Raw genomic sequence first — 47,779 nt, forward strand, 5'->3', positions numbered from 1 at the left:
ACCGGAACCACGCCCGGTCCCCCTCGATGTGCAGCAGGAACTCGGGGACCGGGCCGTCCGGGGAGGACAGCGCGACGCGGCGCCGTATCTCGTCGTACGCGGACTCCCATTCCTCCCAGCCCGCGTCGTCGTCCCGGTCCGCCAGGGCGAGCTCCCGGGCGAAGAGATCGCGGACGGCGGCGAAGCCGGGGCCGGGGACGAACCGCCCTGCCAGCCAGGGGAAGTCGGCCTCGTCGATCAGGATCTCCCCGACCGGCTCGTCCTCCGTGCGCACGCACCACACCGCGCCGTCGAACCCCATGGCCCCTCCCCCGCTCCGCCGCCGTCGATCACCCCTTCAGCATGTCACCCGGCACTGACACCGCGGTCGGCCCAGAAATTGATCCGTTCCCGTACGACGGGGTATCCGGCCCTGGTGAAGTGCGCGGCCATCGGGACATTGCCCTGGTCGGTGGCGCCGGCGACGAACGGGGCGCCGCGTTCGACGAGGAAGTGGGTGCACTCGGCGAGGAGGTCGTAGGCGTAGCCGTGGCCGCGGTGTTCCGGCAGGACGCCGATGAAACCCACGCACGGGCCGGACGGGTTGCGGGCGGGAATGTGGATGCCGACGGTCTCGCCCCCGGGCGTGCGTGCGAGCTGCCACCACTCGCGGGGTGACGGGAACCAGCGGAAGATGTCCAGCTCCTCCTGGGCCGCCCGCTCCACTCCGCCCTGCTCGATGGCCCGGCGGGCGTGCGCGTCCAGGGTGACGGAGTGGATGCGGCGCAGGGCGTCGAAGAAGACGGCGTCGTCCGGCTCGGTGGTGAAGACGAGGCGCCCCGGCCGCCGCGGCAGGCCGTGCTCGGGGGTCCAGCGGTACAGGAAGCGTTCGACCAGCGGTTCGTATCCGGCCATGCGGGCGGCGGCGGCACGGGTGGCGACCGCGGCCGGCAGGCCGGGGACGTCGCGCCAGCCGGACGGGAGGTCCAGGTCCAGTTCCTCGGGGTGCCAGGGAGCCGTACGCAGGAGGTCGGCTCCCGCCTCCTCCTCGCCCTCGGCCACGTCGAACCAGTTGACCAGGAGCGGCTCGGGGTCCTCGGGCCGGGCCCACCAGGCGGCGCGGGCCACGACCCGGCCCTCGCGCAGGGCGACCCGCTTCCAGTCGGGGCGGTACCGGGTCTGCCGGTGCCGTTCGCCCAGGCCCAGCGGGTCGGGCATGGAGTCGAAAAGATGAGCACTGCTCTCGTCGAGCGTGCGGACGACCAGGGCGGTCATGGATTCCTCCGGGATGCGTGCCGCGTACGGCGTGGAGCGCTCCCGGTCGGGTCAGACGTGGTACGCCCGCGGAACGGGGAGGGGGGAGCGCTGGATGACTGTGCACTGCATGACGCTCGCCTCCTTCCGTCCGTCTCGGGCGTGCTGCACACCGTAGGCGGACGGCCCGGGCGGCGTCGACGGGTTTTCCGCGGTGCGCGCGGCGTTGCGCGCGTTTCCCGCGTGCGCGGCGTCTCCCGCGTGCGCACGGCGGCCCGGGCCGGCACGGCGGCGAGAGGCTCGGCCCGCGGCGGCGGCGTAGCGTGGGGGTGTGAAGTCGGTGCGCGGCTGGTCGTCGCGTCGGAACCGGGAGGAGCGCGGCTGGCTGCGGGGCGCACCACCGCCGCGGTGGGTGCGGGTGCTCCCGGTGCTGCTGCTGGTGGCGGTGACCACGGCCACGGTCGTCACCCCGCACGCGAGCGATCTCGGATTCCTGCTGGGAGCGATCCCGCCGCTCGCCGTCCTGTCGTACGGTCCGCTGGCCACCGCCGCCCTGGGTGCGCTGGTCGTCGTGGTGCTGAACGTGCCGTCGACCCATCTGAACCGTCCGGGCAACACCGATCTGCTCACCATCGTGTTCGTCGCCGTGCTGAGCGTGTTCGTGTCCTATGTACGCAGTCGCCGGGACGCCCAGCTCGACACGGAGCGCGCCATCGGAGAGGCCGTGCAGCGGGCCGTGATGCCGCCGCTGCCGGAGCGGCTCGGGCCGATCGGCTGCGCCGGGTTCTACCGGGCCGCCCAGGACGGGACGCTGGTCGGCGGGGACTTCTTCGATGTGCGGCAGGGGCCGTACGGCGTCCGCGCGGTGATGGGGGACGTACGGGGGCACGGCCTGGCGGCGGTCGCGACGGTGGTGTCGCTGCTGGGCGCGTTCCGGGAGGCGGTGCTGGACCAGCCGGACCTGGAGTCGGTCGCGGCCCGGATGGATCGCAGGCTGGCGGTCGACGCGGCGGGTGTGCGCCACGGGGAGCTGTTCGCGACGGCGGCGCTGCTGGAGTTCACGGCCGACGCGCGTGCGGTGCGGGTGGTGGTCTGCGGGCATCCGGCGCCGGTGCTGCTGCACGACGGGCGGGCCGAGGAACTGGCCGTCGCGGGGGCGGCGCCGCTGGGCCTCAACCTGGTCGGCGTCGAGTCGCCCAAGGAGATCACCGTGCCGCTGGGGCCGGGCGATCGCCTGCTGCTGGCCTCCGACGGGGTCTGGGAGGCCCGGGACGCCTCCGGCTCCTTCTATCCGCTGCCCGAGCGGCTGGCCGTGCTCGCGGACACGGCCTCCGGTGAACTGGCCGACGCCGTGTGGACGGACCTCGGGCGACAGCGCTACGAGGTCCGCGACGACGCCACCGTGCTCGTCCTGACGCCCGCCCCGGCGGACGTCCGACCGCCGCACTCCTCCCCGGCGGACGTCTGAGCTCCGCGCTCGTTCGCGCAGACATCCGGCCACTGCGCTCCTCCGCGCGGGCGTCCGACCACTGCGCTCTTCCGCGACGCACGTATGGCCGCCGGGCTCCTCCCCGGCGGACGCGCAGCTGCCGCACTGCTCCCCCGGCGACCCGACGCTCCACCTCCCCGAAGAAGGCGCTCCACCTCCCCGAAGAAAGGGTGAGGTGCTCCCGCGGGCACACGCTCTCGCGGGCCGGCAGGGCTTGCCGCCTCGGCCCATGAGCGGGCTCGCAGGGCCCGAGCCCGCGGGGTCCACAGGCGTGCTGGGGAACACGGTGCCGGAGTTCGAACACATCGCCCAAAACGCCAGGGTGCGCCACCCCTTCCGTCCCGTAGAAATATCTACCAGCATGCATATGCCGGGTTGGCGTGCAGGCGCACCGAGTGCCCGGTCACGGCCGTTCCCTGCCCTCGGGCCCGGCGAGCGAGGATCATCCGGAGCAGTGCATGACGAACACGATGTGGACGCGGGGCGTGGAGTGGCTGGCAGCGGCGGCGGCCGACCCTCGCGCCTGCAAGTGGGAGTGGGACCACGGCGAGGGCGTCGCACTGCTGGAGGCGGGCCGCTTCTGGGACGTCCTGAGCGTTCCCGCCCGGCTCGGCCTGCTCACCCTGGACCTGCTGTGGCAGCCCTCCCGGCCCGTGCCGGGGCCGACCCTGGTGGACACCGCCGCGGGGCGGGTCGGGTTCTTCCTGCCGCCGGACCCGTCCGGCGGCTGGATCGGTGCCGGGCTGCGGTACGCGACCAAGGGAGCCTGGGTCTCCGTGCCGCCGCCGTACCGGCCCGCCCGGTTCCTGGAGTGGCTGGTCCCACCGGACGGCACCGGCGCCCTGCATGCGCCCGGCCCGCTGGAGGCCGCCCTTCAGCAGGCCAACGGCACACTGACGGTGCTCGCACCGCTGTGCGGGCAGTAGCCGGAGCGGATCAGGAACGTTCGGATTCGGGCCGCGTGCGCGGCGCGAGCCCGGCCAAGGCGGCCCAGAGGCCGTCCGGTTCGGCGGGGACCGTCCGCCCCTGCGCCTGCCACTCCTCGACCAGCTGGGCGTAGATCGGCTCACGGGTTCTGAGGGCGCCGGTCACCGCGGTGTGGACGCGCGGGGCGGTCTCGACACAGGGCAGGCGCCTGAAGAGGAGCGATCCCGTCTGGTACATCGGCGCCGTGCAGTCCAAGAGGTTCATGTCCGGGGCAACGTCCGGGACGCGCCCGGGGTAGCCCCGCCCGGCCCCCGCTCACCGGGTCGGGTGAGCGCACCCCTCGAACGGGGCGTTCCGCCCGTCCGACAAACAGCCCGCAGCAGGCTGCCCACGGCCGCGAGAGCGCCGGTGGCGGCCGTCCCGGCCGACGGGCGCCGCTCGGAACGCGCTCCTATGCTGGACAAACAGGGCTCCGACGTCTCGCCCACCGCACGTTCGGCTCTCACGTGCTTGGAGTCAGCCCATGTCGCATTCGTCCGCACGCCTGCGCAGCGGGGCCGTGGTTGCCGTCGCGGCGGGGACGCTGCTGGTGGCGCTCGCCGGTGCTCCCGCAGGTGCTGCTCCGGTCCTGGGCCCCGTGGCGGTCGACGCCGGCTCCCCCAGTCCCTCTCCCTCGGGACCGGCCGTCCGTACCCTCACCCCCGACGTGGCCCGCCAACTCGACGCCGCGGTGCAGAAGGTGATGACCGAGGCGAACGTGCCGGGCGTGACGGTCGGCATCTGGACACCGCACCAGGGCAGCTACGTGGCCTCGTACGGTGTCGCGGACAGGAGCAGCGGCCGGAACATGACGCCGAACCTGTACATGCGGATCGGCAGCGAGACCAAGACGTTCACGGTGACGGCGCTGCTGCAACTGGTGGACCAGGGCAAGGTCGGTCTGGACGACCCGATCGGCAAGTACGTCGACGGTGTCCCCAACGGGGACACGATCACGCTGCGGCAGCTGGCGGGCATGCGCAGCGGGCTGTTCAACTACTCCGAGGACGACGGCTTCTTCAAGGCGCTCACGTCCGACCCCCGGCGCCGCTTCACACCCGAGGAACTGCTCGGCTATTCCTTCAAGCATCCGGTGCTGTTCCCGCCGGGGCAGAAGTTCTCGTACTCCAACACCAATCTGATCCTGCTGGGTCTGGTGGTCGAGAAGCAGAGCGGGCAGCCGCTCGGGACCTACATCCAGCGGAACATCCTCGACCCGGCAGGCATGAAGGACACGCTGTTCCCGGTCGGCGCGGAGTTCCCCAGCCCGCACGCGCAGGGCTACACGAACCAGACCGCAGACGGCAAGGTCGCGGACACGGCCGACTGGAACCCGTCCTGGGGGTGGGCGGCCGGCGCGATGATCTCGAAGCAGGACGATCTGCGGGTGTGGGCGCGCACGGTGGCCACGGGACAACTGCCGGACGGACGCTGGATGATCAGCCCCGCCACACAGAGGCAGCGACTCGTCACACCGGCGACTCCCATACCGGGCGCGGGGTACGGGCTCGGCATCTTCAATGTGCAGGGCTGGATCGGCCACAACGGCTCGCTGCCGGGCTACGAGTCCCTGACCGTGTACCTGCCGGCGGCGCAGGCGACCCTCGTGGTGCTCCTCAACACCGACATCGACCACAACGGCCAGGAACCGAGCACCCTGTTCGGCGAGGCGATCACGAAGATCGTCTCGCCCGACCACGTCTTCAACCTGCCGACCCAGCCGACGGCCAGGTGAGATCGCGCCCCGGCACGATGCGCACGCTCTGTGGCCGGTCCGCCGGGGCATGGTTCCGGTTCCGCTTCCGTGCCGGTGCCTGTGGGCGCCGGTGCCGTGCCGGCCCGGGTGGACACCCGACCCAGATGCCGGTCCGGGTGGAAACCCGACCCGGGCCGCGGACACAGGTGCGGGGCTCCGACCGGACCCCCGTCCCGGTCGTGCCCCGCAGAGTGCCGAACTTACGTGGGCCGGACGGCCCTGGGAATCGCGCCGGTGCCCTCTCCCCGCGGGCGAGGGCTCATCCGTGCACAGGTGAGTCCGGTTGACCCCGGTTCGCCCCGTCGAGCGCAGGGACGGCGAGGGAGCCGGTGGCCAGGTGGGCGAGGACGACCTCGTACAGATCGCTGCCCGAGGCAAGCAACTGGCGTTCCAGGACCGGTTCGGCGGCCCGGACGTGCTCGCGCACGGTCTGGGCGTGGACGCCGAGGTCCCGGGCCGCGCGTTCGGCGTTCGAGTCCGCGGCGATCCAGGCCCGCAGGGTGCGGCGCAGGTCGCGGCCGTCCGTGTCCAGGCGCCCGAGCAGGTCCTTCGCCCAGACACGCAGCGCGGGCAGGGCCAGCAGGTCGCCGAGCCCGGCCCGTGGCGACGGGTGCGGCACCGTACCGTCGGGGTCGTAGGGTTCCTGCACCGCTTCGGTGTTGAGCGCGAGGTGGGCGGCGGCGCGGGTGACGAGGTCGGAGAAGTCGGTGGCGAGCAGGGTCTCGACGCGGTCCATACGGGCGCGGACGGTGTTGCGGCTGACGCCGAGGACCTTGGCCGCGCTCACGGCGGTGAACTCCAGACCGAGCCGGGTGGTGGCGAGCAGTTCGGCGCGGATGTGGTGGGGCAGGGTGTCGAGGGGACGCAGCACGCCGGCGGACCAGGCGCGCAGAGCGTCCGGGTCCATGAGCCGTGCGGGGTGGGTGCGTTCGGCGTAGACGGCCGACTGGTCCGGGCGGAAGCGGGCGACGGCCAGGGCGCTGATGGCCTGCCCGTAGGCCGTGGCGGTGTGGGCGAGGCGCTGGCGGAGGCTGCCGCCGAGGAAGATGCCCGGCCGCCCGTCGACCAGGGAGCGCAGTTTCTCCCGCGCCGCGGGTATGGGGCTGACGACGATGACGTGCCCGTCCATCGCGGGACAGCGCACGACGAGCGCCTGGCCGCCGAGGGCGTCGGCGCAGGCGTGGGCGAGGGCGTCCCGCTCGGCCGGTGATCCCTCGACGACGTAGACCCGGGCGGTGTCCTCCTCCAGCAGACCCGGCCACAGTCCCGCGGCCACCCGGCGGGCGGAGACGGTCTCCTCCACCATCAGCAGTTGCAGGATGGCCAGCCGCAGGTCGGCGGTGGCCCGCTGCAGGCGGCGGCCGGACTGCGTCAGTCTCCGTTCCCTCAGCAGCAGTTCGAGCACGCCCGCGGTGTGGTGGACGATCTCGGCCGCGCGCCGGTCGAAGGGTTCCGGGCGGACCACGGCGAGCACCGCGCCCGCCGCCGGGTCCTGTTCGGGGTGCGGCAGGCGGACCATCCGGAGGTGGCGTTCACGGTCCTGGAGGGCAGCCGCGGAGATCCGGCCGGTGACCAGGTCGGCGAGCAGGTCCGCGTCGAGCGGCACGCGGTCGCCGGCCAGGAGGGCGCCGTGCGCGTCCTGGAGGCAGACCACTGCCCGGACGGTCCGCCCGAGCCAGGCGACGACCCGGCGCGGATCCCGGCCGCCGGGGCGCAACTGGTCGAGCAACTGCTCGGCCCAGGCGGACTCGTTGTCGTGGGGCTGGGGGGCGTGGGGGCCCTCGTCTGCTCGGCCGGCCACGTCGCCGTTCTCCTCGTCTCCGTGCTGACCTCGGCTTTCGACGGGGACGTTACCCCAGATGCGCCTCCCGTTCACCCCTGGTGCGCGGGGCATGGCTGCTCCGGCGGCGGCACGGCGACAAGGCCTCACGGCTGTGTCGGGCCGGTACGACCGCGGCGGCGCGCGACAGGGCGCGCGGGGGGCTGCGCGCGCGAGACCGGAAGACGGCATAAGCTCGACGGGTGGCGAAGTACTTCGACGTGCACCCCGAGAACCCGCAGCCGCGCAGCATCGGCCAGATCGCCGACGCGGTGCGGTCGGGGGCACTCATCGCATACCCGACCGACTCCTGTTACGCGCTGGGCTGCCGGCTGGGCAGCCGGGACGGCATCGACCGGATCCGTTCGATCCGCCATCTGGACGACCGGCACCACTTCACGCTGATGTGCCGGGACTTCGCGCAGCTCGGCCAGTTCGTGCGGGTCGACAACGACGTGTTCCGGGCCGTCAAGGCGTCGACACCCGGCAGCTACACCTTCATCCTGCCGGCCACCCGCGAGGTGCCGCGCATGCTGCAGCACCCCAAGAAGAAGACCGTGGGCGTGCGCATCCCCGACCATGTGGTCACCCAGGCGCTGCTGGACGAGCTGGGCGAGCCGCTGCTGTCCAGCACGCTGCTGCTGCCGGACGAGAAGGAGCCCTTGACGCAGGGCTGGGAGATCAAGGACCGGCTCGACCACGCGGTGGACGCGGTGGTCGACTCCGGGGAGTGCGGCACCGAACCGACCACCGTCGTCGACTTCTCCGGCGGCGAGGCGGAGATCGTGCGGCGCGGCGCCGGGGACACCACGCGCTTCGAGTGAAGGCGGACTCCCGGCCGTGCCGTGTGGATCTTGCGTGGCAGCATGAGACGTACACACAGCACCGGAGGGCGTCTGCCTCCCGCCGCTGATTCCTCAGGAGGCTCCTCACCATGACCGCCGTTCAGGGAACAGCCGTCGACATCCCGACCGCGGACGGCACCGCCGACGCCTACCTCGCCCACCCCGCGGACGGGAGCCCTCACCCGGGTGTCCTTCTCTACCAGGACGCCTACGGTCTGCGCCCGCAGCTGAGGGCGATGGCCGACCGGCTCGCCGGCGCCGGCTACACCGTCCTGGTGCCGAACGTCTTCTACCGGCACGGCCGCACGCCGATCGGGGAGCTTCCGGAGTTCATCGACCCGTCCGCCGACCCGTCCCTCTGGGAGCGGATCGGCCCGGTCATGGCCTCCCACACCCCCGAGCAGACCGAGCGGGACGCGGACGCCTTTCTGGGCTGGCTCGCCGACAGCCCCCTGGTCGCCGAGGGGCCGGTCGCGCTGACCGGTTACTGCATGGGCGCCCGCCTGGCCCTGCGCACCGCGGCCACCCACCCCGAGCGGGTGGCCGCCGCGGCCGGCTTCCACGGCGGACGGCTGGCGACCGATGCCCCGGACAGCCCGCACCTCGGCGCCGGGCGCATCACCGCGGAGCTGTACTTCGCTCACGCCGACCAGGACCAGTCGATGCCCGAGGAGCAGATCCGCAGGCTGGAGGAGGCGCTCACCGCCGCGGGCGTGCGGCACCGCACCGAGGTCTACGCGGGTGCTCCGCACGGCTACACCCAGGCGGACACCCCCGCCTACAGCCGCGAGGCCGACGAGCGGCACTGGGCGGCCCTGCTCGATCTGCTCAAGCGCACCTTCTGAGGTCCGCGGGGCGTCCGCCGCACGGCGGACGCCGCCCGGATCCCGTCCAACTCATTGACATGCTCGCACCCAGCCGCAACATTGAGAGCGCTCTCACGAAGGTACGGACCAAGTCCGTACGACCCCGACCCCCACACGGAGGTGGAGAGTGCCCCCCAGGATCACGCGCCGGGCTCTGCCGCTGGCGACGGCGGCCGCCCTGCTCGGCGGACTGCTCACCCTGGCCGCACCGGACCACGCGGGTGCCGCCGCACCCAACACCCTCACACTGACGATCACCAACGACTCGGGGCGCTCCGGCCCGGTGTACCTCTACGACCTCGGCACCCAGCTGTCCTCGGGCCAACAGGGCTGGGCCGACGCGAACGGCACCTTCCACGCCTGGCCGGCGGGCGGCAACCCGCCGACTCCCGCACCGGACGCGGCGATCGCCGGCCCGGCGGCCGGCCACTCGACGACGATCCGGATCCCCAGGTTCTCCGGCCGGATCTACTTCTCCTACGACCGGAAACTCGACTTCAGGCTGACCACCGGCGGGCTCGTGCAGCCGGCCGTGCAGAATCCGTCCGACCCCAACCGGGACACCCTGTTCAACTGGTCGGAGTACACGCTGAACGACTCCGGGCTGTGGCTCAACAGCACCCAGGTGGACATGTTCTCGGCGCCGTACGCCGTCGGCGTGCAGCGCTCCGACGGCGGTGTCAGCAGCACCGGGCATCTCAAGCCGGGCGGCTACACCGGCTTCTTCGACGCCCTGCGCGCACAGCCGGGCGGCTGGGCCAAGCTGATCCAGACGCGCTCCGACGGCACCGTGCTGCGCGCCCTGTCGCCGCTGTACGGCGTGGAGACGGGGGCACTGCCGGCGAACGTGATGGACGACTACATCAACCGGGTCTGGCAGAAGTACGCGACGGCGACCCTGACCGTCACGCCGTTCACCGACCGGCCGAACACCAAGTACCACGGCCGGGTCTCGGGGAACGTCATGAACTTCACCGATTCCTCCGGCGCAGTCGTCACCAGCTTCCAGAAGCCCGACGCGGACAGCATCTTCGGCTGCCACAAGCTGCTCGACGCGCCCAACGACCAGGTGCGCGGACCCATCTCGCGCACCCTGTGCGCCGGTTTCAACCGCTCGACCCTGCTGGTCAACCCCGACCAGCCGGACACCTCGGCGGCCGGCTTCTACCAGGACTCGGTGACCAACCAGTACGCGCGCGCCATCCACGCGCGGACGGCCGACGGCAGGGCGTACGCGTTCGCCTTCGACGACGTCGGCAACCACGAGTCCCTGGTCCACGACGGCAGTCCGCAGCAGGCGTATCTGACGCTGGATCCGCTGGGCTGACATGCCACGGTCCCGCACCCCTCGGGGTACGGGACCGCAGCGGATGTCTCAGCCGGTCGTGAGGGCGGTGTCGTCCACGACGAAGCTGGTCTGGAGCGAGGAGTCCTCGACTCCGTTGAACTTCAGCGTGACCGTCGAGCCCGCCAGCGAGGACAGGTCGAAGGACTTCTGGCTGTAGCCGGAGGCCTTGTTGAGGTTCGAGTACGTCGCCAGGGTCTTCGAACCGGCGGTCACCGTCAGCTTGTCGTACTGAGTGCTGCTGGTGGTCTCGTCGGAGTCGATGTGCAGGTAGAAGGTCAGGGTCGCCTTGCAGCCCGCGGGGATCGTCACCGACTGGGACAGGGTGTCGGTGTGCGTCCTGCCGTAGCCGTCCAGCCAGGCCTTGTAGGAGCCGCCGTGGGCCGCCTCACCGCTGTCGGTGGTGATGACCCCGCTGGTCGCGGTCCAGCCGGTGCCGCCCGACTCGAAGCCGGGGTTGGCCAGCAGCTGGCTCGACGTGCAGCCGCCTCCGCCGCCGGAGCTGACGGTCCAGCCGAAGGTCGCGGTGCCGGTCGCCCCGGTGGAGTCGGTCACCGTGACGGTGGTGTTCGAGTTGCCCGCGGTGGTGGGTGTGCCGGAGATCAGGCCGGTCGAGCTGTTGATCGAGAGGCCGGCCGGCAGGCCGGTGGCGCTGTAGCTGAGAGCACCGCTGTTGGTGCTGCTCGCCTGGATCTGCAGACTGACCGGCGTGCCGACGGTGGCGGTCTGGCTGCCCGGGCTGGTGACGGTCACTCCGCTGCTGGGCAGGGTTATGTGACTGCCGACGTTGATGCCGGCGAAGGCGTTGCCCACCCCGGCGTACTGGGTGGAGTTGGTGCCGTAGAGCGCGGCGGCCGCGTTGAGCGCGGCGGTACGGGCGGCGGCGTAGTCGGTGCTCGACGTCATGTACGACGTCAGCGCCTTGTACCAGATCTGCAGCGCGGCGGCCCGGCCGATGCCGGTCACGGCGACCCCGTCCGAGGTGGGACTGTTGTACGTGACGCCGTTGATGACCTTGGTGCCGCTGCCCTCGGAGAGCAGGTAGAACATGTGGTTCGCGGGCCCCGAGGAGTAGTGCACGTCGAGGTTGCCGACGCCCGAGTACCAGGAGTCGGCGGAGCCGCCGTCCTTGCTGGGCTTGTCCATGTAGCGCAGCGGGGTGCCGTCGCCGTTGATGTTGATCTTCTCGCCGATGAGGTAGTCGCCGACGTCGGTGCTGTTGTTGGCGTAGAACTCCACGCCGGTGCCGAAGATGTCGCTGGTGGCCTCGTTCAGGCCGCCGGACTCACCCGTGTACTCCAGGCCCGCGGTGTTGGCGGTGACGCCGTGGCTCATCTCGTGGCCCGCGACGTCCAGCGCGGTCAGCGGGTCGTTGTTGCCGGAGCCGTCGCCGTAGGTCATGCAGAAGCAGCTGTCGTCCCAGAACGCGTTCACGTACGCGTTGCCGTAGTGCACGCGGGAGTAGGCGCCGACGCCGTCGTTCTTGATGCCGCTGCGGCCGAAGGTGTTCTTGTAGAAGTCCCAGGTCTCCGCCGCGCCGTAGTGGGCGTCCGCGCCCGCGGTCGCCGCGTTGGACGTGGTGCCGTTGCCCCAGGTGTCGTTGGTCTGGGAGAACAGCGTGCCGGTGCCCGAGGAGCCGTGGTTCAGGTTGTACGTCTTGTGGCCGCCGCGCGCCCCGTCGGTCAGCGTGTAGCTCGACCCCGACTGGGTCGTGGTCAGCGACACCTGGCCGCTGTACTGGGTGTTGCCGATGCCGGTCCTGACCGCCTGGTAGCGGTGCAGCTCCTTGCCGGTGGTGGCGTCGGTGATGACGTGGAGCTGGCTGGGCGTTCCGTCGTCCTGGAAGCCGCCGATCACGGTCTCCCAGGCGAGCTTCGGGGTACCGCTGCCGGCCCAGATCACCTTGCGGGCGCTGTCGGTGGTGGGCTTCTTCGCGTCGAGTGCCTTGGCTGTCTTGAGCGCCTTGGTCTCGGCGGCGGACTTGGTGAAGGCCGCGGTGGTGGAGGCGACCTGGATCCGGTGCTTGTTGTTGTACGTCGTGCTCACGGTGCCCGCGGCAAGGGAGGCGGGCGGGGTGTGGACGACGAGGTCGCCGCCGAGGACGGGCAGGCCGGCGTAGGTGCGCTCGTAACGGGTGTGCAGGGTCCCGTCGTTGTCCTTGACGACGTCCTTGACGACCAGCTTCTCCTGCGCGCCGAGTCCGAGGGTGCGGGCGGTGGCGGCGGTCTGCTGCTTTGCGCTCTTGATCAGCGCGGAGTGCTGGGCGGGGGTGAGTTTCGCCTCCAGGCCTCCGGCGCGGAGGGGGCTGGGGTGGGGGCCCGCGGGCTTGGCGGTCGCGGGAACCGCCTGGATGCCGACGGCGAGGAAGGCGGCCGTGGAGACCAGTGCGGCTCCGACCGTGGCCCGTCTGTGGGGATGACGTCTCACTCGTACTCCTCCTGCTGCGGCCGCCGGGTCGCGGCCGGTGACAGACCGGGCAGACGGGTGTGCTGCCCGGAACGAGCTGAGCTGTGCGGGGACCGAGGTCCGTGAACACACCGTGGAGGAACTGTGTGTTGGGGGAGGATTTCAGTCTTGACCCGCACATGTCAGCCATATGAGGGGCATTCGAGGGTTTTCCCTATGTCGCCCGGCGCGGACCGGCAGGCCCGTGACGCACTCGCAGTGTCGTACCGGCACCCCGCATGCGGAAGAGACATCGCAGGCGCGGATGCGGCGGCCGGGAAGAGCGGGGCGCCTTGCCGGGCCCCGGCGCGGCAGGCCCTGCACTGCGGCGGCCCTGCACTGCGAGGGGCGGGCGGCGGCGCGCCCACCGTGTGCCGGTGCCGGTGCCGGTGCCGGTGTCGATCCCGGTGTCAGTGTCGGTGCCGGTGGGCCGGCCGGTCAGAGGTCGAGGACGACTTCGGTGCTCGGTTCGCAGCAGCAGACGAGGACGGTGCCGGCCTCGGGCGGTTCGAGCGGCGGGGTGGTGTAGGTGATGCCGCCGGACACCAGGGGGGTGACGCAGGTGTGACAGACCCCCGTGCGGCAGGACCAGCGGGTGGGGATGTCACAGGCTTCGGCGAGGCCGAGGAGCGAGGCGTGCGCGGGTGACCACGGGGTGGTGATGCCGCTGCGGGCGAAGGTGACGAGGGGGCCGGTGCCCGGCGGACCGGGCGGCCGGTGCGGCCGCACGGCGGCGGTGGGCGTCACACCGGGATTGACGGCGGGCAGGGCGCTGAACTGTTCCGTGTGGATCCGCTCGGGGCTCAGGCCCCGCTCGCGCAGGCCGGCGCCGAGGTCGTCCATGAAGGCGGGCGGCCCGCAGAGGTAGGCGTCCGCGTCCGCCGGAACCCCCATGGCCGCGATGGTCGCGGCGGTCGGGCGGCCCCGGGTGACGGTGAACTCGTCGGCCTGCGGGGCGTCTTCGGCGGTGTAGTGGATGTGCTCGTGGGCGTCGGGGAGCCGGGCCAGCAGCGCGTGGGCCTCGTCCGCGAAGGCATGGCGGGCGCGGTCGCGGGCGACATGGATCCACCACACGGGACGCGGGGCCCGCGAGGCGGCGAGCCGGTGGAGCATGGCGAGCACGGGGGTGGCGCCGATCCCTGCGGAGACCAGGACGACCGGACGGGTGCCCTCTTCGAGGACGAACGTTCCGCGGGGGCTCGCGACGTCCACGAGGTCACCGGGACGGAGCGCGTCGTGGAGGTAGGCGCTGACCCTCCCCCGGCTCTCGCGTTTGACGCCGATGCGGTAGGTGTCGGCCGCGGGCGCGCCGGACAGGGAGTAACTGCGCACCGCGGGGCCGGCATCGCCGACGGAGAGGCGGACGGAGAGGTACTGGCCCGGGCGGGCCTCGGGCAGGGGCGCGTCGTCGGTGGCGGTGAGGTAGATCGACGAGACGGTGGCTGTCTCGGGGACGACACGGGTGATGCGCATCGCCCTGAAGCCCTGCCATCCCGGCTCCTGTACGGGGCGTCGCGCGGCGGCGAGTTCGCGGAAGGACTGCTGCCAACCGGGGCTGAGGGCGGGGATGTTCAGCGCTCGGTGCAGCATCCCGGGGTCGCGGCCGGGGAGATAGAGCAGTGCGTCGGTGTCGGCGACGCTGAGTTCTTCGGGCCCCTTGCCGAGCAGGGTGATCTCGTCGCCGGCCCGGACGTGCCCCTCGGTGAGGACACGCAGGTAGAAGCCGGGGCGGTGATGGGCGACCAACAGGGCGGGCATGGCCGGCTCACCCAGGCGCATGCCGACCCGGTAGCAGGTGACCCGCGGCTGGGTGACCTCGAATTCGGCCTCGCCGATGCGGTACCGGTCACCGATGCACACTTCGTCGTCCGGCAGCCCGTCGACGGTGAAGTTCTCGCCGAAGATCCCGAAGGTCAGGTCGTCGCGTCCGAGATGCTTCTGCCAGTGACGGTAGGACTCCAACTGGTAGACGAGTACCGCACGGATCTCGCCGCCGTGCCCGGCCAGGTCGCCCTGGCCGTCTCCGTCGACGTTCAGCCGGCGCACCATCCGGGGTCCGTGCACGGGGGTTTTCCAGGCCCCGGTGCGGACGACCCTGCCCTGCCAGGGGACGTCCTCGGGCATTCCCACATTGACGGAGAGCAGCGTCGCCATCGCGGACCTCCTGCGGGTGGCCGACGGGGGCAGCCCTTCGAGGCGCTGTGCCGGGTGCACTCCGGCCGATCCTAGTTGCGGACGCGAGGGCGCGCACGATCACGATGTAACCACTTAAACGGCCTTGACAGGTTAGATTCCGCATGCTCGACTGAATGCGTAACCGTCAAAGCGCGAGAGAGGGGTTAGAGATATGGGCTCGGCAGTCCACCACCGCACCGCCGCCGTCGGGGGTCTCGAGGTCTTCTACCGGGAGGCCGGAGACCGCAAGGCACCGGTCCTGCTCCTCCTCCACGGCTTCCCGACCAGCTCACACATGTTCCGCCACCTGATTCCGGCGCTCGCCGATCGCTACCACGTGATCGCCCCCGACCACATCGGGTTCGGCCAGTCCGCCATGCCCTCCCCGCAGGACTTCCCATACACCTTCGAAGCCCTCACCGAGGTCACCTCCGGCCTGCTGGAGCACCTGGGCATCGACCGCTTCGCGATGTACGTCCAGGACTACGGCGCCCCCATCGGCTGGCGCCTGGCCCTGCAGTCCCCGCAGCGCATCACCGCGATCATCACCCAGAACGGCAACGCCTACGAAGACGGCTTCGTCAGACCCTTCTGGGACGGTGTCTTCGCCTACGCCAAGGACCCCGGGCCCGACACCGAGGCTCCGATGCGCGGGGCCCTGACCGCCGAGGTCACCCGGTGGCAGTACGTGAACGGAGTCGCCGACCCCAGCCTCGTCAGCCCCGACAACTGGGTCCACGACCAGGCGCTCCTGGACCGTCCCGGCAACGACGAGATCCAGCTCCGGCTCTTCCGCGACTACCCGACCAACGTGGACCTCTACCCCCAGGTGCACCGGTACTTCCGCGATGCACAGGTCCCGCTGCTGGCGGTCTGGGGAGCGAACGACGAGATCTTCGGCCCCGAGGGCGCCAAGGCGTTCAGCCGGGACCTGCCCGGCGCCGAGATCCATCTGCTCGAATCCGGGCACTTCGCCCTGGAGAGCCACCTCGGGGCGATCACCGAGCACATCCGCGACTTCCTCGCCCGCGTTCTCACCTGACCTCCGGAACCTGACGTCCGGGGCCCGACGCCCGAGACCCGACGTCCGGAACCCAACGTCCGGGACCCGACGCCCGAGACCCGACGTGCGGGCCCGACATCCGGGTGGCCCACGCGCCGGCACGCACCGCCCGCGCCGCCGGCAGGGGCCACCACCACCGCACTCCGCGGCGCGCCCGCGCGCCCACCCCGTCCCGGAAGGACCTCTCATGGGACTCTCCTGGCAGCAAGGCCCCCTCTCCGCAGGCACCGTCGGACATTTCCTCACCCCCGGCCCGCTGGCCGGGCGGCTCCTGTTCGCCGAGCGGCTGCGCCGCCGCATGCGGGTGAGGTTCAACGACACCTGGATCGCCGACAGCGAGGACGTCGTCCTCCTGCACGAACCGGGCCGTTACCCGGTCGCCTACTTCCCCCGCGAGGACATCGACGAGAAGGTCCTGGCCGGCAACGGCAGGACCACCCGGCACCAGGACCTCGGCGAGACTGCCTGGTTCGCGGTGCGGGCGGGCGGGCGCAGCGCCGAGCGCGCCGCGTGGGAGTTCACCGCCCTCCCCGGCCACGCCGCCGACCTGCGGGGCCGTGTCGCCTTCGCCTGGCGGGCCATGGACGGGTTCTACGAGGAGGACGAACGCATCCTCGGACACGCTGCGGACCCGTACCACCGCATCGACATCCGCAGCACCTCCCGGACCCTCGAAGTCCGGCTCGGCGACGACCTGATCGCCCGGTCCGAACGCCCCCTGGTGCTCTTCGAGTCCGGGTTCGCCCCGCGCTGGTACGTCCCGCGCGCCGACATCGACGAGAGCCGGCTGCGCCCCGTCGACGGCCGGACGTTCTGCCCCTACAAGGGCCTGTGCGACTACTACGACATCGACGACGCACCGCGCGCTGCCTGGTCGTACCGCAACGCCTACCGGGAGGTCGACAGGATCGGCGACATGGTGTCGTACGAGCCGGACAAGGCCGAGGTCCGTCTGGACGGCACGCGGCTGCGTCTCGAACCCGGGCAGAACGTCGTCCCCCACGGCATCGACCGTGGTCTCGACGTCGAGGAGGTCGCACCGCACTGACGGCGCAGGACGCCGGACACCCCGGCTCCTGGTGCCCGGCGCCACCGCCAAGGCCCAGCCCCCCTGACCGGCTCCGTGCCAACTTGTCTGGTCAAGTTTGGCCGCGGTTCTTCCGTTCGACAGCACCGGCCGATACCCATGTCCCGTTCATCGTGCACAGCCGGGCCGCACGGCCCTCACCCTCACGACATCCTCCTCAACGGGACGAGGTACACGAATGCGCATGCGCGGGAGATCCCTCGGCGGGCTGCTGGCCCTCCTCGGCGCCCTCATCGTCTGCGCTCCGCCGGGCCATGCGGCCGGGAGCAGCGGCAATCTGATCGTCAACGGCGACGCGGAGGCCGGCGGTTACTGCACCGACGACTGGGCCTCGGCCACCACGGTGCCCGGCTGGACCACCCAGGCCGGCGGGCCGGACGTCATGTGCCACTCCGTCGCCTCCTTCGGGCTGCCCGGCGACGGCAGCACCCCCGGCAAGGCCTTCTTCGGGCCCGGCAACTTCGGTGACGGCTCGATGACGCAGACCGTGGACGTCTCCTCGGCGGCCACGGCCATCGACGGCGGGGGCGTGGGCTACCACCTCTCCGGCTGGCTCGGCGGCTGGACCGTCTACGGCGGATACGCCGCCGTCGCTCTGCACTTCCGCGGCGCGGACGGCCACCCGCTCGGCACGACGGCCAAGCTCCCGACGGTGTCCGCCTCCGACCGGGGCCAGGCCACCAAGTTCCTCTCCCGCACCACCACCGGCACGGTCCCCGCGGGGACCCGCTCCATCCAGGTCGAGGTGCAGTTCCTGTCGACGTCCCACGAGACCGGCTACCTCGACAACCTCTCCCTCACCCTGGACACCCCCGTGACCACGCCGGCGCCGCTCGCCCCGCCCGTGTCGAAGGTGCCCGGCTACGACCACGTGTTCATGGTCATGATGGAGAACACCGACTACTCCGAGGTCATGAACGACCCGGCCGACACGCCCTACATGCACAGCCTGATGGCCCAGGGCGCGAACCTGACCGACTTCCACGGTGTCTACCACCCGAGCGACGAGAACTACCTCGCCGTCGCCGGCGGCGACACCTACGCCAAGGGCGCCACCTACTGGCCGAACATCAACTCCCCGCAGCGCAACCTCGGCGACACCCTGGAAGCGGCCGGCAAGAGCTGGAAGGCCTACGAGCAGGGCATGGGCACGCCCTGCAACACCAGCAACGCGAACGACAGCTACTACGAGCCCGACGACGCTCCGTTCATCAACTACACGGACATCAGCCAGAACCCGTCCCGCTGCGCCGCCCACCTCTTCGACACCTCGCAGCTGACCACCGACCTGAAGTCGGCCTCGACCACGCCGAACTTCTCCTGGATCGCCGCGGACGACTACTACGACGGCGAGGCGTCCGGCAACGGCAGCCCCACCAGCCTGAAGACGCAGGACGGCTGGCTGAAGCAGACCCTCGCCCCGGTGCTGTCCTCACCCGCGTGGACCCAGCAGCGCTCCCTGCTCGTCCTCACCTGGGACGAGAGCCAGAGCGAGGCCTACAACCACATCGCCACGACGGTCGTCGGCTCGCAGGGCACCGTCCCGGCCGGGACCAGCAGCCCGGCCCACTACGACCACTACGGCATCGGCCGCACCATCGAGGCGGCCCTCGGCCTGCCCGGGCTGACCGGCAACGACACCTACGCGACGCCGCTGAACGCCGCCTTCGCACCGTCGACCGCGACGACGCCGACGCTCACCGGCGACCTGAACGCGGTCGCCGACGGCGGCAACGTCACCTTCCGCTACTCGGTGCCGTCCGCCGCGCAGGCGAACGCGAAGAACTGGATCGGCATCTACCCGGCGGGCGTCGCCCCCGGCCATCAGTCCTCGCTCACCTGGTCCTACACCCCGAACGCCAGCGGTACGGCGACCTTCGCCACCTCCAAGCTGCGCGGCACGGGCACCTACGACGTGTACTACCTGTCCAATGACGGCTATTCGGTACTGGCCGGGCCGTTCTCCCTGACCGTGGGCTGATCCGCGGACACGGGTCGCGACATCGCGGCGGACTCCGGGTGCAGCGGCAGCGCCGCACCCGGAGCCGTATCCGTCGGCGGGCCCCTCCGGACGGACGGGACAGGCCCGTTGTTACCGTGCACGGCGTGTCTGACTCCTCACGCGATACCGCGCAGGGCGCCGGCTGGGGCTCGGCCGAACGCGGCGCTTACCAGCAACTCATGCCCGTCCACGTCGAGAAGCTGTCGTGGCTGAACCCGAGGACCCTGTGGGCCGCCCGGAACGGGGTGCTCGCGTCCTGGTTCGGCGATCCGACGGGCCGTACCCGCAGCCGCTGGGCGGCACAGCGGGCCGAGGCGGGAGCACCTGCCGACAGGGTGATCCGGCGGGACGTGCCGGACCGATTCTCCTTCATGGTCATCGGCGACACCGGTGAGGGGGACGCCTGTCAGTACTCCGTCGTTCCGGGCTTTCTGAAGGCCGGTCAGGACACCGAGTTCGCGGTGATCGCGAGCGACGTGATCTATCCCGTGGGCAGCGCGGACGACTACGGCACCAAGTTCTTCCGGCCGTACCAGGACTACCCGGCCCCGATATACGCGGTACCGGGCAACCACGACTGGTACGAGGACCTCGGCGCGTTCATGCGCGTCTTCTGCGCCGACGCACCGCCGCTCGCCCCCGAGCCCGCACCCCGCCCGCTCACCCGGGCCTGGTGGCGCTCCCTGCTGTGGCACCGGCCGCGCCCGACGGACGGTCAGCAGCTCGCCGACGCAAGGAAGTTGCGGTCGACGCCGGAGCAACAGGCCGTGCAGCCGGGGCCGTACTGGGCGATCGACGCCGGGCCGGTGCGGATCGTCGGCATCGACACCGGGCTGCTCGGCACGATCGACGCCGAACAGGGCGCCTGGCTGCGGGAGATCTCCCGCGGGCCGAAGCCGAAGATCCTGATCACGGGCTCGCCGCTGTACGTGGACGGCGAACACCACCCCTGCGCCATCGAGGGCGGCGGCACGGTCGACGACATCGTCCGCGACCCGGAACACCACTACGTGGCCGCGATCGGCGGCGACATCCACAACTACCAGCGCTACCCGGTCGACGTGGACGGCCGGACCGTCCAGTACGTGGTCGCGGGCGGCGGCGGCGCGTTCATGCACGCCACGCACACCATCCCGCGGGTGTCGGTCGCGAACGTCACCGAGCGGGACTTCCGCTGCTATCCGCTGCGCGGCGACTCGCTCGCCTTCTACAGCCGCCTGTACGGCCGCCGTCTGCGCCTGCGCCGCTTCTTCACCCTCACCGAGTCCGAGGCGACGGCCGTCGTGTCCGAACGGCTCGGCATCGAGCCGGGCCGGGCGCCCGGCCCGGACGCCCGGGTCACACGGCGCACCCGCCTGGTCGCGGGCCTGCTGGGCACCGGTGGCCGCCCCGACCGCGCCTCCCGCTTCCGGCTGCCGGTGCGCAAGCTCTACACCCAGCTGTTCTCGCCCGGCTCCGCCACCTACAGCCCGCCGTTCTTCAAGTGCTTCCTGCGTCTGGACGTGACCCCGGAGGCGGTACGGCTGCGCTGCTTCGCCGCCACGGGCAACCGGCCCCAAGAGCTCGATCCGCCGGTCGAGGACGAGGTCACCATCGCGCTGAAGTGATCACACGCCTGTCACATTCGCCTGCCAGAATCGAAGGCGAAACGACGTACGCCCGCTGGAGGAGCCCGTGCCGTCCACGCCCCGCCCGCTGCGCAAGCTCGGTTTCCTCACGATCGGTCTGTTCGACGCGGCCGATCCCGCCCGGGGCCACGCGTCCACGCTGGAGATCATCGAGCTGGGCGAGCGGCTGGGCTTCGACAGCGCCTGGGTCCGGCACCGCCACCTCCAGTACGGCATCTCCTCCCCCGTCGCGGTGCTGGCGGCGGCCTCGCAGCGCACCCACCGCATCGAGCTGGGCACCGCGGTGATCCCGCTGGGCTGGGAGAACCCACTGCGCCTCGCCGAGGACCTGGCGACCGTGGACATCCTGTCCGGCGGCCGTCTGAACCCCGGGGTCAGCGTGGGCCCGCCGATGCACTTCGAGCAGGTCAAGGAGGCCCTGTACCCGGACACCGCCGACACCGAGGACTTCACCTACGAGCGGGTGCGGCGGCTGCTGGACCTCGTGCGCGGCACGCCGGCCACCGGCTTCAGCGGGGTGGAGGGATTCGAGGTGTTCTCCGACGTCGTGCAGCCGCACTCCCCCGGGCTCGGCGGCCGGCTGTGGTACGGCGGCGCCAGTCCCGGCTCGGCCCGGTGGGCGGGCGAGCACGGGATGAACTTCCTGACCAGCAGTGTCGTCAAGGCCGGCGATCCGGAGGGACCGCAGGACTTCGCCGAGATCCAGCGGTCCCACATCCGCGCGTTCCGCGCCCGCCACCCCGACGGGGACGCGGCCCGCGTCTCCCAGGGCCTGGTGGTGATCCCGACGGACTCCGCGAGCCCCGCACAGCGCGCCAGGTACGAGGAGTACGCGGCCAAACGCCTCCCCCGCACGGCCTCCCCGCAGGGTCCGGCACGCCTCCTGTTCGCCCCGGACCTGGTCGGCACCTCCGACGAACTCGCCGAGCGGCTGCACGCGCACGCCGCGTTCCGCGAGATCGACGAGGTGGCGTTCGCGCTGCCGTTCACCTTCGAGCACGAGGACTACGTCCAGATCCTCACGGACATGGCGACGAAGCTGGGCCCGGCCCTGGGGTGGCGGCCGGCCGGCTGAGCCGGGTTGCGAACAATCCGTGGAGGCGCCGGTGGCCCGGTACTCCTCCTGCGTCACCGCGCCGGCCCTCGTATGAGTGAGAGGCGCACAGGACGGCGATCCCGGCGCCGGACGCGGACGCGCCCGACCCGGGCGACGGCTCAGGGGGAGGTCGAGTGGCGGCGGGTTTACCGGCTGCTGCCGGAGAGGGCGGCGCGGGCCGCCCGGACCCGGAACACGGACAGCGCAGCGACGACGGCGACGGCCCGGACCCGGCACGGACACGAGCACGAACACCGACAGTCCAGGACAACGGGGACAACCGGGACGACGGGGAGGGAGGGGACGGCGGCTTTCCGGGGCCGGGGCGAACGGCTTCTCGCCGCCGTCCCCGACGACGTGACCCGCCCCGCCGCCATGACCACCTGGGAACTGGATCCGATCGTCTACGGAACGTTCCGCCACGCGCTGCTGCTGGACCACCGTTCGACCAGCCCGCTGCCGAGTGCCTCGGCCGTGCCGGGCCAGCCCCGCCCGGGGGGCGGCAGCATCATTGCGGACAAGACCATCGGTACCCGGCGCGGCCCGATCTACCCGATGGCCGACGACGGCCGCGTCACGACGGTCCTGCAGGACGCCCGCCTGATCTTCTGGCACCCCCTTCGCACCGCGTCCTCGGGTCCGTCCCGCTGCCCTTGACGGTCGTCTGCCCGTCGACCGTCAAGCCGGCACCGCCCGCCCCGTTCGACTCCTCCTTCTCCCCCGGCCACCGGACCCTGGTGATCCGTGCCCGTTGTCCGCCACGCGACAGCGCGGCGGACAACGGGGACGACAAGAGCACCTGGACGTACCGGCGATGGATGCTCACGTATCCGTCGCCGTGAGGCGGCACCCGCTCACCAGCGGCCGGCCTGCGTGCCGGTGACCGCCTCGGACGGTGTGCCGTCCACGCCCACCGGTACGTCGCCCGCGAGCATCACCCGGTGCATGATCCGGGGGAAGTCCAGGTGGGCGTTGTCGCCGGGGGCCAGATGGATGGTGGCCCGGTTGTCCCAGAAGGCGACACTGCCGGGTTCCCAGCGGAAGCGGACCGTGTACTCGGGGCGGACCGCCTGCTCCAGGAGCATCTCCAGCAGGGCCGCGCTCTCCGGCCGGGAGACGCCGGTGATCTGTTCCAGGTAGTAGCCGTTGACGAACAGCACCCGCTCCCCCGTCTCCGGGTGCACGCGCACCAGCGGGTGCACGGACGCCACCTGGTGGTCCAGCAGATGGCGGACGTAGGCGTCGTCGCCGGGCCGCGGCTGGTAGCCGACACCGAGCCGGTGCTCGGCACGCAGTCCGTCCACGAAGGCGCGGACCGGCGCCGACAGTCCGGCGTAGGCGGCGGCCAGGTTGGCCCAGGTGGTGTCCCCTCCGTACGGCGGAACGGTCTCGGCGCGCAGGACGGTCGCGGCCGGCGGGTCGATGCGGGCGCCGTGGTCGCAGTGCCAGCCGCGCAGCAGGGTGTGCCGGCGGCGCTGCAGCCACTCCTGGTGTTCCATGCCGAAGCGGCCGCCCAGCTCCAGCCGGTCCGCGGTGGTCTCCACCTCGGGGACGCCGGCCGGGGAGGCGCTGCCGCGCCGGCCGAGCACGACCGGCTCGCCGAAGCGGCGGGCGAAGGCGACATGCCCGGCGTGGTCCAGGCGCTGCCCGCGGAAGAACACCACCTTCCAGCGCAGCAGCGCCTCCCTGATCAGGGACACCACGGCGTCGTCGAGGGGCTCCGCGAGGTCGATGCCGGTGATCTCGGCGCCGATGTGCCCGGCCACCGGCCGTACGTCGACGCCCTCGACCGGCTCCGCCCGCCCGGCTCGTTCCGCTGTGTCCCTGTGAGTCGTCATACGCGCTCCGAAGGTCGTCCGTACGGGCTCTGCAGAGATCGTGACAGCCGTGCGGTGCGTTGGCGACAGGGCCTGCGCTCATGATCGCCGGCTGACGGCGCTCGACGCCGGGGGCCGGCCCGGGCGAGTGGGCCGCGGGCGGTGCCAAAGGTCCCGCGCCGTGCGTGGCCGACGGCGGCGGCCGGTCAGACGACGCTCGACGTGGCCGGTCACTGCTCCTCCGCGTGTTCCTGCCGGGCGCCGGACCGGGGCGCGGCGAGGCTGCCGAGGATGTCGAGGAGTTCGTCGCTGCGGCTGCCGGGCTCGGCGTGGAAGACGACCAGGGTGAGGCCGTCGGTGCCGTCCACGGAGAGCTTGTTCGAGTACAGGTCGAGGTCGCCGACCTGCGGGTGGCTCAGACGGCTGACCCGGCCGCGCCGGGGCCGTACGTCGTGCCGGGCCCAGAGCGTGCGGAAGCGTTCGCTGCGCAGGGACAGATCGCCGACCAGGTCGCGCAGCCGCGGGTCGTCGGTGTCGAGTCCGGCAGTGGCGCGCAGAGCGGCGACGCCCTCCTCGGTGAGGTCGTCCCAGTCCCGGCGCAGTGCGCGCTCGGCGGGGTCGAGGAGGACGGCCCGCAGCAGGTTGACGCCGGGCGTGTAGTTCGCGGTGAGCGCCGTGGCAAGGGTGTTGGCGGCGAGGCAGTCGGTGTACCGGTTCTGGAGGTAGGCGGGGTTGCGGGGCCAGCCGTCGATGAGCTGGAGGAGGCTGGAGGACACCGGTTCCGGCCGGCGCGCCGTCCCCGCGCGGGACGGGCGGCGGGCGTCGGCGGGGCGGTCCCGGGCCAGGCCGAGGAGGTGGGAGGTGGCGTCGGCGTCCAGCCGCAGCACACGGGAGATCGCCGCGAGGACCTGGGCGGACGGGTGGCGGTCGCGGCCCTGCTCCAGACGCAGGTAGTAGTCGGAGCTGATGCCGGAGAGCATCGCGACCTCCTCGCGGCGCAGCCCCGGCACCCGGCGCAGGCCCGAGCCGGGCAGCCCCACGTCCTCGGGCCGCACCTGCGCCCGGCGGGCGCGCAGGAACTCGCCGAGCGCGTTCGTACCGTCCATGACACCACCGTACGGCCGTGCCGGTGACGGTGGCTGTCCCTGCCACTCCCAGGAACGCGGGAGCACTGCCGCCCGGGGCGCGTCGGCCGCACGGTGGAGACAGATCACCGAAGGCAAGGGTGACCCGGCACATCACGAGAGGTACGACATGACTGAACAGCTCGGCGGCACCGTCACCCCGGCGCACGGACTGGCCCTGACCCGCATGGGCTACGGCGCCATGCAGCTGGCGGGACCGCACGTCTTCGGCCCGCCGAAGGACCGGGCCCGGGCCGTGGCGGTGCTCCGCGCGGCGGTGGAGGCGGGCGTCACCCACATCGACACCGCCGACTTCTACGGGCCCGTGGTCGTCAACGAGATCATCCGGGAGGCTCTGCACCCCTACCCGGACGGCCTGCACATCGTCACCAAGGTCGGTGCCCGGCGGGGGGCCGACGGCAGCTGGATCGTCTCCCGGCATCCCGAGGACCTGAAGGCGCAGGTGTACGACAACCTGCGCAGCCTCGGCGTGGAGACGCTGGACCTGGTCAATCTGCGGCTGGGCGACATGGACACCCCGAACGAGGACTCGGTCGCCGAGCAGTTCGGCGCCCTGGCAAAGCTGCGGCAGCAGGGGCTCGTCCGGCACCTCGGGCTCAGCACGGCGTCCGCGGCGCAGTTGGAGGAGGCGCGGGCGATCGCGCCGGTGGCCGAGGTGCAGAACCTGTACAACCTGGCCAACCGGCAGGACGACGCCCTGGTGGAGCGGACGGCGGATCAGAACATCGCCTTCGTGCCGTACTTCCCGCTCGGCGGCTTCACCCCCTTGCAGTCGCAGGCGCTGTCGAAGGCCGCCGCTCGGCTGGGAGCCTCGCCGCAGCAGGTCGCCCTGGCCTGGCTGCTGCGCCGCTCGCCGAACATCGCGGTCATCCCCGGGACCTCGTCCCCGGAGCACCTGCGCGAGAACCTCGCCGCGGCCACGCTGGTCCTGCCCGAGGACACGGTGGCGGAGCTGGACGGCATCGGCGGCTGAAGGTCCGCCGCCGGGGTACTCGGGAGCCCGTGGGGCGGACGCACGGAAGGGAGCCGCACGTGGTGGCGGAGGACCGGCTGCGGACCTACCGCGGCAGGCGCGACTTCGAGCGGACCCACGAGCCGTCGGGCAGGGCGCCGGCGTCCGCGGGCGGGGAGCCCCGGTTCGTGGTGCAGATCCACGACGCGCGCCGGATGCACTTCGACTTCCGGCTCCAGGTGGGCGACGTCCTGAAGTCCTGGTCCGTCCCGAAGGGCCCGTCCACGGACCCCGGGGACAAGCGGCTTGCCGTGCCCACCGAGGACCACCCGCTGGAGTACGAGTACTTCGAGGGCGTGATCGCGAAGGGGGAGTACGGGGGCGGCACCGTGATCGTCTGGGACAACGGCACGTACGAGCCCCTCAGCCATGACCGCAGGGGGCGTCCGGTGGACTTCGCCCGGTCCCTGGGGGGCGGGCACGCCACCTTCCGGCTGCACGGCACCAAGCTGCACGGCGAGTACGCCCTCACCCGCTTCCGCGGCGGCCGGGACGGTCAGGAGGCCTGGCTGCTGGTGCGCAAGGGAACGGCCCGGCCGGCGGGCCACGCCACCCCGGATCCCCGCCGGGCCCGCTCGGTCCGCACCGGCCGCACCCTGGCCCAGGTCGCCGCGGACGGCGAGGGGTGACCGGGGGCGACGGCCCGCCCCGGCTCCCCCGCACGCCCTGCCCGTCGGGCAGCGGCGCCCTCGCCCGGCCGGCGCCCTGCCGTCCGGACGTGTCCGGGGCAGAGCCGCATCACGGAACGGAGGCAGCCATGGGTGCAGACCCTCCCAGTGGGCGCTGCCTCCAGGCCATTCGCTGACTTCAGCCGGCCGGGGGCCGCACGGCCCCCTTTTCCCGCGCCGGGCACGGCTCCCTTCGACGAGGCAACCACGACCGCCCGGGCGGTCCGTTCCTGCTCATCCGTCCTTCCCCGTGCTACCCCGGGTGACCCCCGTCCTGCCGTCGGTGCACAGGCCGCGGTCCGGCGCTCCGTCGTGCCCGGGAGGGGGGCGGAGGTTTTTCGTGATGTCGGCGAACTGCCCGTCCTGTCCGGCATCGACCTGCAGGTCCGTGCCGGTGAAGTCGTCGCCCTGCTCGGCAAGTCGGGCTCGGACAAGTCCACGCTGCTGCGCTGCCTGGCCGGGCTCGTGCCCGCCGGCTCGGGCGCCGTCACCCACAAGGGCACCCCGCTCACCGGCGCCAACCCGGGTGCGGCCAGGGGGTCACCCGCCAGCTGGAGACGGCCACCGACTGGGGCCGCCACGCCGAGCTGTACTCCTAACGACGCCGAGCCGCAGAAGCGCCGTCTCGACGGGCACGACGACCTGTGCGCGGCGGCCACCGGTGCGGGCCGGGGCCGAGCCGGTTCCGCAGGCGCAGGCGTCAGTGCTCCGTGGCCGTCCGCCGGACCCCGGCCACCCGTGCGGGAGCGCGTCGCTTGCGCACGACGGCCGCCGCCTTCGCTTCCACGGCGGCCGCCCGCCCGGCTTCCGGCGCCGGGACGTCCTCCGCGGCGACGGCCGCGTCCGCGGCCAGCACCGCGCTCTCCAGCAGTGCCCGCACCGGCGGGCCGGCGATCCGGTAGAAAATGCGGGTGCCCTCGCGGCGCGACGTGACCAGCCCGGCCGCACGCAGCTTCGCCAGGTGCTGGGAGGTGGCCGCGACATGCGCCTTGATCAGCTCGGCCAGTCGGCCGACCGGCAGCTCCCGCTCGCTCAGCGCCCACAGCAGCCGGTGACGCGACGGGTCGGCGACCGCCTTGAGCACCGCCACCGAGCGCTCGGCCCGCTCCTCGTCCCACGACGCTACTTGCGCTTCCATGCAAATAGGGTAGCCCGTGGTGCACCGGGCGCCTCGCAGCGCGCTAATTGCGTAGATGTGCAAATATGGGGGAAGGCGCCGAGGAGCCCGCAGCGGCGGTTCCGGCCCGGCCGAGGAGGAGGTGAGCGACATGGACTGCAGCAGCAGTCCGGGCCCCGACAGGCCCCGCATCCCCGTGTCCCCCAGCTCCTCGGGCATCCGGTAGCCCCCGGCTCCACGGCCGGACGTGCGGCCGCCATGCCCTCGACATGTCCCGTTCCGGCGGGGCGAGGGGAGGTTCCCATGGCGAACCTGACCACCGCCGCCTTCGCACTCCGTCTCGCCACCGGCGTCGCCTGCGGCGCCCTGATCGGCGTCGAACGGCAGGGGCGCGCCCGCATGGCCGGTCTGCGCACCAACGCCCTCGTGGCCGTCGGCGCCACGCTCTTCGTCCTCTACAGCGAGGCGGTCGGCGACGCCGGCAGCCCCACCCGGGTCGCCTCCTACGTCGTCTCCGGCATCGGCTTTCTCGGCGGTGGCGTCATCCTGCGCGAGGGCGGCGGTGTGCGTGGCCTCAACACCGCGGCCACCCTGTGGTGTTCGGCCGCGGTCGGTGTTCTCGCCGCCTCCGGCCGACTGGCGCTGTGCCTCGTCGGAACGGCCACCGTGCTCGCCGTTCACCTGATAATGCGCCCCGCGGGCCGGCTGATCGACCGCGTTCCGCAGCGCGACCCCGACAGCGAGGCCCTGGAACCGGGCGTGCGCGACCTGCACTGGCACCTGGACGACACGGCCCTCGACCCGCAGCGGGAGGCGGTGGCATGAACGACCTCGACACCCTGCGTGCCCGCCACGCCGTCCGCCGGGCCGCCCGGCAACTGGCGGAGGACGCCCCGGGGCTGACCGCCGGCTCGGCGAGCGCGCTGCGGGCCGGACTCGCCGCCCGCACCGCCTGTCTCCGCAGAGCCGCGCTCGCCGCCTGGCTCGTGGGCATTCCCACGCACGTGATCGCCGCCGACGGTCGCGTGCCCGTGGCGGTCGTGCGCCGCTGGATCGCGGCGCGGTACGCGCCGCACCACTGCGACGACGGCCGGCCGTGACGCGGAACGGGGCTGCCGCACGGCTCGCCGCTCTCCGGGGACGCACCGGATCCGGGCCGGCCGTTGCGGTGATCACGCCTCGGGCAGCGGCTGCTCCGCCCAGATCGTCTTGCCGCTGCCCGTCTGCCGACTGCCCCAGCGCTGGGTGAGCTGGGCGACCAGCAGCAGGCCGCGGCCGCCCTCGTCGTAGGCGTGCGCCCGGCGCAGGTGCGGTGAGGTGGAACTGGCGTCGGAGACCTCGACGATGAGCGCGCGGTCGCGGATCAGGCGCAGCTTGATGGGCGGTACGCCGTAGCGGATGGCGTTGGTCACGAGTTCGCTGACGACGAGTTCGGTGACGAACGCGGCCTCCTCCAGTCCCCAGGCGGCCAGCTGCTCGGTGGCCGCCTGCCGGAAGGCTGCCACCTCCGCCGGATCGGGCGGTACGTCCCAGGTGGCGACGCGATCGGTGCCCAGGGCGCGGGTGCGGACCATGAGCAGGGCCACGTCGTCGGTGGGCTGTTCGGGCATGACGGCCTTGAGGACGTTGTCGGTGAGGTCTTCCAGGGAGTCGGCCGGCGCGCCGAGGGCGCGGCGCAGCTCGTCGGTGGCGTGGTCGACGTCCCGGTCGCGGTCATCGATCAGCCCGTCGGTGTAGAGGGCGACGACCGAGCCCTCGGGCAGGTCGACCTCCATCGCCTCGAAAGGCAGCCCGCCGACACCGAGGGGCGGTCCGGCGGTCATGGGGAGGAACTCGGGGGTGCCGCCGGGCAGGACGAGGGCCGGCGCCGGGTGGCCGGCAGCGGCCAGGGACAGGCGCCGGGAGACGGGGTCGTAGACGGCGTACAGGCAGGTGGCGCCGAGCTCGGCGACCTCCTCTCCGCTGTCCTCGGCGGCCAGGTGGGTGACGAGGTCGTCAAGGTGGGTGAGGAGTTCGTCCGGGGGCAGGTCGACGTCGGCGAGCGTGCGCACGGCCGTGCGCAGCCGGCCCATGGTGGCCGAGGACTGGATCCCGTGGCCGACCACGTCGCCGACGACCAGCCCGACCCGGCTGCCGGAGAGCGGGATCACGTCGAACCAGTCGCCGCCGATGCCCGCCAGCGATCCGGACGGCAGGTACCGGTGGGCCACCTCGACCGCTGCCTGCCGGGGCAGCCCCCTGGGCAGCAGGCTGTGCTGGAGGGCGTGGGCGGTGCTGCGTTCGCGGGCGAAGCGGCGGGCGTTGTCGATGCAGACGGCGGCGCGGCTGGCGAGCTCCTCGGCGAGGACGGCGTCGTCGGGCGCATAGTCCTCGGGATGGCGCGAGCGCACGCACACCGCGACGCCCAGCGTGGTGCCGCGGGCCAGCAGCGGCACCGCGATCATGGAGTGGACGCCCTCGCGGTAGGGGCGGCCCTCGGGCCTGCGCGCGTTGCGCTCCGCGAGCCACTCGTCGAAGTCGGGCTCGCCGGTCCGGCCGAGCACCGCGCCTCCCTCCTGCAGGGCGCGGGCCGGCGGTGAGGACGGCCGGTAGCTGTGCATCTCGTCCAGGTGTACGGCCACACCCGGGTTGCCCTCCTGGGTGGATCCGTGCGCGACGCGACGCAGCGTGATGCCGCCGTCCGGGACCACGGGTGGCTCGTCCTCCCCGAGCACCCAGTCGAGCAGGTCGACGCTGGCGAAGTCGGCGTACTGCGGGACGAGCAGCTCGACCAGTTCCTCGGCGGTGCGCACCACGTCCAGGGTGGTGCCGATGCCGGTGGCCGCCTCGTTCAGCAGGGCGAGGCGGCGCCGGGTCCGGTACTGCTCACTGCTGTCGAACGCCGCCAGCGCGACCCCGGTCAACTCGCCCGACACCTCCCGCAGGGGCCACATCTCGATGCTCCAGGCATGCACCCCGTTGGGGGCGGGGGTGCCGGTGAAGCTCTCATAGCGCACCGGCAGGCCGGTCTCGGTGACCTGGCGCAGATGGTTCAGAAAGCCCCGGCTGTGCTCGGTGTCCTCCACGGTCTCCGGGTAGAACCGGCCGACGAGCGTCTCCTCGGCCACACCCAGCCGCCGGCAGGCGGCGGCGTTGGCGCGCAGGTAGCTCTGCCCGAGGTCGAAGACCGACATGGACATGGACGCCTGCTGGAAGGCCTGGTCGGCCAGGGCGGTGCCGGGCACGGTGGCGGTGACCACGTATCCGGCCGCCTCGCCGCCCGGGCCGAGGACCGGGCAGGCGGAGAGTGCCTGCTCGACCCGGTGGCCGTCGCGGTGGCGCAGTGCGACGGTGCCGGAGCGTGCGGCGAGCACACTGGGGGGTACGTCCTCGGCGAGGAGGCCGGCGGCCGGCCGGCCGACGATCTCGTCCGCCGTGTGCCCCGTGAGCAGCCGCGCACCCTCGCTCCACCCGGTCAGCCTGCCCTGGGCATCGATGATCGCCGCGGCCGCGACACGCTCCATATGCCCAAGGATGATCCGAATGTTCCGACGCATCAAGCGCGGAGACGACCCGGCTCAGCCCTGGTGGGTACGGAGTGCGGACAGCGCCCGATCGGCGTGGGTGTTCATGCGCAGTTCGCTGCGGACGATCTCCAGCACCGTGCGGTCCTGCGCGATGACGAAGGTGACCCGTTTGGTCGGCGCGAGGGCGAAACCCCGCTTGACGCCGAACCGCTCGCGCACCGCCCCGTCGGCGTCGGAGAGCAGGGGCATGCCGAGCGTGTGACGCCCGGCGAACTCCTGCTGGCGCTCGACGCTGTCGCCGCTGATTCCGACGGGACGGGCACCCACGGCCGCGAATTCCGCGGCGAGATCGCGGAAGTGGCAGGCCTCGGCCGTGCAGCCGGCGGTCAGGGCGGCGGGGTAGAAGAACAGCACGACCGGCCCGTCGGCCAGCAGCTCGGTGAGCCGCCGGACGGTGCCGTTCTCGTCGGGCAGAGCGAAGTCCTCGACCTTGCCCCCGACCTCGATGCGCTCCGTCATGACCGCTCCTCCCCGCCACGGGCGACGCCGCGGGCCCACAGCACGAGGGGTACCTGGAGGGGCAGCCGGGCCAGGGCCGCGGTCCGCTGCGGGGCGGGCCGGTGGCGCCAGTCCACGGCCATCTTCACGTTGGCGGGGAAGACCCCGACGAAGAACGCGGCCGCCGCCCTGGCGGCCACGGCGCGGGTGCGGGGCGAGGCCACCCCGGCCGCCAGCGCCAGCTCCACGACCCCGCTGCCGTACGTCCACGCCCTGGGCGAGCCCGGCAGGATCCGGGGGACCGTGGCGTCGAACTGCTTCGGGGAAGCGAAGTGGGCGACCCCGGCGGCGGCCAGCAGGCCGGCCAGCAGCAGGGGTGATCGTTCGGACCGGGACACGGTTCCTCCTCTGGTGATCTGCCGCCGGATATTACTCGACGGTAGGGCGAGGGGCGCCCCCTTCGGAAGGATCGGCTCCGGCCGAACGACCCGCGCACGGCTTCCCCGCGGAGACGTCCGCCCGATGTCGCGCCTCGGGCTCCCGCCCTCAGCCCCTGCCTCCGGAGCGAGCGGCCCGGAGCCCGAGCCCCGCCACCGCAGCGGCCCCCGGACACATCCGGCACCTTCTCCGCATGGTTGCTTACGTCAAGTAAACGACCGGGGCGCGCGAAGCGGAGTGGCACGTTCACGGAGACGGACAGGACGGCGGGACGCCTCCCGGCCGACGACCGGCTCGACCGGGGAGCGGCCGCACCGCCCGTCCCCGGGCACGTCCCCGGCGTCCCACGGGATGCCGGGACGGCATCCCGACAGCCCGCCACGGCAACGCTGACTGACGTGATCACGTTGCGTGGTCACGAGAACGACAGCCGGAGGTTTCCATGATCCGACGGACCATCAAGAGCGGTCTGCTGACCACGGTCGCATTGCTCGCGTTCCTGCCCGCGGCGGCCGGGGCCACCCCGGCGAGCGCCGCGACCACCCCGCGCCCGGCAGCCGCCGCGGCGGCACAGCACCCCGCGCAGCACCCGAAGCGCCCCAAGCACCACGCCAGGCGGCACACGCACCGCGCCCACCACCGTCGGCTCTCCTACCGTCACACCCACCACCTCGTCGCGCCGGGAGTGGCACGGGCCGCCATGCAGGGCCTGTCGTACCACCGCACACGGCCCGTCGTCGGCCGGGTCGTCACGCACCGCGCCCGGCTGAACGTCCGCTCCGGCCCGGGCACCTACTACCGCGTGATCGGCCACCGGCACGCCCACCGGCTGCTGAGGGTCGCCTGCAAGACGTACGGCTCCCGGGTCTTCGGCAACCACATCTGGTACCGGCTCCCCCACCACCAGGGGTACGTCTCCGCGCGCTACGTCCGCACGGGACGCGCCGTCCGGTGGTGCTGAGCACCGCTGAAGGTCGTACGACCTAAGCGTCGAAGGCCCGTTCGGGAACTCCCCTTCCCCGAACGGGCCTTCGACCCATGGGTGCCTCACCGTCCTCACACCTCACCGCGTGTTCCAGAGGCCGGTCTCCAGGGAAGCCATTCCGACAACAGGGGCCAAAGCGCCCATAGCGGAAGTGGGAGTCGAGGGACGCACGATGCCCCATCCCCAAAGATCGGCCGCACCTGACGAGCCGCTGGTGGTGAAGCTGCGCGAACTGAGAGACCGTACAGGACTGAGCCTGGCGGCCCTGGCCGCACGCACCCCCTTCAGCAAGTCGGCCTGGCACCGCTATCTGACCGGCACCCAACGACCCCCGCGACCGGCCGTGGAGGCGCTCAGCCGGCTGGCCGGCACCGATCCCGCACCCGTACTGGCCCTGTGGGAGGCGGCCGAGGAACCGCCCGCGCCCGCCCCGCCGAAGCAGCAGGAACGGCCCCTCACCCGATGGCTCCCGCTGTCGGCGCTCGCCCTGCTCGGTACGGCCGTGGCGGTGGCCGTCGCCGTCAGCGTGACCGGGCGGCCGGGCACCCCCGCTCCCGCCGCCCAGACCCTGCTGCCCCGGCCCGGCTGTCATGCACGCGCGTGCCGGGGCGAGTTGCCGGACGCCTCGGTGTGCGCCCGGGACGCGCAGACGGAGAGCCGGGTCACCGACTCCGGCTACGACGTCCGACTGCGCTACTCGCGCGCCTGCGGCACCGCGTGGTCGGAGGTGCGCATGCACTCCCCACGGGCACGCGAGGTGTCGGTGCGGGCGGGACGCGACCTGCTGTCGGCGAGCTATCCGGCGGAGGACTCCGCCGGATACACCAGCCCGATGCTCGCCGTCCGTTCACCCCGGGGTGTGGAGGCATGTGCCGAGGTGGACCGGCGGCTGGCGTGCACCGGGCTGGACGCGGAGCCGCAGGACGAGTGACGAGACGGACGGGTGCCGCCCCCGTTGCGCGAGAGCGGCACCTGGCCGGGCCCTGTCCGAGGGCCGCCGCGCGCCGGAGAACCGCCCTCGCACAGCGGCCCGCCGCCCTCGCATACGTCGCAGGCCCGCCCCGTACGCAGGCGCCCCGCAGGGCTGTCCGACCGACGCCTTCGAGGTCTTCGAGGACTTCGAGGACTTCGGGCCGGCGCACTCTACGGGGCCGCCGAACAGGTCGGTCGTGGTGGCGACGCGTGGCGGTCAGCGGGGACGGGTGACCGGGGCGAGCCACAGCCCCACGATCGCGTCGGCCAGCCCCGTGGCCACCTCGCTCCAGGTGGTGCGCGGTGTCGGGGCGCCCTCGGCGAGGGCCCGCTCCCGCTCGGCGCAGGTGTGCAGGATCAGCGTCCGGACCATCTGGCCGCGTTCCGTGCGGACCTCGGCGGGCAGCGCGGGCAGGGTGCGGTCCAGGCCGGCGATCGCCTCCCGCAGCGCAGGTGAGGTCAGGGACTCCTCGACCATGATGTCGTGCAGCGCCGGGTCGGTCATCACCTGGGCGCAGAACCGCGCGTACCAGGTGGGGCTGCCCAGACCGGCCAGGTGCTCGGTGACCGGGCGCACCAGGCAGTCCACCCAGTCGCGTACGTCGGTGGAGCCGGCGGCCGCCACCAGGGCCCTCTCCCGGAGCACCTCGACGGGCCCGGCATGCCGGCGCGCGACCGCGCGGACCAGGTCGGCCTTGGTGCCGAAGTGGTAGCCGACCGCGGCGTTGTTGCCCTGGCCCGCGGCCTCGCTGACCTGCCGGTTGGAGACGGCGTACACGCCGTGCTCGGCGAACAGCCGCTCCGCCGCGACCAGGATCGCCGCCCGCGTCGCGTGCACCTGCTCCGCCCGGGCCGTCCTGCGCGCCATGCTCACCACCGCTCCGGGACTGCGCACCGCCCTGGGGCGGCCAGTCCCGCGCACCGCTCCAGGTCCTCGACCGGGGCGGCGAGGTCCAGCCGGGGAAGCCTACGGGGCACGCCCGGCCCCCGGCCGACAGACCCCGCCCGACCGCGTTACCGACGATCGCCAGGTCGAAGGGACCGAGGACCTCGCTGATGACCGGCGCGCACCCGGAGGCGGTGGCGGTCACGGTGACGGTGACGGGCCACGGCGAGGCCGGACGTCCATGACCGTGGCCAACTCGCGGCATCGGCACCTCAGTCGGGGCAGGTGTCGGCGCGGCCCCGGGCCGCCGGCCGTCGACACGGGCCCGTTCAGGCGAACCGGTGCCGCAAAGGGCGTGCGGGCGCCCGGAGCGGTCGACACCTTCAGCCGTGACCGCCGTGACCCTCCCGCTCATCGCGCCGATGCTCGCCACCCCCGGACCGTTGCCGCCCGCCGCCCAGGACCCACGGTGGGCGTACGAGACCAAACAGGACGGCCAGCGGGTCATGGTCTATCTGCCGGGCGACGGCAGGGTGCTGCTGCGCGCCCGCTCCGGCGAGGACATCACCGCCGCCTACCCCGAACTGCAGCCGCTCGGCGCCGCCGTGGGCGCCACGCCCGCCGTCCTGGACGGCGAGGTGCTCGCCCTGGACGAACAGGGACGCGCCGACTTCCAGCTGCTGCAGAGCCGGATGGGCCTCGCGCATTCCCCCGCCCGGGCCGCACGCCGGGCCACGCAGGTGCCGGTGCACCTGGTGCTGTTCGACGTCCCGTACCTGGAACGCCCCTTGCTGCGGCTTCCCTACACGCAGCGGCGGGCTCGGCTGACGGACCTGGGCCTCGCCGGACCGTACTGGTCGACGCCGGGAGCGGTGACCGGACACGGCGCCGAGGCACTCCGGGCCACCCGCGAGCACGGCCTGGAGGGCCTGGTGTGCAAGCGGCTGGACTCGGTGTACGAGCCGGGGGTGCGCTCCCGTGCCTGGATCAAGATCCGGAACATGCGCAGCGAGGATGTGATCGTCGGGGGTTGGTTGCCCGGCAAGGGCCGGCTGACCGGGCTGCCGGGCGCGGTGCTGGTCGGCCAGCGCGCGGGCGGCCGGCTGCGCTACGTCGGCGGCGTGGGCACCGGCTGGAGCGAGGCCGAGCGGACGGAACTGGCGGCGCTGCTCAGGGCCGCCGCCAGCGGCCGGTGCCCCTTCGACCCGGTACCGCGGATCACGGACGCGCACTGGGTGCTGCCCCGGCTGGTCGGCGAGGTCGGCTACAGCACCCGGACCCGGGCCGGCATGCTGCGCCAGCCGTCGTGGCTGCGGCTGCGTCCGGACCTCACACCCGAGACGTCGTCGGCGGACCTGCCGGAGGACTTCGCCTGACCGCAGGAACAACAGCGCGGAGGTCCCGACCACGTGAACCACAGACGGAACGACCTGGACGTACCTGCGCGGAGCACCGGCGGAACATCCTTCACTTTGTCCTCCCCCTGCGGGCCTGCGGTGTCGCCGCCGCCGATCTCCGTGGACGCTTGCCGGGTCGCAGCTCATGATGACGGGATGGATCGTCTCGCCGAACCGCCCGGAGACCTGCCCGCAGCCGTGGACGCCGCCGGTCGGCTCGCCCTCGCCCTCGCCCGGATGCGGTTCCACGACCGTCTCGGCACCCGGAGGAAGCAGAAGCCGAGCCACGGCCCGGCGGTCGCCGGATGAGCCGGGAGAGGACCGGCGCCCGGGAGCTGTACGAAGGGCTCCTCGGCCATGACGGCCGCGACGCGTACGCCGCCGTCGTCGAGCCGTGGCTGGCGCACGCCCGGGCGGCCGGTGCCCCGCTGCGCGCCCCGCTGCCGGGAGCGGCCGATGCGCGGGCCCAGGGCCCGGGACACCCCGGAGCTCTCTGGGAGCTGTACGCCCTCAGCCGGGTCAGCGACGTTCTGCTGCTCTCGTTCCAGCCTCCCGGTCACGATCCGTGGGCGGGACCGGGCCTGACCGAGGATCAGTATCTGCTGCTGTTCACGGGCCTGGGCATGGTGCCGTTCGAGGAGCACTCGGTCTTCGATCCCTTCCTGCACGAGATCGTGGAGGTGGAGCAGACGGCGGATCCGGACGAGCCGATCGTGGTCACAGGCGTCGTGTGGCCCGGTCTGTGGCTGGGTGACATGGTGTTCGCCCGGGCCGGTGTGCGGGTGCGGGCCGGTGCCCGGCACGCCGAGCGCGGGGTGGCCGACCGCTCTGCGCTGTACTGGGCCTTCCGGCGCCGGCACCGGCCCACGGTCGACCTGTCCATGGGCTGGGGATCCAACTCGCAGTGGCGCACGGACTTCCGCGTCGACATCCGCGGCAGGGCGCAGGACCGGCTCAACGTCATGGGCAGCACGGACGTCGACGAGGTGGCGGCGGACAGTGCCGAAGCCCTGCTGACGCCGGCCGAGCGGCGCGAACTCCTGCGCCACCGCAGCCTGCTGCGGACTCCGCGGCGTGCGAGCGCCCTCACCGCGAGTCCCGGCTGGGATACGGATCTGTTCCCCTTCGACTGGCGGCTGACGGTCCGACCGGGACGGGGCACGGTCCCCGAGGGTCTATCGTGTCCCCCATGTCCGTCCCGGAGCTGATTCGTATCGTCTCGCGCGACTCACCGATGGCCCTCGCCCAAGTGGAGCGCGTCCGCACCGAGTTGGGTGTGCTGCACCCGGGAGTGCGCACCGAGGTCGTGCCGGTGAAGACCACCGGCGACAAGTGGCTCGGCGACCTCTCCAAGGTCGAGGGCAAGGGGGCGTTCACCAAGGAGGTCGACGCGGCCCTGCTGGCCGGGGAGGCGGACCTCGCGGTGCACTGCGTCAAGGACGTGCCCGCCGACCGGCCGCTGCCCGCCGGCACGGTGTTCGCCGCGTTCCTGAAGCGGGACGACATCCGTGACGCGCTGGTGCATCCGGGCGGGCTCACCCTCGACGAGTTGCCTGCCGGTACCCGGATCGGCACCTCCTCCGTGCGCCGGGTGGCACAGCTGGCCGCCACGCACCCGCACCTGGAGTGCGTGCCCTTCCGCGGCAACGCCAACCGCCGGCTGGAGAAGCTGGCCGCCGGGGAGGCGGACGCGCTGCTGCTGGCGGTGGCCGGTCTGGAGCGGATCGGCCGCACCGACGTGATCAGCGAGGTGCTGTCCCCGGAGACGATGATGCCGCCGATCGGCGCGGGCATCCTCGCCCTGCAGTGCCGGGAGGGCGATGCCGAGCTGATCGACGCGGTCAGCGGGCTCGGGGACCCGGCCACGCATCGGGAAGCGACGGCCGAGCGGATGTTCCTGCATGTGCTCCAGGGGCACTGCAACAGCCCCATCGCGGGCTACGCGCGCGTGGACCGCAGTGGTGAACTGTCCCTGCGGGCCTGCGTGTTCACGCCGGACGGCAAGACCCGGCTGAACGCCCACGAATGGGCGGGCCGGCTCGATGCGGCCACGCTCGGCACGTCGGTCGCGGTGGCGCTGCTGCGGCAGGGGGCGCGGGAGATCATCGACGGCATCCCGCACTGACTCACGTCAGGCGCATCCCGCACCCACCCACGTGAGGTGCATCCAGCACTCACTCATGTCAGGCGTGTCCCGAACCGCCTCACGTCGCGCGCACCCGCGCTGCCCCGTGTCGGGCGCATCGCGCACCGACCCGCGCCCGTATCCCGCATGGACCGGCGTCAGGCGGTGCCGGGCTCCGTCTGGTCCTTCAGGAAGGCGCTGACCTGGTGGGCCAGGCTGCTCTGGCCGGTCCCGGCCGGCGTGGGCGCGGCGGTCCCCTCCGTGACACCGATGCCGCCCGTCCACAGGCGGCGGTCGGCCCACTCCTCCTCGACCCGCAGCTGGACCTGTACGTCCACGTGCGTCAGGACGGCTTCGGGGGCGGCCGCGTAGACCACGGCGGTGGCCCGGCGCAGCGGGTAGACGTCGAAGCCCTCGATGAACTGGGAGTTGCGCCAGTCGATGAACGCGCCCTCCCCGTCCGGGCCGACCCGCACGTCGATCTGGCCGTCCTCCAGGTGGATGCCGTAGTGGCGGGCACCGCGGTTCTCGACGGTGATCCGCACACTGAAGTACGCGAGGCCGGCCGCGGCGTCGTCGCGTCCGCGCGGCGGCTCGGCAGCCTCCATGCGGTGGACGCGGACCCGCAGACCGGCATGCTCGTCGTACTCGTGCCAGTCCCCGACCACGTTCGGCTCGTACACAGTGCCCCTCTCGACCTCAGAGAGCTGCTGTCTATCTGTGCGCTCAGTGCACTGTCAAATGAGCAGAATGCGCTGTGGCCAGGGGGTTCGCCCCCTTTGATCGGTGATCAAGCGCTGCGCAGGAAGAATTCCGTCGGCGGCTCCGCGGACGCTCGCCGGTGCGTGCCGCACATCACGTCCGCGGCAAGATCACCGGGTCGGTCACCGGGCCAGGCGGCCGAGCAGGGAAGAGGCCGCGGTGATGCCGAGGGCGGAGGCCACCGCCAGGACCCCGAAGTCGGCGGCGAGGTGGGCGGGCGTGCCGAGCAGAAGGCCGCGCAGGGCGTCGACCTCGTAGCTGAGCGGGTTGAACGTACTGACGGCCTGGAGCCAGCCCGGCATCACCGAGACGGGGTACAGGGCGTTGGAGCCGAAGAACAGCGGCATGGTGATCGCCTGCCCGAAGCCCATCAGCCGGTCCCGGCTGAGGACGATGCCCGCGATGGTCATCGACAGGCAGGAGAAGAACGCGGAGGCGAGGAGTACGGCGGCTGCGACGCCGAGGAGTTTCAGCGGGTTCCAGGTGAGGGCGACGCCGAGCAGGGCGGCGATGACGACGACGACCACGGCCTGGATCAGCGACTTCACTCCGGCCGCGAACGCCTTGCCTGTGATCAGTGCCGAGCGCGGCGTCGGGGTGACGAGGAGCTTGTTCAGGATGCCCGCGTCGCGCTCCCAGATGATCTGGATGCCGTAGAAGATGGCGATGAACATGGCGGACTGGGCGATGATGCCGGGCGCCAGGTAGTCGATGTAGGGGATGCCTCCGGTGGGTATCGCCCGGATCCGGGTGAAGGTCTGACCGAAGATCAGCAGCCACAGGGCCGGCTGGACCGCGCGGGTGTACAGCTCGGTGCGGTCGTGGCGCAGCTTCTGCAGTTCGACCGCGCACATGGCGACGACCCGGGCGGGCAGCAGCCGCCAGCCCGCGCGGGGGCGTGGCGGGCTGAGCAGCAGGGCGGTGTCTGCGGCGGTGTCGTCAGCCGACACGGTGGGCGGTGCGGCGGGTGCTTCGGACATCGCGGAAACCTCCTCCGGAGTCGAGGCCGCTGCCGGCGACGTCCCGGAAGACGTCCTCCAGCGTGGGCAGGGTGTTCGTGCCGCGGCGTTCGGCGAGCCCCTGGCGCAGTTCGGCCGGGGTGCCCAGGGCGCGGACGCGTCCGCGGTGCATCAGGCCGACCCGGTCGCAGTACTGGTCGGCCTCGTCCATGGAGTGGGTGGTGACGAGGACGGTCATGCCGGTGGCGGCGCGGACGGCGTTGATGTGGTCCCACACGCCGGTGCGGGCGATCGGGTCGAGGCCGATGGTGGGTTCGTCGAGGATCAGCAGCCGGGGTGCGCTGACCAGGGCCTGGGCGAGTTCGAGGCGGCGCACCATGCCCCCGGAGTAGGTGCCGGCGAGCCGGTCGGCGGCGTCGGTGAGGCCTACGGCGCCCAGCGCCTGGCCGACACGTTCGGCGCGTTCGCGGCGCGGCACGTCGAAGACCCGGGCGAACAGGGCGACGTTCTCCCGTCCGGTGAGCCCGCTGTCCGCGGACAGCTGCTGGGGCACGTAACCCAGGAGGCGGCGCACCGCCATGCGGTCCCCGGCGGCGTCGTGCCCGAAGACCCGGACCATGCCGGCCGGGACCGGCAGGAGCGTGGTGATGCAGCGGATGGCGGTGGTCTTGCCGGCGCCGTTGGGGCCGAGCAGTCCGAACACCTCGCCCTCGTGGACGGTCAGGTCGAGTCCGTCGACCGCCCTGGTGTCCCCGAAGGCGTGGGCGAGGCGAGTGCAGGCGACGGCTTCGGCGATCTCGGCGGACGTGGCGGTCATGCTTCCTCGGCCTCCTCGTGCAGGGTGACGGCCAGCTTGCGCAGTGCGGGCAGCGCCGCGCGCAGGGCCGCGCGGTCGGCTTCGTCGAGCCGGGACAGCTGCCGGCCGATCAGTTCGGTGCGGCGGCGCCGCCAGTCCTCCAGTCGTTTCTCGGCGGTCTCCGTGAGGAGCAGGCGGGCGGCTCTTCGGTCGGCCGGGTCGGTCTCCCGGGTCAGATGGCCGTCCCGGACGAGCTGGTTGACGAGGGTCGACACCGAGTTGCCCGCCAGGTGCAGGGCCCGTGCGGCGTCCGAGATGCCGATGCCGGGCCTGGCCTCGACGAGCCGCAGGAGTTCCACCTCGGCGCCGCGCAGCCGCGGCCCGGCGAGTCCGCCGCGCAGCCGGCGCCGGACCAGCCGCTGGATCCGTACGAGCGCGTCGGCCAGTTCCTCCGAGTAGTCCGGTTCCACGGACAGAAGATTACCTCTGTTACAGAGGTAATGCTCCCCAAGGAAGGTCAAGCGAGCTGGCTCATTCATACCCATATCGGTCGATTTGTTTCGATATACTCGCTGAAGGGAATCCGACGTAAGTGCTTCGGACAGGAGGCACGTCCGTGGGAACCGGCTCAGCCGGGCACCCGGTGTCCCTGTCACGGTCCGAGCCCCTCCCACGGTGTCTGTCGAACCAGCACCTGCTGAGAGTGGTGCCCACGATGCCTGTCACTGGCAGCACGAAGTCCCATCCGCACGACGACGCCCCCGACACCGCCGAGTCCTTCGAACGGCTTGCGCAGCTGCCCGAGGGTCCCGAGCGCCGAGCCCTGAGGGACGAACTGGTCCGGCTCTGGCTGCCCATGGCCGAGCGGATCGCCGTACGGTTCCGCGGCCGCGGGGAGTCCCTGGAGGACCTGTACCAGGTGGCCGCGCTCGGCCTGGTGAAGGCCGTCGACCACTACGACCCCGGCCGCGGCCGCGCCTTCGAGGCGTACGCGGTGCCCACGGTCACCGGCGAGATCAAGCGTCACTTCCGCGACCACATGTGGACCCTGCACGTCCCGCGCCGGGTCCAGGACCTGCGCAACCGGGTCCGCAGCGCCGTCAAGGAGCTGGCCCAGACCACGTCCGGCCGGGCGCCCACCGTCGCCGAGATCGCCGCCCACACCCGGCTCAGCGAGGCCGAGGTGCAGGCCGGCATGGAGGCCCTGGAGTGCTTCTCGGCGCTGTCCCTGGACGCGGACGTGACCGGCACGGAGGGGTACGCGCTCGGGGACTGTCTGGGCGAGGCCGACCCCGGCTTCGATCTCGTCGTCGACCGCGCTGCCGTCAGGCCATGCCTCCAGAAGCTGCCCGAGCGCGAGCGCACCATTCTCTACCTGCGGTTCTTCGGCGGGATGACGCAGAGCCGGATCGCCCAGCAGCTGGGCATCTCGCAGATGCACGTCTCCCGGCTGCTCAGCGGCTGCTTCGACCGGCTGCGTGAGGAACTGCTCGCGGAGGCCGGCTGAGCCTCACTGCGCGAAGACCGGCCGATCGTCACTTCGCCGAGACCGGCCGAGTCTCACTCCTGCACGCCGTCGGAGGTCTCCTCGACGGTGGCAGGGACCGGCTCGGCCGCGCCGGGGATCTGGGTGGGGCCGTACCGGTCCAGGGTGTCCTCCAGCGCGGCGCGGACGTCGGGCGGGATGTCGCCACGGCGACCCCAGATGAGGATCACATCGGCGATGGTGCGCAGCTTGATGTTGGTGTGCTGGGAGACCTCCTTCAGCACCTCCCACCCCTCGTCGGGGGTCACCCGCCCGAGGGCGACCATCATGCCGATGGCCTGGTCCACGACCGCGTGCGAGGCCACGGCCTCCTTCAACTGGTGCACTTCGGCCTGCAGCTCGGCGATCCGGTCGGGCTCCGACTCTCCCATGCCTCCATCGTGCTCACCCGCCTGGACCGCCGCCACCGGGGTACTCGACGGGCGTCTGGCCCCCTCCGGCCGGACACTGGTGCCAGACCGGCGGGCGCCGGACCCCGAGACCAGGACGCGACTGCGATGAACCATGACACGCCTGCCAGCGGTGGACCGAGGAAGAGGGACGTCATCTCCACGCACTCCGTCTTCGGCGCGCCGTGCTGGGTGAGCCTGACCAGCCGCGACCTGGAGGCGACGCAGGAGTTCTACTCCGCCCTGCTCGGCTGGCGCTGGCGCGGCGCGAAGCTCGGCGAGCACTTCCGGATCGCGCTGGCCGACGGTGTGCCCGTCGCCGGGATCGCCGCGGTGGCCGCCATGTGGCAGATGGCGGTGGCCTGGACCCCCTACTTCGCCGTACAGAACGCGGACGAGGCAGCCTCACGGGCCCGGGAGCGCGGCGGTACGGCGGCCGTCGGGCCCCTGTCGTTCCCGCCGGGACGGGCGGCGCTGATCGCCGACCGGGACGGGGCCACCTTCGGGATCTGGGAGGGAGAGCTGGTCGGCAACTGGGAGGCCTGGCGGCGGGCGGCCCCGACCTTCATCCGGCTGCACACCCGCAACGCCTTCGACGCCGCGATCTTCTACGGCGAGACGCTCGGCTGGGCCACCGGGGTGCAGGGCTGCTGCGAGGTCGAGTACGAGGGCGGCGAGGTGGTGCTGCGCAGCAGGGGCGACGTCGTGGCGCGCATCGACTCGGGCGCGGTGGAGGCGGCCCCGGACCCCTCGGTCCGGCCCCACTGGCAGATCCATTTCGCGGTGTCCGACGTGGTGAGCTGCGCCCGCACCGCGGAGAAGCACGGTGGCAGTGTCCTGCACGAGGAGGAGACGGAGGCGATCCTGCGGGACCCGGACGGTGCCCAGTTCACCGTGACGTCCCGCCCGGAACGCTGACGGCGCGGCGGATCCGGCACCACGGACCGCCCGGCCCGTCACCCGCTTCGTGACGGTCGGGACAGCAGGATCAGGCTGCGGGACTCCGCGCGGAGCCGGGTGCCGGCCTTGCGTTCGCGTTCGTCGGGGATGCCGTCCGGGTCGGCGGTGTCGATCAGGGTCGTCCAGCGCTCGCCGTAGGAGGCGTCGGGGAGGCGGAAGTCCACCGGTTCCCAGTAGCCGTTGAGCAGCAGCAGGAAGGAGTCGTCGACCACGCGTCCGCCGTAGGAGTCGCGCTCGGCGATGGCGTCGCCGTTGAGGAAGACACCGACCGTGTGCGCGTCGCTGCGCTGCCAGTCCCGGTCGGTCATCTCGCGGGCGTCGGGCCGCAGCCACACCAGGTCGGGCAGCGGCTGCTCGGCGTTGGTCGCGGTCTCGCCGCGGAAGAAGCGGCGCCTGCGCAGCACGGGATGCCCGGCGCGCAGGCCGATGACGTACCGGGTGAACCCGGCGAGGGAGCGCTGCTCGTCGGTCAGGTTCCAGTCCACCCAGGAGACCTCGTTGTCCTGGCAGTAGGCGTTGTTGTTGCCGCGCTGGGTGCGGCCGAGTTCGTCGCCGTGGCCGAGCATCGGGATGCCCTGCGACAGCAGCAGCGTGGCCAGCAGGTTCCGCTGCTGGCGGGCGCGCAGTTCGAGGACGGCCGGGTCGTCGGTGGCGCCCTCGGCCCCGCAGTTCCAGGACCGGTTGTGGCTCTCACCGTCCCGGTTGTCCTCACCGTTGGCCTCGTTGTGCTTGTCGTTGTACGACACGAGGTCGCGCAGCGTGAAACCGTCGTGCGCGGTCACGAAGTTGACGCTGGCGCGCGGTCGGCGCCGGCTGTGCTGGTACAGGTCGGAGGAACCGGTCAGCCGCGAGGCGAACTCGCCGAGGGAGCCCGGTTCCGCACGCCAGAAGTCGCGTACGGCGTCCCGGTAGCGGCCGTTCCACTCCGACCACAGCGGAGGGAAGTTGCCGACCTGGTAGCCGCCCTCCCCCACGTCCCAGGGCTCGGCGATGAGCTTGACGCGGCTGATCACCGGGTCCTGCTGGATCAGGTCGAAGAACGCCGACAGCCGGTCCACCTCGTGGAACTGCCGGGCCAGCGTCGCCGCGAGGTCGAAGCGGAAGCCGTCGACGTGCATCTCCGTCACCCAGTACCGCAGCGAGTCCATGATCAGCTGCAGCACGTGGGGGTGCCGCATCAGCAGGCTGTTGCCGGTGCCCGTGGTGTCGTAGTAGTGCGCCCAGTCGCCGTCGACCAGGCGGTAGTACGAGGCGTTGTCGATGCCCCGGAAGGAGAGCGTGGGGCCCTTCTCGTTGCCCTCGGCGGTGTGGTTGTAGACCACGTCGAGGATCACTTCCAGGCCGGCCGCGTGCAGCGCCTTCACCATGGCCTTGAACTCGTCGACCTGCCGGCCCCGGCTGCCCCGGGCCGCGTACGCGTGGTGCGGGGCGAAGAAGCCGATGGTGTTGTAGCCCCAGTAGTTGGCCAGCCCCCGGTCCTGCAGGGTGCCGTCCTGGACGAACTGGTGGACCGGCATCAGTTCCACCGCGGTGACTCCGAGCGTGGTCAGATGCTCGACGATCGCGGGGTGGGCGAGTCCGGCGTAGGTGCCGCGCAGCCGCTTGGGGACGTCCGGGTGGGTGCGGGTCAGACCGCGCACGTGCGCCTCGTAGATGACGGAGTCGGCGTACGGGTGCCGCGGGGGGCGGTCGTCGCCCCAGTCGAAGTACGGGTCGGTGACCACGCCGAGCATCGAGTGCCCGGCGCTGTCGGCGGGGGCGGGACCGTCCGGCGCTCGCTCGTAGAGGGAGGCGTGGTTGTCGGTCCGCCCGTCCACCGCTCGCGCATAGGGGTCCAGCAGCAGCTTCGCCGGGTTGCACCGGTGGCCGAAGGACGGCTGCCAGGGGCCGTGCACCCGGTAGCCGTAGCGCTGCCCGGGGCCGACACCGGGCAGATGGGCGTGCCAGACGAACCCGTCGACCTCGTGCAGCGGGACAGGGCGCTCGGTGCCAGCGTCGTCGACCAGGATCAGCTCGACAGCCTCGGCGACCTCGCTGAACAGCGCGAAGTTGGTGCCCTGCCCGTCGAAGGAGGCACCCAATGGGTAGGGGTGCCCGCTCCAGGCGGGCACCCCTGTCCGGGACGTGCGAGCCGTCACCGGGCGCCCTCCAGGGCGTCGTCCACCGCGTTCGCCGGGGCGCCCAGGACGGCCACCGGGAGGGCGCGGGGCACCGGGAGCCCGCTGCGCAGGGTCGGCGCAGGGGCCGTCGGGACCAGCGGGACGCGCTCGCCGGAGCGGGCGCGCTGCGAGAACCAGATGATGGTGCAGCCGGTCCCCGAGGCACAGCAGCCCCAGCCGTCGCTCATGGCGGCGATGTCCGCCAGGCACGCCCGGAGGTCCTGGTCGGGGCGCAGGTCGCGGTCCTCACCGCCGATGGCGGTGATGAGGTGCTGGCCGTTCCACCACATCTCGATCGAGGTGTGCTTGTCCGTGGCGTGCTGGTCGATCGCCCGCAACAGCAGTTCGGTGCCGTGGCGGACGGGGTCCACGAGGTTCTCGAGGTCCCAGTGGCGCAGATGGGCGGCCAGGATGCGGCTGACCTGTCCCACCCGTTCCGGGCCGACTTCCACATCGATGTGGTAGTAGCAGGGCACTGCGGTCTTCATCGTCGCTTGCTCCTCACCCGCGAAGCTCCCGCTCCCCTCGCCCGGTCCGGGAGGGATCCCGGACTCCGTTCCGCCCAGGAGGAATCCCAGGCACTCAGCGTGAGCGTTGATCGCTTCAGAGTCACCTCTACAGTGAGGGCGCTACGCCATTCGTGCAACACGAGCCTCATGTACGGCCAGATGGTTGAACGTCCAACAGGACGTTGTGTCGTCGTCCGTGCACCATGAGTGAAAGCCTCGATCGCCGTAACGGTGCCGCCCCCTCCTGTGCGCGGACGCCACCCGACCGTCGGGAACGCGCCCAGTCGAGAGCGTGGAAGGTGAAGAGGGTCATGCTGCTACCCGCCAAGGCCGAAGTGGCCCGGCAGTTGCGGCGTTACCGGGCCTGGGAGCGCGTGATGCTCGCCTCGCCCCACGACCGCACGGTCCGGGCCACCTTCGAGGACTCGGGCTACACCTTGTGCGTGCTGATGGGAAAGCGCTGCGCCAGGGAGGCAGCGGAAGCGGCCGAGCGCTATCTGCGCTCCTCGCTGTCCGGCTACCTGCACGAACTGGACGGGCGGCCGCATCCGGACCGGTCGGGGCGGCGCGCGCCACCACCGGAGCGGCGTTCCACGGCGCCGAGGCGCTGAGCTGGCACCGTACAGGGCGTTCCACGCGGGGCGGCAGCAGCCGACCCCGTTTCTCGGATCGCGAAGCCGGGCCCCGGGCCCGGCTTCGCGCACGGCGGAGGTGAGAGATGCGCAGGACCCCGGCCATCGGCCGCGTACCGGTACGAGACGTCCGGCCGGCCGTGGACTGCGGCAGGCGCCCGGCGAAGGCGGTGGCCGGGGAGACGGTCCAGGTCACGGCGACCGTGTTCCGGGAGGGGCACGACGCCGTCGGCGCCAATGTCGTCCTGCGGGATCCGGCGGGCCGGCGCGGCCCGTGGACGCCGATGCGCGAGCTGGCCCCGGGGACCGACCGCTGGGGCGCGGAGATCACCCCGGACGTCACCGGCCGCTGGAGTTTTCGCGTGGAGGCCTGGAGTCATCCGCTGGCCACCTGGCGGCACCACGCCTCCGTGAAGGTGCCGGCGGGCATCGACACCGGTCTGGTCCTGGAGGAGGGCGTCGGCCTCTACGAGCGTGCGGCGGCAGGAGTGCCCAAGGGGCCGCAGCGGGAGCTGGTCCTGGCCGCCGCGCGGGCACTCGGCGACGACTCGCTGTCGGTGCACGACCGGCTGAAGCCGGCTCTGTCGCCGCAGGTGGAGGCGGTGCTGTCCCGGTGTCCGCTGCGGGAGCTGGTCACCGCCTCGGATCCGCTGCCCCTGCTGGTGGAGCGGGAACGGGCCCTGTAC

Annotated in this window: 46 protein-coding genes and 1 pseudogene (1 of these 47 only partly in view); 27 read left to right on the forward strand and 20 right to left on the reverse strand. The window is 72.5% G+C overall.

The features are described 5' to 3' along the window. Together ACFZCP_RS40785 and ACFZCP_RS40790 are read right to left on the reverse strand one after the other, a co-directional pair. A protein-coding gene (locus ACFZCP_RS40785; RefSeq protein WP_391440758.1) for a hypothetical protein crosses the window boundary here: on the reverse strand, positions 1-301 show its 5' portion. Its footprint begins 26 nt before the window's first position; only the first 301 of its 327 coding nucleotides appear in the window; it begins with the start codon at positions 299-301; the stop codon falls past the left edge of the window. A gap of 44 nt (positions 302-345) precedes the next feature. Further along, a complete protein-coding gene (locus ACFZCP_RS40790; protein WP_391440762.1) occupies positions 346-1,254 on the reverse strand; it encodes a GNAT family N-acetyltransferase in 909 nt (302 codons plus the stop codon). Positions 1,255-1,564: 310 nt separating this feature from the next. On the opposite strand from ACFZCP_RS40790, the gene ACFZCP_RS40795 reads away from it, so the two are divergent. Together ACFZCP_RS40795 and ACFZCP_RS40800 are read left to right on the forward strand one after the other, a co-directional pair. After that, positions 1,565-2,701 carry a SpoIIE family protein phosphatase gene (locus tag ACFZCP_RS40795; RefSeq protein WP_391440768.1) on the forward strand — a complete coding sequence of 379 codons (1,137 nt, stop codon included), beginning with the start codon at positions 1,565-1,567 and terminating at the stop codon, positions 2,699-2,701. A 479-nt stretch (positions 2,702-3,180) separates the two neighbouring features. Continuing rightward, positions 3,181-3,648 (forward strand): hypothetical protein, encoded by a 468-nt coding sequence (locus ACFZCP_RS40800; protein ID WP_362696670.1) that lies wholly within the window; start codon positions 3,181-3,183, stop codon positions 3,646-3,648. A gap of 10 nt (positions 3,649-3,658) precedes the next feature. Here ACFZCP_RS40800 and ACFZCP_RS40805 read toward each other — a convergent pair whose 3' ends face one another. Then, positions 3,659-3,913 carry a hypothetical protein gene (locus tag ACFZCP_RS40805; RefSeq protein WP_391440776.1) on the reverse strand — a complete coding sequence of 85 codons (255 nt, stop codon included), beginning with the start codon at positions 3,911-3,913 and terminating at the stop codon, positions 3,659-3,661. A gap of 259 nt (positions 3,914-4,172) precedes the next feature. Here ACFZCP_RS40805 and ACFZCP_RS40810 point away from each other — a divergent pair, with 259 nt between their 5' ends. After that, positions 4,173-5,423 carry a serine hydrolase gene (locus ACFZCP_RS40810; protein WP_391440782.1) on the forward strand — a complete coding sequence of 417 codons (1,251 nt, stop codon included), beginning with the start codon at positions 4,173-4,175 and terminating at the stop codon, positions 5,421-5,423. A gap of 280 nt (positions 5,424-5,703) precedes the next feature. Here the strand turns inward: ACFZCP_RS40810 and ACFZCP_RS40815 are convergent, their stop codons facing one another. Further along, complete coding sequence (locus ACFZCP_RS40815) at positions 5,704-7,245, reverse strand: helix-turn-helix domain-containing protein (RefSeq protein ID WP_391440788.1); 1,542 nt, start codon at positions 7,243-7,245, stop codon at positions 5,704-5,706. Between the two features lie 221 nt (positions 7,246-7,466). Here ACFZCP_RS40815 and ACFZCP_RS40820 point away from each other — a divergent pair, with 221 nt between their 5' ends. The 3 genes from ACFZCP_RS40820 to ACFZCP_RS40830 all read left to right on the forward strand — a co-directional run bounded on the left by ACFZCP_RS40820 (position 7,467) and on the right by ACFZCP_RS40830 (position 10,301). Then, positions 7,467-8,087 (forward strand): L-threonylcarbamoyladenylate synthase, encoded by a 621-nt coding sequence (locus ACFZCP_RS40820; protein WP_362696678.1) that lies wholly within the window; start codon positions 7,467-7,469, stop codon positions 8,085-8,087. Positions 8,088-8,197: 110 nt separating this feature from the next. Further along, positions 8,198-8,953, forward strand: a complete 756-nt coding sequence (locus tag ACFZCP_RS40825; protein ID WP_391440798.1) for a dienelactone hydrolase family protein — start codon at positions 8,198-8,200, stop codon at positions 8,951-8,953. A gap of 148 nt (positions 8,954-9,101) precedes the next feature. After that, on the forward strand, positions 9,102-10,301 hold the full coding sequence (locus tag ACFZCP_RS40830) for a beta-1,3-glucanase family protein (protein ID WP_391440801.1): 1,200 nt from the start codon (positions 9,102-9,104) through the stop codon (positions 10,299-10,301). 48 nt (positions 10,302-10,349) lie between these two features. Here the strand turns inward: ACFZCP_RS40830 and ACFZCP_RS40835 are convergent, their stop codons facing one another. Together ACFZCP_RS40835 and ACFZCP_RS40840 are read right to left on the reverse strand one after the other, a co-directional pair. Then, a complete protein-coding gene (locus tag ACFZCP_RS40835; RefSeq protein ID WP_391440804.1) occupies positions 10,350-12,746 on the reverse strand; it encodes a M4 family metallopeptidase in 2,397 nt (798 codons plus the stop codon). 456 nt (positions 12,747-13,202) lie between these two features. Continuing rightward, a complete protein-coding gene (locus tag ACFZCP_RS40840) occupies positions 13,203-14,918 on the reverse strand; it encodes an MOSC domain-containing protein (RefSeq protein WP_391440809.1) in 1,716 nt (571 codons plus the stop codon). 193 nt (positions 14,919-15,111) lie between these two features. On the opposite strand from ACFZCP_RS40840, the gene ACFZCP_RS40845 reads away from it, so the two are divergent. The 6 genes from ACFZCP_RS40845 (at position 15,112) to ACFZCP_RS40870 (ending at position 22,472) form a co-directional block, all read left to right on the forward strand. Next, positions 15,112-15,981, forward strand: a complete 870-nt coding sequence (locus ACFZCP_RS40845; RefSeq protein WP_391440817.1) for an alpha/beta fold hydrolase — start codon at positions 15,112-15,114, stop codon at positions 15,979-15,981. A gap of 208 nt (positions 15,982-16,189) precedes the next feature. Then, positions 16,190-17,050, forward strand: coding sequence for a DUF427 domain-containing protein (locus tag ACFZCP_RS40850; RefSeq protein ID WP_391440823.1), 861 nt, complete (start codon positions 16,190-16,192; stop codon positions 17,048-17,050). A gap of 223 nt (positions 17,051-17,273) precedes the next feature. Next, positions 17,274-19,070, forward strand: coding sequence for an alkaline phosphatase family protein (locus ACFZCP_RS40855; protein ID WP_391440828.1), 1,797 nt, complete (start codon positions 17,274-17,276; stop codon positions 19,068-19,070). Positions 19,071-19,195: 125 nt separating this feature from the next. Next, entirely contained in the window at positions 19,196-20,698 is a 1,503-nt protein-coding gene (locus tag ACFZCP_RS40860; RefSeq protein WP_391440831.1) for a metallophosphoesterase, read from the forward strand. Between the two features lie 67 nt (positions 20,699-20,765). Next, complete coding sequence (locus ACFZCP_RS40865; protein ID WP_391440834.1) at positions 20,766-21,794, forward strand: LLM class flavin-dependent oxidoreductase; 1,029 nt, start codon at positions 20,766-20,768, stop codon at positions 21,792-21,794. Positions 21,795-22,190: 396 nt separating this feature from the next. Continuing rightward, positions 22,191-22,472, forward strand: a complete 282-nt coding sequence (locus ACFZCP_RS40870) for a hypothetical protein (protein WP_391440837.1) — start codon at positions 22,191-22,193, stop codon at positions 22,470-22,472. 197 nt (positions 22,473-22,669) lie between these two features. On the opposite strand, the gene ACFZCP_RS40875 is transcribed toward ACFZCP_RS40870, so the two are convergent. Both ACFZCP_RS40875 and ACFZCP_RS40880 read right to left on the reverse strand, forming a co-directional pair. Further along, complete coding sequence (locus ACFZCP_RS40875; RefSeq protein ID WP_391440839.1) at positions 22,670-23,653, reverse strand: TauD/TfdA family dioxygenase; 984 nt, start codon at positions 23,651-23,653, stop codon at positions 22,670-22,672. A gap of 209 nt (positions 23,654-23,862) precedes the next feature. Beyond that, on the reverse strand, positions 23,863-24,738 hold the full coding sequence (locus ACFZCP_RS40880; protein WP_391440848.1) for a helix-turn-helix domain-containing protein: 876 nt from the start codon (positions 24,736-24,738) through the stop codon (positions 23,863-23,865). 148 nt (positions 24,739-24,886) lie between these two features. On the opposite strand from ACFZCP_RS40880, the gene ACFZCP_RS40885 reads away from it, so the two are divergent. From ACFZCP_RS40885 to ACFZCP_RS40895, 3 genes and pseudogenes are all read left to right on the forward strand, one after another. Further along, positions 24,887-25,750, forward strand: coding sequence for an oxidoreductase (locus tag ACFZCP_RS40885; RefSeq protein WP_362700530.1), 864 nt, complete (start codon positions 24,887-24,889; stop codon positions 25,748-25,750). A gap of 59 nt (positions 25,751-25,809) precedes the next feature. Next, on the forward strand, positions 25,810-26,418 hold the full coding sequence (locus ACFZCP_RS40890) for a DNA polymerase ligase N-terminal domain-containing protein (protein ID WP_391440855.1): 609 nt from the start codon (positions 25,810-25,812) through the stop codon (positions 26,416-26,418). A gap of 351 nt (positions 26,419-26,769) precedes the next feature. Next, a pseudogene (locus tag ACFZCP_RS40895) lies at positions 26,770-26,961 on the forward strand (ATP-binding cassette domain-containing protein); the annotation flags it as partial. A gap of 196 nt (positions 26,962-27,157) precedes the next feature. On the opposite strand, the gene ACFZCP_RS40900 reads toward ACFZCP_RS40895, so the two are convergent. Further along, a complete protein-coding gene (locus ACFZCP_RS40900; RefSeq protein ID WP_391440860.1) occupies positions 27,158-27,595 on the reverse strand; it encodes a metalloregulator ArsR/SmtB family transcription factor in 438 nt (145 codons plus the stop codon). 282 nt (positions 27,596-27,877) lie between these two features. Here ACFZCP_RS40900 and ACFZCP_RS40905 point away from each other — a divergent pair, with 282 nt between their 5' ends. Both ACFZCP_RS40905 and ACFZCP_RS40910 read left to right on the forward strand, forming a co-directional pair. Continuing rightward, on the forward strand, positions 27,878-28,399 hold the full coding sequence (locus ACFZCP_RS40905) for an MgtC/SapB family protein (RefSeq protein ID WP_391440867.1): 522 nt from the start codon (positions 27,878-27,880) through the stop codon (positions 28,397-28,399). After that, the gene (locus tag ACFZCP_RS40910; RefSeq protein WP_362700539.1) at positions 28,396-28,674 is read left to right on the forward strand and encodes a hypothetical protein; all 279 of its coding nucleotides are present in this window, start codon (positions 28,396-28,398) and stop codon (positions 28,672-28,674) included. Before ACFZCP_RS40905 ends, ACFZCP_RS40910 begins: the two co-directional genes overlap by 4 nt. Before the next feature lie 72 nt (positions 28,675-28,746). On the opposite strand, the gene ACFZCP_RS40915 is transcribed toward ACFZCP_RS40910, so the two are convergent. Genes ACFZCP_RS40915 through ACFZCP_RS40925 form a run of 3 tightly spaced genes read right to left on the reverse strand, consistent with a single transcriptional unit; the run spans position 28,747 to position 31,976 of the window. Then, on the reverse strand, positions 28,747-31,077 hold the full coding sequence (locus tag ACFZCP_RS40915) for a SpoIIE family protein phosphatase (RefSeq protein WP_391440875.1): 2,331 nt from the start codon (positions 31,075-31,077) through the stop codon (positions 28,747-28,749). Positions 31,078-31,131: 54 nt separating this feature from the next. After that, positions 31,132-31,599 carry a redoxin domain-containing protein gene (locus ACFZCP_RS40920; RefSeq protein WP_391440880.1) on the reverse strand — a complete coding sequence of 156 codons (468 nt, stop codon included), beginning with the start codon at positions 31,597-31,599 and terminating at the stop codon, positions 31,132-31,134. Beyond that, positions 31,596-31,976: a DoxX family protein gene (locus ACFZCP_RS40925; RefSeq protein ID WP_362700545.1), complete on the reverse strand. Its 381-nt coding sequence runs from the start codon at positions 31,974-31,976 to the stop codon at positions 31,596-31,598. The genes ACFZCP_RS40920 and ACFZCP_RS40925 overlap by 4 nt, the downstream gene beginning before the upstream one ends. Before the next feature lie 482 nt (positions 31,977-32,458). On the opposite strand from ACFZCP_RS40925, the gene ACFZCP_RS40930 reads away from it, so the two are divergent. Both ACFZCP_RS40930 and ACFZCP_RS40935 read left to right on the forward strand, forming a co-directional pair. Next, a complete protein-coding gene (locus tag ACFZCP_RS40930; RefSeq protein ID WP_391440887.1) occupies positions 32,459-32,977 on the forward strand; it encodes a hypothetical protein in 519 nt (172 codons plus the stop codon). A gap of 196 nt (positions 32,978-33,173) precedes the next feature. Continuing rightward, the gene (locus ACFZCP_RS40935; protein ID WP_391440891.1) at positions 33,174-33,932 is read left to right on the forward strand and encodes a DUF2690 domain-containing protein; all 759 of its coding nucleotides are present in this window, start codon (positions 33,174-33,176) and stop codon (positions 33,930-33,932) included. A gap of 258 nt (positions 33,933-34,190) precedes the next feature. Here ACFZCP_RS40935 and ACFZCP_RS40940 read toward each other — a convergent pair whose 3' ends face one another. Then, on the reverse strand, positions 34,191-34,841 hold the full coding sequence (locus ACFZCP_RS40940) for a TetR family transcriptional regulator (RefSeq protein WP_391440896.1): 651 nt from the start codon (positions 34,839-34,841) through the stop codon (positions 34,191-34,193). A gap of 416 nt (positions 34,842-35,257) precedes the next feature. Here ACFZCP_RS40940 and ACFZCP_RS40945 point away from each other — a divergent pair, with 416 nt between their 5' ends. From ACFZCP_RS40945 to hemC, 4 genes are all read left to right on the forward strand, one after another. Then, complete coding sequence (locus ACFZCP_RS40945) at positions 35,258-36,235, forward strand: ATP-dependent DNA ligase (protein ID WP_391440965.1); 978 nt, start codon at positions 35,258-35,260, stop codon at positions 36,233-36,235. Positions 36,236-36,412: 177 nt separating this feature from the next. Then, entirely contained in the window at positions 36,413-36,565 is a 153-nt protein-coding gene (locus ACFZCP_RS40950; protein WP_391440901.1) for a hypothetical protein, read from the forward strand. Then, positions 36,562-37,464 carry a hypothetical protein gene (locus ACFZCP_RS40955; protein ID WP_391440903.1) on the forward strand — a complete coding sequence of 301 codons (903 nt, stop codon included), beginning with the start codon at positions 36,562-36,564 and terminating at the stop codon, positions 37,462-37,464. Before ACFZCP_RS40950 ends, ACFZCP_RS40955 begins: the two co-directional genes overlap by 4 nt. Next, positions 37,446-38,381, forward strand: a complete 936-nt coding sequence (gene hemC, locus ACFZCP_RS40960) for a hydroxymethylbilane synthase (protein WP_391440910.1) — start codon at positions 37,446-37,448, stop codon at positions 38,379-38,381. The genes ACFZCP_RS40955 and hemC overlap by 19 nt, the downstream gene beginning before the upstream one ends. A gap of 158 nt (positions 38,382-38,539) precedes the next feature. On the opposite strand, the gene ACFZCP_RS40965 is transcribed toward hemC, so the two are convergent. From ACFZCP_RS40965 to ACFZCP_RS40980, 4 genes are all read right to left on the reverse strand, one after another. Further along, on the reverse strand, positions 38,540-39,064 hold the full coding sequence (locus ACFZCP_RS40965; protein ID WP_391440915.1) for a hypothetical protein: 525 nt from the start codon (positions 39,062-39,064) through the stop codon (positions 38,540-38,542). A gap of 201 nt (positions 39,065-39,265) precedes the next feature. Beyond that, the gene (locus tag ACFZCP_RS40970) at positions 39,266-40,123 is read right to left on the reverse strand and encodes an ABC transporter permease (protein ID WP_391440922.1); all 858 of its coding nucleotides are present in this window, start codon (positions 40,121-40,123) and stop codon (positions 39,266-39,268) included. Beyond that, a complete protein-coding gene (locus tag ACFZCP_RS40975; RefSeq protein ID WP_391440926.1) occupies positions 40,083-40,919 on the reverse strand; it encodes an ATP-binding cassette domain-containing protein in 837 nt (278 codons plus the stop codon). Before ACFZCP_RS40975 ends, ACFZCP_RS40970 begins: the two co-directional genes overlap by 41 nt. Further along, positions 40,916-41,368, reverse strand: a complete 453-nt coding sequence (locus ACFZCP_RS40980; protein WP_391440932.1) for a MarR family transcriptional regulator — start codon at positions 41,366-41,368, stop codon at positions 40,916-40,918. Before ACFZCP_RS40980 ends, ACFZCP_RS40975 begins: the two co-directional genes overlap by 4 nt. A gap of 245 nt (positions 41,369-41,613) precedes the next feature. Between ACFZCP_RS40980 and ACFZCP_RS40985 the strand changes: the two genes are divergently transcribed. Beyond that, a complete protein-coding gene (locus ACFZCP_RS40985; protein WP_391440935.1) occupies positions 41,614-42,405 on the forward strand; it encodes a SigB/SigF/SigG family RNA polymerase sigma factor in 792 nt (263 codons plus the stop codon). 53 nt (positions 42,406-42,458) lie between these two features. On the opposite strand, the gene ACFZCP_RS40990 is transcribed toward ACFZCP_RS40985, so the two are convergent. After that, positions 42,459-42,815, reverse strand: a complete 357-nt coding sequence (locus ACFZCP_RS40990) for an ANTAR domain-containing protein (RefSeq protein WP_391440939.1) — start codon at positions 42,813-42,815, stop codon at positions 42,459-42,461. Positions 42,816-42,941: 126 nt separating this feature from the next. On the opposite strand from ACFZCP_RS40990, the gene ACFZCP_RS40995 reads away from it, so the two are divergent. Next, the gene (locus ACFZCP_RS40995) at positions 42,942-43,751 is read left to right on the forward strand and encodes a VOC family protein (RefSeq protein ID WP_362700572.1); all 810 of its coding nucleotides are present in this window, start codon (positions 42,942-42,944) and stop codon (positions 43,749-43,751) included. Positions 43,752-43,789: 38 nt separating this feature from the next. Here ACFZCP_RS40995 and glgX read toward each other — a convergent pair whose 3' ends face one another. After that, positions 43,790-45,904: a glycogen debranching protein GlgX gene (gene glgX, locus ACFZCP_RS41000; protein WP_391440972.1), complete on the reverse strand. Its 2,115-nt coding sequence runs from the start codon at positions 45,902-45,904 to the stop codon at positions 43,790-43,792. 23 nt (positions 45,905-45,927) lie between these two features. Continuing rightward, the gene (locus ACFZCP_RS41005; RefSeq protein ID WP_391440946.1) at positions 45,928-46,440 is read right to left on the reverse strand and encodes a pep a2; all 513 of its coding nucleotides are present in this window, start codon (positions 46,438-46,440) and stop codon (positions 45,928-45,930) included. Positions 46,441-46,772: 332 nt separating this feature from the next. Between ACFZCP_RS41005 and ACFZCP_RS41010 the strand changes: the two genes are divergently transcribed. Together ACFZCP_RS41010 and ACFZCP_RS41015 are read left to right on the forward strand one after the other, a co-directional pair. Further along, the gene (locus ACFZCP_RS41010) at positions 46,773-47,072 is read left to right on the forward strand and encodes a DUF5133 domain-containing protein (protein WP_391440950.1); all 300 of its coding nucleotides are present in this window, start codon (positions 46,773-46,775) and stop codon (positions 47,070-47,072) included. Positions 47,073-47,179: 107 nt separating this feature from the next. After that, on the forward strand, positions 47,180-47,779 hold a 600-nt coding region (locus ACFZCP_RS41015), incomplete at its 3' end, for a maltotransferase domain-containing protein (RefSeq protein ID WP_362700580.1).

It is taken from the genome of Streptomyces sp. NPDC007971 (assembly GCF_042958635.1).
Lineage (GTDB): Bacteria > Actinomycetota > Actinomycetes > Streptomycetales > Streptomycetaceae > Streptomyces.

Coding starts and splice junctions, on each gene's coding strand:
- ACFZCP_RS40935 (WP_391440891.1), top strand. CDS start 33,174: ATGCCCCATCCCCAAAGATCGGCCGCACCTGACGAGCCGCTGGTGGTG.
- ACFZCP_RS40910 (WP_362700539.1), top strand. CDS start 28,396: ATGAACGACCTCGACACCCTGCGTGCCCGCCACGCCGTCCGCCGGGCC.
- hemC (WP_391440910.1), top strand. CDS start 37,446: ATGTCCGTCCCGGAGCTGATTCGTATCGTCTCGCGCGACTCACCGATG.
- ACFZCP_RS40805 (WP_391440776.1), bottom strand. CDS start 3,913: ATGAACCTCTTGGACTGCACGGCGCCGATGTACCAGACGGGATCGCTC.
- ACFZCP_RS40800 (WP_362696670.1), top strand. CDS start 3,181: ATGACGAACACGATGTGGACGCGGGGCGTGGAGTGGCTGGCAGCGGCG.
- ACFZCP_RS40970 (WP_391440922.1), bottom strand. CDS start 40,123: ATGTCCGAAGCACCCGCCGCACCGCCCACCGTGTCGGCTGACGACACC.
- ACFZCP_RS41005 (WP_391440946.1), bottom strand. CDS start 46,440: ATGAAGACCGCAGTGCCCTGCTACTACCACATCGATGTGGAAGTCGGC.
- ACFZCP_RS40990 (WP_391440939.1), bottom strand. CDS start 42,815: ATGGGAGAGTCGGAGCCCGACCGGATCGCCGAGCTGCAGGCCGAAGTG.
- ACFZCP_RS40875 (WP_391440839.1), bottom strand. CDS start 23,653: ATGACGACTCACAGGGACACAGCGGAACGAGCCGGGCGGGCGGAGCCG.
- ACFZCP_RS40950 (WP_391440901.1), top strand. CDS start 36,413: ATGGATCGTCTCGCCGAACCGCCCGGAGACCTGCCCGCAGCCGTGGAC.
- ACFZCP_RS40885 (WP_362700530.1), top strand. CDS start 24,887: ATGACTGAACAGCTCGGCGGCACCGTCACCCCGGCGCACGGACTGGCC.
- ACFZCP_RS40845 (WP_391440817.1), top strand. CDS start 15,112: ATGGGCTCGGCAGTCCACCACCGCACCGCCGCCGTCGGGGGTCTCGAG.
- ACFZCP_RS40985 (WP_391440935.1), top strand. CDS start 41,614: ATGCCTGTCACTGGCAGCACGAAGTCCCATCCGCACGACGACGCCCCC.
- ACFZCP_RS41010 (WP_391440950.1), top strand. CDS start 46,773: ATGCTGCTACCCGCCAAGGCCGAAGTGGCCCGGCAGTTGCGGCGTTAC.
- ACFZCP_RS40930 (WP_391440887.1), top strand. CDS start 32,459: ATGATCCGACGGACCATCAAGAGCGGTCTGCTGACCACGGTCGCATTG.
- ACFZCP_RS40905 (WP_391440867.1), top strand. CDS start 27,878: ATGGCGAACCTGACCACCGCCGCCTTCGCACTCCGTCTCGCCACCGGC.
- ACFZCP_RS40975 (WP_391440926.1), bottom strand. CDS start 40,919: ATGACCGCCACGTCCGCCGAGATCGCCGAAGCCGTCGCCTGCACTCGC.
- ACFZCP_RS40790 (WP_391440762.1), bottom strand. CDS start 1,254: ATGACCGCCCTGGTCGTCCGCACGCTCGACGAGAGCAGTGCTCATCTT.
- ACFZCP_RS40900 (WP_391440860.1), bottom strand. CDS start 27,595: ATGGAAGCGCAAGTAGCGTCGTGGGACGAGGAGCGGGCCGAGCGCTCG.
- ACFZCP_RS40880 (WP_391440848.1), bottom strand. CDS start 24,738: ATGGACGGTACGAACGCGCTCGGCGAGTTCCTGCGCGCCCGCCGGGCG.
- ACFZCP_RS40850 (WP_391440823.1), top strand. CDS start 16,190: ATGGGACTCTCCTGGCAGCAAGGCCCCCTCTCCGCAGGCACCGTCGGA.
- ACFZCP_RS40920 (WP_391440880.1), bottom strand. CDS start 31,599: ATGACGGAGCGCATCGAGGTCGGGGGCAAGGTCGAGGACTTCGCTCTG.
- ACFZCP_RS40810 (WP_391440782.1), top strand. CDS start 4,173: ATGTCGCATTCGTCCGCACGCCTGCGCAGCGGGGCCGTGGTTGCCGTC.
- ACFZCP_RS40995 (WP_362700572.1), top strand. CDS start 42,942: ATGAACCATGACACGCCTGCCAGCGGTGGACCGAGGAAGAGGGACGTC.
- ACFZCP_RS40915 (WP_391440875.1), bottom strand. CDS start 31,077: ATGGAGCGTGTCGCGGCCGCGGCGATCATCGATGCCCAGGGCAGGCTG.
- ACFZCP_RS40955 (WP_391440903.1), top strand. CDS start 36,562: ATGAGCCGGGAGAGGACCGGCGCCCGGGAGCTGTACGAAGGGCTCCTC.
- ACFZCP_RS40825 (WP_391440798.1), top strand. CDS start 8,198: ATGACCGCCGTTCAGGGAACAGCCGTCGACATCCCGACCGCGGACGGC.
- ACFZCP_RS40840 (WP_391440809.1), bottom strand. CDS start 14,918: ATGGCGACGCTGCTCTCCGTCAATGTGGGAATGCCCGAGGACGTCCCC.
- ACFZCP_RS40940 (WP_391440896.1), bottom strand. CDS start 34,841: ATGGCGCGCAGGACGGCCCGGGCGGAGCAGGTGCACGCGACGCGGGCG.
- ACFZCP_RS40870 (WP_391440837.1), top strand. CDS start 22,191: ATGACCACCTGGGAACTGGATCCGATCGTCTACGGAACGTTCCGCCAC.
- ACFZCP_RS40855 (WP_391440828.1), top strand. CDS start 17,274: ATGCGCGGGAGATCCCTCGGCGGGCTGCTGGCCCTCCTCGGCGCCCTC.